The 57046-nt window shown below is 68.9% G+C and carries 55 protein-coding genes (2 of these 55 cut by a window edge); 36 read left to right on the top strand and 19 right to left on the bottom strand.

What is annotated here, in order from left to right; all coding sequences use genetic code 11:
* Both ACFXQA_RS11315 and ACFXQA_RS11310 read left to right on the top strand, forming a co-directional pair.
* Positions 1–450: the end of an HNH endonuclease signature motif containing protein gene (locus tag ACFXQA_RS11315; RefSeq protein WP_394519932.1), read on the top strand. Its footprint begins 1020 nt before the window's first position; only the last 450 of its 1470 coding nucleotides appear in the window; its start codon lies off the left edge, out of view; the stop codon is at positions 448–450.
* Between the two features lie 111 nt (positions 451–561).
* Positions 562–3471 carry a DEAD/DEAH box helicase family protein gene (locus ACFXQA_RS11310; protein ID WP_394519931.1) on the top strand — a complete coding sequence of 970 codons (2910 nt, stop codon included), beginning with the start codon at positions 562–564 and terminating at the stop codon, positions 3469–3471.
* Here ACFXQA_RS11310 and ACFXQA_RS11305 read toward each other — a convergent pair.
* Positions 3449–4033 (bottom strand): TetR/AcrR family transcriptional regulator, encoded by a 585-nt coding sequence (locus ACFXQA_RS11305; protein ID WP_394519930.1) that lies wholly within the window; start codon positions 4031–4033, stop codon positions 3449–3451. The genes ACFXQA_RS11310 and ACFXQA_RS11305 overlap by 23 nt on opposite strands.
* Before the next feature lie 22 nt (positions 4034–4055).
* Between ACFXQA_RS11305 and ACFXQA_RS11300 the strand changes: the two genes are divergently transcribed.
* On the top strand, positions 4056–5201 hold the full coding sequence (locus tag ACFXQA_RS11300; protein WP_394519929.1) for an MFS transporter: 1146 nt from the start codon (positions 4056–4058) through the stop codon (positions 5199–5201).
* Between the two features lie 81 nt (positions 5202–5282).
* Positions 5283–6644 (top strand): HNH endonuclease signature motif containing protein, encoded by a 1362-nt coding sequence (locus ACFXQA_RS11295; RefSeq protein ID WP_394519928.1) that lies wholly within the window; start codon positions 5283–5285, stop codon positions 6642–6644.
* 103 nt (positions 6645–6747) lie between these two features.
* On the opposite strand, the gene ACFXQA_RS11290 is transcribed toward ACFXQA_RS11295, so the two are convergent.
* Genes ACFXQA_RS11290 through ACFXQA_RS11280 form a run of 3 tightly spaced genes read right to left on the bottom strand, consistent with a single transcriptional unit; the run spans position 6748 to position 9236 of the window.
* A complete protein-coding gene (locus ACFXQA_RS11290; RefSeq protein ID WP_394519927.1) occupies positions 6748–7371 on the bottom strand; it encodes a response regulator in 624 nt (207 codons plus the stop codon).
* Positions 7368–8759, bottom strand: coding sequence for a sensor histidine kinase (locus tag ACFXQA_RS11285; RefSeq protein WP_394519926.1), 1392 nt, complete (start codon positions 8757–8759; stop codon positions 7368–7370). Before ACFXQA_RS11285 ends, ACFXQA_RS11290 begins: the two co-directional genes overlap by 4 nt.
* The gene (locus ACFXQA_RS11280; RefSeq protein WP_394519925.1) at positions 8760–9236 is read right to left on the bottom strand and encodes a hypothetical protein; all 477 of its coding nucleotides are present in this window, start codon (positions 9234–9236) and stop codon (positions 8760–8762) included. It abuts the gene before it with no gap.
* A gap of 189 nt (positions 9237–9425) precedes the next feature.
* Between ACFXQA_RS11280 and ACFXQA_RS11275 the strand changes: the two genes are divergently transcribed.
* Entirely contained in the window at positions 9426–10283 is an 858-nt protein-coding gene (locus ACFXQA_RS11275; RefSeq protein ID WP_394519924.1) for a hypothetical protein, read from the top strand.
* Between the two features lie 70 nt (positions 10284–10353).
* Here ACFXQA_RS11275 and ACFXQA_RS11270 read toward each other — a convergent pair whose 3' ends face one another.
* The gene (locus ACFXQA_RS11270; protein WP_394519923.1) at positions 10354–11241 is read right to left on the bottom strand and encodes an alpha/beta hydrolase family protein; all 888 of its coding nucleotides are present in this window, start codon (positions 11239–11241) and stop codon (positions 10354–10356) included.
* A 106-nt stretch (positions 11242–11347) separates the two neighbouring features.
* Between ACFXQA_RS11270 and ACFXQA_RS11265 the strand changes: the two genes are divergently transcribed.
* Together ACFXQA_RS11265 and ACFXQA_RS11260 are read left to right on the top strand one after the other, a co-directional pair.
* Entirely contained in the window at positions 11348–11956 is a 609-nt protein-coding gene (locus ACFXQA_RS11265) for a TetR/AcrR family transcriptional regulator (protein WP_394519922.1), read from the top strand.
* 39 nt (positions 11957–11995) lie between these two features.
* Positions 11996–12499 (top strand): GNAT family N-acetyltransferase, encoded by a 504-nt coding sequence (locus ACFXQA_RS11260; RefSeq protein WP_394519920.1) that lies wholly within the window; start codon positions 11996–11998, stop codon positions 12497–12499.
* A 23-nt stretch (positions 12500–12522) separates the two neighbouring features.
* Here the strand turns inward: ACFXQA_RS11260 and ACFXQA_RS11255 are convergent, their stop codons facing one another.
* Positions 12523–13659, bottom strand: coding sequence for a hypothetical protein (locus ACFXQA_RS11255; RefSeq protein ID WP_394519919.1), 1137 nt, complete (start codon positions 13657–13659; stop codon positions 12523–12525).
* A gap of 49 nt (positions 13660–13708) precedes the next feature.
* On the opposite strand from ACFXQA_RS11255, the gene ACFXQA_RS11250 reads away from it, so the two are divergent.
* From ACFXQA_RS11250 to ACFXQA_RS11235, 4 genes are all read left to right on the top strand, one after another.
* Positions 13709–14053, top strand: a complete 345-nt coding sequence (locus tag ACFXQA_RS11250; protein ID WP_394519918.1) for a DUF2200 domain-containing protein — start codon at positions 13709–13711, stop codon at positions 14051–14053.
* A gap of 31 nt (positions 14054–14084) precedes the next feature.
* Positions 14085–14246 carry a hypothetical protein gene (locus ACFXQA_RS11245; protein ID WP_394519917.1) on the top strand — a complete coding sequence of 54 codons (162 nt, stop codon included), beginning with the start codon at positions 14085–14087 and terminating at the stop codon, positions 14244–14246.
* Between the two features lie 123 nt (positions 14247–14369).
* Entirely contained in the window at positions 14370–14954 is a 585-nt protein-coding gene (locus ACFXQA_RS11240) for a PadR family transcriptional regulator (protein WP_394519916.1), read from the top strand.
* Between the two features lie 53 nt (positions 14955–15007).
* The gene (locus ACFXQA_RS11235) at positions 15008–16735 is read left to right on the top strand and encodes an ABC1 kinase family protein (protein ID WP_394519915.1); all 1728 of its coding nucleotides are present in this window, start codon (positions 15008–15010) and stop codon (positions 16733–16735) included.
* A gap of 66 nt (positions 16736–16801) precedes the next feature.
* Here the strand turns inward: ACFXQA_RS11235 and ACFXQA_RS11230 are convergent, their stop codons facing one another.
* Positions 16802–17824, bottom strand: coding sequence for an aggregation-promoting factor C-terminal-like domain-containing protein (locus ACFXQA_RS11230; protein ID WP_394519914.1), 1023 nt, complete (start codon positions 17822–17824; stop codon positions 16802–16804).
* 179 nt (positions 17825–18003) lie between these two features.
* Here ACFXQA_RS11230 and ACFXQA_RS11225 point away from each other — a divergent pair, with 179 nt between their 5' ends.
* The 8 genes from ACFXQA_RS11225 to ACFXQA_RS11190 all read left to right on the top strand — a co-directional run bounded on the left by ACFXQA_RS11225 (position 18004) and on the right by ACFXQA_RS11190 (position 25945).
* On the top strand, positions 18004–18714 hold the full coding sequence (locus tag ACFXQA_RS11225; protein WP_394519913.1) for an NUDIX hydrolase: 711 nt from the start codon (positions 18004–18006) through the stop codon (positions 18712–18714).
* A gap of 140 nt (positions 18715–18854) precedes the next feature.
* The gene (gene rpsA / locus ACFXQA_RS11220; protein ID WP_394519912.1) at positions 18855–20336 is read left to right on the top strand and encodes a 30S ribosomal protein S1; all 1482 of its coding nucleotides are present in this window, start codon (positions 18855–18857) and stop codon (positions 20334–20336) included.
* A 131-nt stretch (positions 20337–20467) separates the two neighbouring features.
* Entirely contained in the window at positions 20468–20647 is a 180-nt protein-coding gene (locus tag ACFXQA_RS11215; protein WP_394519911.1) for a hypothetical protein, read from the top strand.
* 3 nt (positions 20648–20650) lie between these two features.
* Positions 20651–21697, top strand: coding sequence for a hypothetical protein (locus ACFXQA_RS11210; RefSeq protein WP_394519910.1), 1047 nt, complete (start codon positions 20651–20653; stop codon positions 21695–21697).
* A 37-nt stretch (positions 21698–21734) separates the two neighbouring features.
* Positions 21735–22295: a GIY-YIG nuclease family protein gene (locus ACFXQA_RS11205; RefSeq protein ID WP_394519909.1), complete on the top strand. Its 561-nt coding sequence runs from the start codon at positions 21735–21737 to the stop codon at positions 22293–22295.
* Between the two features lie 66 nt (positions 22296–22361).
* On the top strand, positions 22362–23084 hold the full coding sequence (locus ACFXQA_RS11200) for a hypothetical protein (RefSeq protein WP_394519908.1): 723 nt from the start codon (positions 22362–22364) through the stop codon (positions 23082–23084).
* 63 nt (positions 23085–23147) lie between these two features.
* Entirely contained in the window at positions 23148–24785 is a 1638-nt protein-coding gene (locus tag ACFXQA_RS11195) for a sensor histidine kinase (protein WP_394519907.1), read from the top strand.
* Complete coding sequence (locus ACFXQA_RS11190; RefSeq protein ID WP_394519906.1) at positions 24782–25945, top strand: nucleotidyl cyclase domain-containing protein; 1164 nt, start codon at positions 24782–24784, stop codon at positions 25943–25945. The genes ACFXQA_RS11195 and ACFXQA_RS11190 overlap by 4 nt, the downstream gene beginning before the upstream one ends.
* A gap of 3 nt (positions 25946–25948) precedes the next feature.
* Here the strand turns inward: ACFXQA_RS11190 and ACFXQA_RS11185 are convergent, their stop codons facing one another.
* Complete coding sequence (locus ACFXQA_RS11185) at positions 25949–26326, bottom strand: response regulator transcription factor (RefSeq protein WP_394519905.1); 378 nt, start codon at positions 26324–26326, stop codon at positions 25949–25951.
* 150 nt (positions 26327–26476) lie between these two features.
* On the opposite strand from ACFXQA_RS11185, the gene coaE reads away from it, so the two are divergent.
* From coaE to ACFXQA_RS11170, 3 genes are all read left to right on the top strand, one after another.
* A complete protein-coding gene (gene coaE / locus ACFXQA_RS11180) occupies positions 26477–27079 on the top strand; it encodes a dephospho-CoA kinase (RefSeq protein ID WP_394519904.1) in 603 nt (200 codons plus the stop codon).
* 44 nt (positions 27080–27123) lie between these two features.
* Positions 27124–29205, top strand: a complete 2082-nt coding sequence (uvrB, locus tag ACFXQA_RS11175; protein WP_394519903.1) for an excinuclease ABC subunit UvrB — start codon at positions 27124–27126, stop codon at positions 29203–29205.
* A 122-nt stretch (positions 29206–29327) separates the two neighbouring features.
* On the top strand, positions 29328–29750 hold the full coding sequence (locus tag ACFXQA_RS11170) for a VOC family protein (protein WP_394519902.1): 423 nt from the start codon (positions 29328–29330) through the stop codon (positions 29748–29750).
* Between the two features lie 7 nt (positions 29751–29757).
* On the opposite strand, the gene ACFXQA_RS11165 is transcribed toward ACFXQA_RS11170, so the two are convergent.
* Complete coding sequence (locus ACFXQA_RS11165) at positions 29758–29991, bottom strand: hypothetical protein (RefSeq protein ID WP_394519901.1); 234 nt, start codon at positions 29989–29991, stop codon at positions 29758–29760.
* Between the two features lie 37 nt (positions 29992–30028).
* Here ACFXQA_RS11165 and ACFXQA_RS11160 point away from each other — a divergent pair, with 37 nt between their 5' ends.
* The 11 genes from ACFXQA_RS11160 (at position 30029) to ACFXQA_RS11110 (ending at position 41896) form a co-directional block, all read left to right on the top strand.
* Positions 30029–30457, top strand: coding sequence for a MarR family winged helix-turn-helix transcriptional regulator (locus ACFXQA_RS11160; protein ID WP_394519900.1), 429 nt, complete (start codon positions 30029–30031; stop codon positions 30455–30457).
* Between the two features lie 103 nt (positions 30458–30560).
* Positions 30561–33464: an excinuclease ABC subunit UvrA gene (gene uvrA, locus ACFXQA_RS11155; RefSeq protein WP_394519899.1), complete on the top strand. Its 2904-nt coding sequence runs from the start codon at positions 30561–30563 to the stop codon at positions 33462–33464.
* Positions 33464–35398, top strand: coding sequence for an excinuclease ABC subunit UvrC (gene uvrC, locus ACFXQA_RS11150; protein ID WP_394519898.1), 1935 nt, complete (start codon positions 33464–33466; stop codon positions 35396–35398). The genes uvrA and uvrC overlap by 1 nt, the downstream gene beginning before the upstream one ends.
* Positions 35399–35422: 24 nt before the next feature.
* Positions 35423–36304, top strand: a complete 882-nt coding sequence (gene rapZ, locus ACFXQA_RS11145) for an RNase adapter RapZ (RefSeq protein ID WP_394519897.1) — start codon at positions 35423–35425, stop codon at positions 36302–36304.
* A gap of 41 nt (positions 36305–36345) precedes the next feature.
* Positions 36346–37320 carry a DNA-binding protein WhiA gene (whiA, locus tag ACFXQA_RS11140; RefSeq protein WP_394519896.1) on the top strand — a complete coding sequence of 325 codons (975 nt, stop codon included), beginning with the start codon at positions 36346–36348 and terminating at the stop codon, positions 37318–37320.
* A gap of 132 nt (positions 37321–37452) precedes the next feature.
* A complete protein-coding gene (locus ACFXQA_RS11135; protein WP_394519895.1) occupies positions 37453–38079 on the top strand; it encodes a superoxide dismutase in 627 nt (208 codons plus the stop codon).
* A gap of 104 nt (positions 38080–38183) precedes the next feature.
* Positions 38184–39194 (top strand): type I glyceraldehyde-3-phosphate dehydrogenase, encoded by a 1011-nt coding sequence (gap, locus tag ACFXQA_RS11130; protein ID WP_394519894.1) that lies wholly within the window; start codon positions 38184–38186, stop codon positions 39192–39194.
* A 9-nt stretch (positions 39195–39203) separates the two neighbouring features.
* Positions 39204–40418: a phosphoglycerate kinase gene (locus ACFXQA_RS11125; protein WP_394519893.1), complete on the top strand. Its 1215-nt coding sequence runs from the start codon at positions 39204–39206 to the stop codon at positions 40416–40418.
* Positions 40409–41200 (top strand): triose-phosphate isomerase, encoded by a 792-nt coding sequence (tpiA, locus tag ACFXQA_RS11120; protein WP_394519892.1) that lies wholly within the window; start codon positions 40409–40411, stop codon positions 41198–41200. Before ACFXQA_RS11125 ends, tpiA begins: the two co-directional genes overlap by 10 nt.
* A 94-nt stretch (positions 41201–41294) precedes the next feature.
* The gene (gene secG / locus ACFXQA_RS11115; RefSeq protein WP_394519891.1) at positions 41295–41543 is read left to right on the top strand and encodes a preprotein translocase subunit SecG; all 249 of its coding nucleotides are present in this window, start codon (positions 41295–41297) and stop codon (positions 41541–41543) included.
* Positions 41543–41896: an RNA polymerase-binding protein RbpA gene (locus ACFXQA_RS11110; RefSeq protein WP_394519890.1), complete on the top strand. Its 354-nt coding sequence runs from the start codon at positions 41543–41545 to the stop codon at positions 41894–41896. The genes secG and ACFXQA_RS11110 overlap by 1 nt, the downstream gene beginning before the upstream one ends.
* 58 nt (positions 41897–41954) lie before the next feature.
* Here the strand turns inward: ACFXQA_RS11110 and pgl are convergent, their stop codons facing one another.
* Genes pgl through tkt form a run of 6 tightly spaced genes read right to left on the bottom strand, consistent with a single transcriptional unit; the run spans position 41955 to position 50080 of the window.
* Complete coding sequence (pgl, locus tag ACFXQA_RS11105) at positions 41955–42746, bottom strand: 6-phosphogluconolactonase (RefSeq protein ID WP_394519889.1); 792 nt, start codon at positions 42744–42746, stop codon at positions 41955–41957.
* Entirely contained in the window at positions 42739–43689 is a 951-nt protein-coding gene (locus ACFXQA_RS11100) for a glucose-6-phosphate dehydrogenase assembly protein OpcA (protein WP_394519888.1), read from the bottom strand. Before ACFXQA_RS11100 ends, pgl begins: the two co-directional genes overlap by 8 nt.
* Positions 43686–45236 (bottom strand): glucose-6-phosphate dehydrogenase, encoded by a 1551-nt coding sequence (gene zwf / locus ACFXQA_RS11095; RefSeq protein WP_394519887.1) that lies wholly within the window; start codon positions 45234–45236, stop codon positions 43686–43688. Before zwf ends, ACFXQA_RS11100 begins: the two co-directional genes overlap by 4 nt.
* 10 nt (positions 45237–45246) lie before the next feature.
* Entirely contained in the window at positions 45247–46866 is a 1620-nt protein-coding gene (locus ACFXQA_RS11090; protein ID WP_394519886.1) for a glucose-6-phosphate isomerase, read from the bottom strand.
* A complete protein-coding gene (tal, locus tag ACFXQA_RS11085) occupies positions 46863–47984 on the bottom strand; it encodes a transaldolase (RefSeq protein ID WP_394519885.1) in 1122 nt (373 codons plus the stop codon). Before tal ends, ACFXQA_RS11090 begins: the two co-directional genes overlap by 4 nt.
* Positions 47981–50080, bottom strand: coding sequence for a transketolase (gene tkt / locus ACFXQA_RS11080; RefSeq protein WP_394519884.1), 2100 nt, complete (start codon positions 50078–50080; stop codon positions 47981–47983). The genes tal and tkt overlap by 4 nt, the downstream gene beginning before the upstream one ends.
* A 218-nt stretch (positions 50081–50298) precedes the next feature.
* On the opposite strand from tkt, the gene ACFXQA_RS11075 reads away from it, so the two are divergent.
* Positions 50299–51225, top strand: a complete 927-nt coding sequence (locus ACFXQA_RS11075; protein WP_394519883.1) for a heme o synthase — start codon at positions 50299–50301, stop codon at positions 51223–51225.
* Positions 51226–51373: 148 nt separating this feature from the next.
* On the opposite strand, the gene ACFXQA_RS11070 is transcribed toward ACFXQA_RS11075, so the two are convergent.
* The 4 genes from ACFXQA_RS11070 to otnK all read right to left on the bottom strand — a co-directional run bounded on the left by ACFXQA_RS11070 (position 51374) and on the right by otnK (position 54723).
* Positions 51374–51889 (bottom strand): hypothetical protein, encoded by a 516-nt coding sequence (locus ACFXQA_RS11070; RefSeq protein WP_394519882.1) that lies wholly within the window; start codon positions 51887–51889, stop codon positions 51374–51376.
* 100 nt (positions 51890–51989) lie between these two features.
* Positions 51990–52823, bottom strand: a complete 834-nt coding sequence (locus ACFXQA_RS11065) for a DeoR/GlpR family DNA-binding transcription regulator (RefSeq protein ID WP_394519881.1) — start codon at positions 52821–52823, stop codon at positions 51990–51992.
* A 20-nt stretch (positions 52824–52843) separates the two neighbouring features.
* On the bottom strand, positions 52844–53494 hold the full coding sequence (locus ACFXQA_RS11060) for a class II aldolase/adducin family protein (RefSeq protein ID WP_394519880.1): 651 nt from the start codon (positions 53492–53494) through the stop codon (positions 52844–52846).
* Positions 53491–54723: a 3-oxo-tetronate kinase gene (gene otnK / locus ACFXQA_RS11055; RefSeq protein ID WP_394519879.1), complete on the bottom strand. Its 1233-nt coding sequence runs from the start codon at positions 54721–54723 to the stop codon at positions 53491–53493. Before otnK ends, ACFXQA_RS11060 begins: the two co-directional genes overlap by 4 nt.
* Positions 54724–54875: 152 nt before the next feature.
* On the opposite strand from otnK, the gene ACFXQA_RS11050 reads away from it, so the two are divergent.
* Positions 54876–56198, top strand: a complete 1323-nt coding sequence (locus tag ACFXQA_RS11050) for a homoserine dehydrogenase (RefSeq protein WP_394519878.1) — start codon at positions 54876–54878, stop codon at positions 56196–56198.
* Positions 56199–56250: 52 nt separating this feature from the next.
* Positions 56251–57046 carry the 5' portion of an SLC13 family permease gene (locus ACFXQA_RS11045; RefSeq protein ID WP_394519877.1) on the top strand. The gene runs 560 nt beyond the window's last position, so the window shows 796 of its 1356 coding nt (coding positions 1–796); the start codon lies at positions 56251–56253; its stop codon lies off the right edge, out of view.

The raw sequence follows: 57046 nt of genomic DNA, 5'->3' as shown, positions 1-57046 counted from the left end.
GCGCTTCCGGGTGGGGTGATCGAGAAGTATCTGTGCGACGCGGGATCGGTTGCTGTCTCGCTCGATGAACACGGTCGCCCGCTCAATGTCGGACGCGAGCAGCGGTTCTTCTCCGCGAAACAGCGAACGGCCATCGCGGTACGGGAGGGCGGATGCATCGGGCCTTCGTGCACGGCGCCACCATCGTGGTGCGAGTACCACCACATCGATCATTGGTGGGAGCATCACGGCAAGACCGATGTGGATGACGGGGTTCCTCTCTGCCGCAACTGTCACCTGCGCTGCCACAACCTCGGGTGGCGGATCGTGCGCGAGCGCGATGCCGTCACGGGCGACGATTCGTACTGGTTGCACCGACCGCCCGACCCCGTGACGGGGGAGGTGCGGGAGCCGGAACGCCTGCGTTCGAAGCCGCCGCGCCGGTTCGCGCTGCTACGGAGTGACGGGTAAGGGGGTGACGGTGAGCGGGCCGCCCGGTGCGGGAGGCGGGCGCACGGGATAGAGGCGCGGCGCAGTCGCCGGTGGAATTCGACACACGCCGTGGGCTTCTAGGCTGAACGAATGCCCTCTGCGCCGCTGAACCCCCTCGCGCCGTGGCATTTCACCGGCACCCTCCGCCGCTACCAGGCCGACGTACTCGAACGGGTCGACGTCGACGGCGACGATCCGCTCCACATCGTTGCACCGCCCGGCTCCGGCAAGACCCTCCTCGGGCTCCTCCTCGCGCAGCGGCGCGCGCACCGCACCGTCGTCCTGACCCCGACGACCACGATCCGGGCGCAGTGGGTGCGGCAAGCAGCATCCCTGGCCCCCGATCCGAGCGCGGTCTCGGAAGATCCCGAGCACCCCGGCGATCTCACCGCGCTGACCTACCAGGCGCTCAGCGTGCTCGACTCCGCCAACCCGTTCGCGGGCCTGGCGCGGCAGCGGTGGCTGACCGAACTCGAGCACGACGGACGAGCCCCCGAAGCCGCGCAGCAGTGGCTCGACGACCTCGAGGCGAGCAACCCGCAGCCCTACAAGCGCGGCATCGCGAGTCGTTCGCGCACCGTCCGCCGCCAGCTGACGAAGGAAGACCCCGAACGACTGGCCCAGGCGCTGCACCCGAACGCGCTCGCGCTCATCGACCGGCTCGTCGCGCACGGGGTCGAGACCATCCTGCTCGACGAGTGCCACCACCTGCTCGACCACTGGGCGCTCGTCGTCGCGACACTCGCCGCGCGCATCCGGGCCGCGGGGCGCGAGCCCCTGCTCGTCGGACTCACGGCCACCCTGCCGAGCCCCGACGACGCCGACGAATACGACAACTACACCTCCCTCCTCGGCGACGTCGACTACGAGGTCCCGGTGCCCGCGGTCGTGCGCGAAGGCAACCTCGCGCCCTACCGTGACCTCGTGCGGTTCGCCGAGCCGACCCGCGAAGAGCTCGCGTTCCTCGCCGCGCACGCCGAGGGGCTCGCGGTGCTGCTGCGCACCACGTTCGCGCACGAGACCGGGCTGGCGTTCCTCATCCATAAGCTTCAACCTGAGCTTGAGGCGCGTAGCGAACTCGAACCGCCGCCCGAAGGAACCGAGCACGACCAACAGCTCGCGAAGGCGTTCGCCGACGACTTCGCCGGATCCGAAGCGGCCGCCGCAATGCTGGCAACGGCGGCGCCGCAGCATCCGCTCGTCTCACTCCTTCCCGACGTCGCTCGTCGGCCCCCGACCACCGACGAGTCGCTGCGCCTGCTCGCGCGGTTCGCGCTCGACCGGCTGCTGCCGAATCCTGACGAAGAGGCGCGGTGGGAGCGCATCCGCCGCACGCTCGCCGACTTCGGCTATGCGCTCACCGACCGGGGCGTGCGCCGCACCCGCGACCCCGTCGACACGATGCTTGCCTCGTCGCTCGCGAAGGACTACGCCGCCTGCGACATCCTGCGCATCGAGCGTGAGGCACTCGGCGACGATCGTCTGCGCGCGCTCGTCGTGACCGACTTCGCCGAACACGGCAACAAGAGCGGCGGACTCGTCGGCACCGCCGGAGCACTCCGCACCTTCGGCGTCATCGCGGCCGACACCGCGATGAACGGCCTGCGACCGATCCTCGTCACGGGCAGCCACACGCGCATCGCCGCGCGCGACGCCGACGTGCTCGTACCGGCGCTCGAGGAGCTGCTGGGCGTGCCGGTCGCGGCCGCGCCGCTGCTCGAAGACGCGCAGGTCGCCGAGGTGCACGCGCCGGGGGTGGGGGCAGCGCACCTGGTGCGCGCCGCATCCGTTCTGCTGACCCGCGGCACCCTGCAGGTCGTCGTCGGCACGCGCGGACTTTTCGGCGAAGGCTGGGACTGCCCCGCCGTCAACACGCTCATCGACTTGACGGCGGTCGCGACGGCCTCGGCGACCCAGCAGCTGCGCGGACGCACCCTGCGCCTCGACCCGGCCTGGGCCGAGAAGGTCGCCCACAACTGGACGGTCACCGCGCTGCTGCCCCCGGCGTTCCCGCTCGAGGCGCAGCCCGACGCGTCACGCCTGCGGCGCAAGCACGCGCGGCTGTGGGGGCTCGACACCGACGAGCCGTCGCGGATCGTGCGAGGGCTGTCGATCGCGGTACCGACACCGGCGCAGGCGGCGCTGCGCGCGGTGGTGGGGAAGGATGCTGCCGCCTCCGTCGACGCGCTCAACGACATGCTCGTCCTGCCGACGCGGTCGCAGACTCGGGCCGACTGGCGTATCGGCGAGCCGTACGTCGACCGCGAGGGCGTGAGCGCGCTGGTGGCGCGGCGCGCGGAGAGTCCGGTGTTCCGCACGAGCCGTCGCGCGTCGGGTGTGCTCGCCGGTGCGCTCGGGGGAGCGGTGTCGCTGGCCGTCGCGGGCAGCGGACTCGCGTGGATGGCGGGACCGCAGGTCGGCTGGGGCGTCGATGTGCTGATCCTGGCGGCGCTGGTGTGGTTCGGCCTTCCCGTCTGGACGACCTGGCGGCAGGCGCGCGCGCAGTCCACACGCAGCGACGAGACCTACGGGCGCATCGCCACGGCGGTGTGGAACGGCCTGCGGCAGGCGGGCCGCGTCGCCGATCGTCCCGCACAGCCGGTCGTGAGGGAGGGCGCGCCCCGCGAGGGCGTCGCGCCGGTGAGCATCGAGATTCCGGATGCTGCGCCCGCCGACCAACGCACCTTCGCCGACGCACTGGCCGAGCTGTTCGGCCCCGTGCGCACCCCCCGCTTTCTGCTGCAGACGGGCCGCGGCGGGCGCTCGTGGATCGTGCGGTTCGTGCTGCGAGCCGGCAGCCGCGAGCAGTACCTTCCGGTGCCGTCTGCGATCGGCCGACGACGCGAAGACGCCGAAGCGTTCGCCGCAGCCTGGCAGCGCGAGGTAGGGCCGTGCGTGCTGCACGCGATGGATCGCCCCGGTCAGCTCGCGCTGATGGCGCAGGCGCGGCGCGGCGGCGAAGACCTGCCGGCGCCGGTCACGCGCGAGGAGTGGCGGTAGCCCCTCCGGCGTCGACCAGTGCCTCGGCGATCCCGCGCGCGGTCGCGGTCGTGTGCGCGGGGGAGCGCAGGCGCATGGCGAGGTCGCCCGTGATCACGAGCACGAGCTGATCGGCCAGCTCGGCGCTGCGCGTGGCGTCGACGGTTGTCGCGAGCTCAGCGAGGCGGTCGCGCATCGTGTCGGTGTCGCGGTGGATCGCTGACGCGACCTCGGGCGGAGCGTCGGCGTACTCGGCGGCGGACCCGAGAAAGGCGCACCACCGCGACCCGATCGCGCCGGCACGAAAGTCGTCGAGCGCGTCGAACACGGCGAGCAGCCGCGCCCGGGGGGAGTGGTGCGCGGCGAGGGCAGCATCCCACGTCTCCATCCACACGCGATGGCGGCGTTCGAGAGCCGCAGCCACGAGGGCGTCTTTGCTCGGATACCCGCGATACAGCGTCGCGGCCGAGACGCCGGCGCGTTCGATCACCGCGTCGATCGGCGTCGCGGCGATGCCCCGGCGGAAGAACAGCTCGTCGGCCGCGTCGAGCAGCTTCGTCTCGGTGCGCGCGCGAAGGGCCATGACAACACTCTAGACTCGCAAAGTGAAACGATCGTTTTTGTTACGGACCGCGTCGCCCGTGCCCCTCGTGGCGGCGGGTGCGGGACTCATCGCGGCCGCGTACGGACTCGTGCGCATGGCGTTCGGACTCTTCCTCCCCGACGTGCAGGCCGACCTCGGGCTCGACGTCGCGGCCGCTGGGGCCGTCTCCGCCGGCGCCTCGGTCGTGTACTGCGCGGGAGCCCTGCTCGGCTTTCTCACCGCGACCCGCCACGCGCGGCGCCTGATCGTCGTGGCGGGTCTGACAGCATCCATCGGCGCTCTCGGTATGGCCCTCGCGCCCACCTCGTTCGTCTTCGCCGTGTTCGCGATCGCGAGTTCGGCCGGGGCGGGCCTTGCTTCGCCGGCGCTCGTGGCGGTATTGCAGCGCAATCCGTCGACGGCGCGGAACCCGCGTCACCAGGCGATCGTCAACGCCGGCACCGGGCCCGGGGTGATCCTGGCCGGGGCGCTCGCGCTGCTGCTCGCTCCCGATTGGCGGCTCGCGTGGGCCCTCGCCGCCGTGGTCACGGTCGTCGCCGCGGTGGGCGTTCTCGTGTCGGATCGAAGCGAAGCGGATGCTGTCGCGCCACCGCCGGCGTTGCCCCCGCTGTCGTGGTTCGCCGCTCACCGGGCCGTGCTGGCGGCGGCGTTCCTGCTCGGGGTCGGGTCGGCGGCGGTGTGGACGTACGGCCGCACGTTCCTGATCGAGTCGGGAACGTCGGGGGGAGTCTCGATGGCCGCGTGGATCGCGCTCGGGGTCGGCGGAACGGCGGTGATCGTGACGGCGCGCTGGCACCTCCGCCCCCGAGCCGCGTGGGTGGTCACGGCCGCCGCCGTCGCCGCGAGCACGGCCGGGGTGCTCGCGGGCGGTGGGTGGGCGCTCGTCGCGTTCGCGGTCTTCGGGTGGGGGTACACGGCCGGCAGCGGAGTGCTCATCGCCTGGACCGCGCAGATCGACGCGGCTCGCGCTCCGGCGGGCACGGCGCTGCTGTTCGTGACGCTGATCCTCGGCCAGGCGGTCGGTGCGGCGGGGGTCGGGGCGGCGATCCCGGTGGTGGGCTACGCCGCCGCGTTCGCCGGGGCCGCGTTGGTTTCGGCGGTGGCCGTGACGCCGGCGCTGGGGCGGGTGGTGCGGGGCGGTCGCTGAGCTCGTGAAGCGTCCGAGGCCGGGCTTGCCGTGAGGGCGCCCCCGAGATCGAGTGTTGGAGGTTCGTTCTAGTCTTTGATCATGAGCGAACACGGCGAACACTCCGCGGGCAAGGCCCCGGAATCGGGTGTGCCGGGCGGGTTCGATTCCCTGTCCGATGACGACCGTGAGTGGTTCGATGCGGATGCGGAGCGTGCGACGGGCGAGCGCGACGCGTTGGACGATGTTCTGGACGTGTCGACGTTGATGTCGACCTTCGCCGCGCAGCGATTCCAGCGGGTCGAGGCTCTGCGTCGTGAGGCAATGGCCGAGGCGGATCGATTCCGCGGAGCGACGACCGAGCTCATCTGGCGGTCACTTCGGCTCGAGCTGGCGGCCGCGCTTCAGGTCACCGAGAACGCGGCGGAGCGGATGCTGGTCACCGCCGATGGTCTCGTGAACCGGTACCCCACGATGCTCGAGTCGTTGTCGCACGCCAGGACGACGGAACGTCACGGTGACGTGTTCGTAGAACTTGTCGACACGGTCGAGCCCGAACTGCGTGCTCAGGTGATTCCGCTCGCGGTTGGTCTCGCCGAGAGTCATCCGTTGGGCACTTTTCGCCGACAGCTCCGCGCGCTCGTCGAGACGGTGCGTGCGGCGACTCTGAGTGAGCGGCACCGCGAGGCGCTGCGGGAGCGGCGCATGGTGGTGCAACCCGCCGAGGACGGGATGGGGTGGCTCCTGGTCCACGCGTCGCTGGTGAAGATTCAGGCGATCGCCCATCGTGCCACGGCGATAGCGAAGGTTCTGGCCGAACAGGAGGGCGAAGAACGCTCTCTCGACGAGCTCCGCTCCGACACGGTGATCGATTTGCTCGTCGACGGCGAGGTCGATATGCACCCGGGTGCGGCTCGGGGCATCCGCGCGACGGTTGCCGCCACCGTGCCGGTCCTGTCGCTCCTCGACGATGCGCACGCCCCGACCGAGCCGGCGGTGGTGGAGGGAGTCGGTCCTATCCCGATTGAACAGGCCCGCGAGCTGTGCGGCGGGGCAGACGGATGGATGCGGGTGCTGACCCACCCAGAGACCGGGGTGGTCTTGTCGGTCGGTCGCGACCTGTACCGCACCCCCGAACCGTTGCGACGGCTGGTGAAGTGGCGGGCGGAGCGATGTTCCGGCCCTGGATGCGGCATACCCGCCGCCAGATGCCAGATCGATCATCAGGTTGCCTGGGAAGACGGTGGCAGAACGGAACTCACCAACCTCACCCCGCTCTGCGTCGGACACCACACCGTGAAACACCACGGCGGGTGGCGAGTGACGCAACTCGAAGGGAGTGGTGGCGCGATCGAATGGCTCTCACCCGGCGGGAGACGGTTCGTCGTGCAACCCGAACGGAAGGTGCCGATGTTCCGGCCTGTGCTCGACGATGCGGGGTCCCGCGGGGCCGCACCGTTCTGACGTCCCGAGCTTGCCGGACCCTTCGGCAGGCTCAGGGACCGGCTCCGCTCGACCCCGCCGGGCCCTTCGACAGGCTCAGGGATCGACTCCGCATGAGCCCGCGTCAACCGACCTCGGGCGCGAGGTTGTCCCGAGCCCACAGCGCGGCACTGGTGCGATCGACGACACCGATCTCTCGGAAAACACTACCCAGGTGGGCTTTCACGGTGCGTTCCGAGATGCCGAGCGACGCGGCGATCTGCTTGTTCGCGAGACCCTCCGCGACGAGCCGCAGCACCTCCTCCTCGCGCGCACTGAGCCCCGAGGAGTTCGCGGGTGTGACGGCGAGCAGCACCCCGGCCACCCGCGGATCGAGCGGCGCGTGTCCCGCCGCCACCGAGCGCACGGCCGCGCGAAGGTCTGCCGGCTCCGCGTCTTTGAGCTGGTACCCCGTCGCACCGGCTTCGATCGCCCGTCGCACACGATCGCGATCCGAGAACGACGTCAGCACCAACACGCGCACCCCGGGCGTGACCGCACGGACCGCGCGCGTCGCGGCGATCCCGTCCATCACGGGCATCGACAGATCCATGACGACCACATCGATCGCGTGCTCACCGACGGCCGTGACGGCATCCGCCCCGTTCGCCGCCGTCGCGACGACCTCGATGTCTCGCTCGGAGGTCAGCACCGAGGCGAGACCCTCGCGCACCATGGCGTGATCATCGACGACGAGCACTCGGATCATCGGGAGTCTTCCTTTTCGTCCTCGAAGAGCGGCACGCGCAGCCGCCAGAGCGTCCCGGCCCCGGGAGCCGTGGTGAGCGAGAGTTCAGCACCGGCGTGCGTGGCGAGATCCACGAGCACCCGGGTACCGAAATGTCCGTCCGCCGGCTCGCGCAGCACGAGCGCCGGATCGAAACCGGGGCCATCGTCGGCGATCAGCATCACCAGCCACGCGTCTTCGACATGCACGCCGATCCGCACGACGCACGGGGCGGCGTGCGTGACGGCGTTGCGGAGAGCTTCCTGGGCAATGCGATACAGCAGGTGCTGACGCTCGTCGCCGAGGGCATCCAGCGCCGTGCGCACGTCGAGCTCGACGGTCACGCCGCGCGTCTGCGCCGTCGCGGTCAGATCCGTCAGGGCGTGCGACAAGCCGGCACTGCTCAGGCTGGCCGGATAGATGTCGACGAGCAGCGACCGCAGTACTCGGATGTTGCCTCGCACCGCCCCGGCGACCTCCCGCAGCTGCGCGGCGGCATCATCGTCGCCACGACGCCCTGCCGCGTCGGCCGCGCTCTCGGCCGCGAAGCTCGTCGCCACGAGTTCTTGTACCGGGCCGTCGTGCAACGTTCCGGCGATGCGGCGGCGTTCAGTGTCCGACGCATCCACCGCTTGCTGCAACAACTCCGACCGTCGCACCTCCGCGCGGCGGAGGCGGGTCAAGAGCCCCCAGACGATGGGCGCGATCAGCACGACGAGCAGCAGCAGACTGCTCGTCGTCACGCCGGCGAAGCCTCGCCACAACTCAGCCGAACGCGCGGCGACAGGCTCGTAGGGCAGATACACCTCGAACAGCAGCTGCCGCCCGTCCGGCGCCCAGACCGGCCGGTACACCTCGAGCAGCCGCTCGCCGCTCTCGAATTCGTTCTCCGCCTCCGACAGATCCGACACCGCGGCCCGCGTACTCGGGGTCGCGAGCGCTTGGCGCTGAGCCTCGTCGAGCTCGAACGAACGGCCGATGAGCTCGGGTTCGTCGGCATACAGCACACGACCCTGCGGGTTCCAGATCTTCACCCGCACCACGCTGTCGCCGAGCACCTGGTCGCGGATGATCCGGTCGAACGCGCTGACGGACTCGGGGTCGCCGTCGGCGAGACCGATCGTCAGGGCAGGACGAATCACCGCGTCAGCGAGCACGTCGGTCACATTCGCTGCATCGTTGACGGCCTCCCGTTCGGCGAGCCATTGCGCGCCGAAAGACGCGAGCACCCCGATTGCAATCAGCACGGCCACGAGGCCGGCCACGAGGCGCAGCAGAACAGCGCGGGTGGAGAGCGCGCGCACGGGCGCTTCGGAACGACGAGCCTCGACGAGAACGATGGGGAAAGCGGATGCGGCGTCAGAGACCACTCAGTCATCCCCGCCGTGACCGCCGTCGTCGTCACTGCCGCCGCGCCCATGCCCAGAGCTTCCTTCGCCGCCGCCACGGTCGGAGTCGTCGTACCCCGACGAATCATGGTCGTCTCCCGCTTCGGTGCGCTGATCGCGTGGAACATCGCCGGCGTCGTCGGCAGGGGGAGCGGGTGGCACCGACGGAGCGGCGGGCGGGGGAGGAGCGACCGGCCGAGCGTCACGGTCATCGCCCGGTTCCGCGGGCTGATCGCCCGGAACTGGAGCGACGTCGGCGCCCGGTTCGACGGGCGACGAAGGCGTCGGCGGGAGCGTCGGCGTCGGTGGGACGCCCGGAGTCGGCGCGGCGACCTGACCCGCAGAGGGAACCCGAACGGGTACGGACCCCGAGAACGACGCGTTACCCCAGAGTCCGATGACCGCGGGCACCGCAGCGAGAGCGATCGCCGCGGCGCCGACGAGGATTCGATTCTTCATGGCATCCGTCCTTCGCTCATTCTCGCCCGGCACCGCGCGACCGCGAACCATCCGACGCGGTCGTCTTACTCTCGCGGGAAAGCGCACGCGCGTCGATCGGACGATGGTCGTACGACCAAGGTCTCATTGCTGCGTTCCGACCCGCCCGCCGAGAGTGAACTCACTTCACCTGACGAATTGAGGCACACCATGGGCATCCACACTCTGAAGCGTTCCACGGCAATACTCGCCACGGTCCTGATCGCGGGAGCGGGCGTTCTGCTCGCCGGCCCGGCGGCGCAGGCCAAGACTTCTTCCGCGGGCGGCGACTACGCAGTCAGCGTCAACGGCACCACCTACAACGCCGCCGTGGGCAAGGAGACCAAGCTCCGCGACCTCGCGGTGTCAACACCGATCGTGGTGACCGGACGCAACAACACCTTCACGATCGATCCAACGACCTTCGGCGTGTACAACTACACCCTCACCGGCGCGCCCGACAGGCAGCGCATGGTCACGACGCCGACGGTCGTGTTCGCGTCGAAGGTGCCCACCCTCACCGCCGCGCAGCGAGCCGGCGTGCGCCTGTCGAGACTCGAGGTGAAAGACGACTCGCTCGTCGTGATCCTCGAGACCTCGGCGGGCAAGCTCAAGGTGCAGGCGAAAGACGGCGCGCAGGGCGGCATCTTCCAGATGGAGCCCGAGTTCGCGGGCCCGGTCGAGCTCGTCCATACCCTCGGACCCGGCCTGTTCTACTTCGTGAACGAGTTCACCGGCAAGGTGAACTTCGGCAACGGGATCGACGCGGTCACCGCGGGCACCGGCGCGCACCAGATGCTCCTCGGTAAAGACAGCCCCCAGGTCGCGACCAAGACCCTTCAGACCGGCACGGTCACCAAGTGGATCGTCCAGCCCGGCGGCCGCCTCGGGGGAGTCCTCGGCGAAGACGCGATCGAACTCTCAGCCGGCGCGACGAACTGCACCAGCAAATGCCAGGCGCAGAACCGCATCAACGGGTCGCTCCCGGTACCGCCGAACCCCACGAACCCCACACCGATCGGCGGCTGACCTCCCCGACGCGATCTCCCCGCCGGACGCCCGGCGGGGAGATCGACGTCTGTGCGCGTCTGACGCGCGGTTACTTCACGTCGATGCGCGCGCCGTCGAGGGCAGTGGCGACGATCGCGTCCCAGGCTCCGATATCGACTCCGAGCTCTGACATGAGGAACGCCGTCGACGCCCGACGTACGACATCGACCCGCGCAGGGTCCTCGTCGGTGGTGTCGGTCTGGTTGTAGCCGTGGATACCACCCAGCGAGTGCTCGCCGCCGAACAGCGTCACGAGCGCCCGGGCTCCCGGGCTCAGGCGGTACACGTCGGTGAACCAGTCCGGCCCCCGCGTCGAGAGCTGGGACTGATCGTGATCGCCGGCGACGACCAGAGTGGGCGTCGTCAGCTCGTCGAAATCCGGGCTCATGAACGCGAAGTGCTCCTGAGCGAACGGCGTCAGATCTGGGCCGCCGATGCCAGTCGCGGCCAGGAGTACCCCGGCGCGGACGCGCGGATCGAGAACGCTCGGGCCGGGGCGCCCGTCGGCCTGGACGACACGTGCACCGAGGTGCATGCCGACGCTCTGGCCGCCCCACGAATGTCCGGCGACGGCGAGCCGATCGAGATCGACGCGACCCTCGAGTCCGGGCACCTCGGAAACGATTCGAGCGAGGTCGTCGATCACGCGAGTGACGTCTTCGACGCGGAACCGCCAGATGTTGGAGAAGCGCGGGTCGGCGGGGGTGAGGCCGAGAGCTGCGGCGTCGAGGAACGCCGGCTGGACGACGACGAAACCGTGGGCGGCCCAGTGATCGACGAGCGGGTCGTAGGACGACATCGACTGGTGGTACCCGTGAGCGAAGACGATCACGGGGAGGTCGGTACCGACGGTGGGCGCGGTCACGCGCAGTTGGATGTCGTCACCACGGCCGGGAGCGGCCACGATGACGGGCTTGAGGGAGAGTGTCTGAGACACGGCGATCCTTTCGAAGTGGAGCAATGCTCCGCACACGATACGGAGCAACGCTCCGCTCCGCAAGCGTCTTCGGAGCGTCGCTCCGTTTCGTGTTAGCGTGAGCCGTATGGCGGACGACACGCAGACGACTCCGAACCGGCGCGCCGACGTCGAGCGGAACGAACGCGCCATCCTCGACGCCGCCGCCCGTGTGTTCGCGTCCTCGGGGGTCGACGCCACCGTCCGCGAGGTCGCCGCGGCCGCCGGCGTCGGAATGGGAACGCTCTACCGCCACTTCCCGAGCCGCGCCGATCTCACCGTGGCCGTCTACCGCCACCAGATCGACGCGTGCGCCGAAGCCGGCCCGACGTTGCTTGCTTCCGCCCCGACCCCGTTCGCGGCGATGGTCGAATGGATCCACCTGTTCGTCGACTTCCTGGGGACCAAGCACGGCCTCGGGCGCGTGTGGCAGGGCGACGCCGCGGGCATCTCAGCACTCCACCAGCTCTTCGTCGATCGACTCGTGCCGGTCCTCACCGACCTTCTCACTGCCGCCCGCGCGTCGGGCGAGGTCGTCGCCGACATCCGCGCGTACGAACTGCTGCGCGCCACCGGCGACCTCGTCGCCTGGGCTGTTCCCGACCCGGACTACGACGTGCGCCGCATAGTGGACCTGCTCTTCGCCGGGCTCCGACAAGAGCAGCCCGAGAACTCGGGCGCTGCCTCAGCATCCTGACCCGACGCGCTACGAATGCTGCCCGTCTACGCTCGAACCGTGAATCCGCGCTCGCTCGACACCTACGCCACCCTCCGATCCGCTCGCCCCGGGGATGAACCCGGCATCCTCGCCTGCATCCAGGCTCTCGCCGATTACGAGCGTGAACCGGATGCTGTCGACAACACCGTCGAGGCGCTCACCGCGACGTTGTTCGGTGAGAACCCCCAGGCATTCGCCCACGTCGTCGAGCGCGACGGGCGGATCGTCGGGATCGCCCTCTGGTTCTTGACGTATTCGACCTGGACGGGTCGCCACGGCATCTGGCTCGAAGACCTCTATGTCGACGACGCCCAGCGGGGCCGGGGCTACGGCAAGGCGCTCATCGCCTCACTCGCCGAGGTCTGCGTCGAACGCGGGTACTCGCGGCTCGAGTGGACGGTGCTCGACTGGAACGCCCCGGCGATCGCGTTCTACCGAGCGATCTCGGCGACGCCGATGGACGAATGGACGACCCAGCGCCTCACCGGCGATGCGCTCACGGCTCTCGCCGCAGCATCCTGACCCCTTCTTCTCGCAGGAGTCGTTCACCGACCGTCGACGATCGACATGAAGCCCGCGAACGCGAACAGCCCGGGGACGACGTAGAGCGACGTGCGGAAGACGAACCATGCGACGGCGCCGATGATCGGTCCCATGCCGGTGCTGCGATTGCGCACGGCGAGGCGCCGGCCGTCATCGCCGACCACCGGTCTCTGCGGTACCCACGGCTCGCCGGGACGATCGAGCGTGGCGCGCACCGCGGCGAGGGCACGAGGAACGTCCTGCCCGGGAACGCGCTCGTCGAGGTACTGCCTCGCCTTCGCGGCAACCCGGGGAACGACGCGCTCGAGAACCGCTCCCACCGTCTGCCATTGCTCGGGCGTGAAGAAGTCGGCCCCGGGTGAGGTGAAGAAGACCAGGGTGTCGTCGACGATCTCGACGTTGTAGCCGCTGGCGTCGTCGACGAGGGCCGCCATCAGATCGGGCGTGAGCACGTAGAGCGCGTCCTGGCCGTACTCGACCGGCGAGTAAAGGGTGAACCACCGGTCGAAGTCGCCCTCGAGGGAGAGCCGCTGGCCTCGAACGACACCGGCGGGCAGATCGGTGCGCAAACCATTGTTCGACGTCGCGTCGAGGATGAGGTGGGGGAGCGGAGCCGGAAGCGTCACGGCGATGTACTGCCACGCGGTCGCCCGCGGACCGCGCGCCTTGAGGGTGCCGAACTCGACCCCACGGGCGGCGAACCGCGGATACGCGCGCACTCCGACGCTCGAGCTGGTGATGAGCGCCGAGAACCCCGGCCTCTCGCTCGCGCCGGACTCGAAGCCATTGGCGCGTGCGGTGAGCGTCCGCCGCCATTCCTTGAGGCGCGCTCGCGCCGACGGCGGCCTCTTGGTCGACCGATAGAGCAAAAGCGTGCCGACCAGCCACACCGCGAGGATCGGCATGGTGACGGTGAGGATGGCGATGTCGCCGGAAGAGAGCTGACCCTCTTGGACGGCATCGACCTGCACGCCGATCGACATGAAGACCACGAACATGTACCAGAGCAGCAGGCAGTTGTTGACGTGCAAGAGCACCTGGCGCTTCGTCGGCGCCCAACTGGGCCGCATCTCACGTCGAACGGACTCCATGGCCTCGGCGACATCGTCGGCCGGCGCGGTCATCCAGCGCAGGTCCATGATCGTCCAGGTTACTGCGCTCCCACCCGCCGCTCGTTACGCTTCCCTCGTGCACCGGATCTTCACGACGAGCTTCTCGGCCGTCTATCCGCTCTACGTGGCGAAGGCGGAACGCAAGGGGCGCACCAGAGAAGAGGTCGACCAGCTCGTGCTCTGGCTGACCGGATTCGACGAGCCGACCCTGCGGCGCCACCTCGCCGACGGGACGACCTTCGAGCGGTTCTTCGCCGAGGCGCCGCTGAACCCGAACGCCTCGCTCATCACCGGAGTGGTCTGCGGCGTCAAGGTGCAGGAGGTCGAAGACCCGCTGATGCAGAAGATCCGCTACCTCGACAAGATCATCGACGAGCTCGCCAAGGGCAAAGCGATGGAGAAGATCCAGCGCACCCCCTGACGGGCTGCGCCTCCGGCGGTAGGTTCGGGGCATGACCCACCGCGAGCAGTCCGAAGAGCCGGGCGGGGCCGACGAGATCGGCGCGGCCCGCGACGCGCGCGACGACGGCGAGTCGCCCACGCACCTCGACGAAGACGAACTGCAGCGCATCGCGGCGCACCGACGCGACCCGGGCGCCGGCGGCCACGACTGATCAGCACAGGGCGTCGGCCCTCGCTGAGCAACGCCTGAAGATCGGCCCCCGAGTTCGCTGAGCGATATATCGTTGAGTATCGCTGAGTCCTCCCCGGGCCTGGCCAAATATAGGAGGTCCATCATGAGCAATCCCTTCGCAAGCGACGGATTCGCTGGAGCAGGCCGCGGTCGCGGCGCCGGCCAGGGCTGGCCGATGAGCGGTCTGTGGGAGGCCATGGAGCAGTTCGGCAAGCAGTTCGAGCAGAAGGTCAGCGGCACCCCCACCCGTATGGGCAAGGGCGACGTCCGGGCCGCAGTTCTCGCGCTCCTCGCCGAGAAGCCGATGCACGGCTACCAGATCATCCGCGAGATCGAAGACCGCAGCGGCGGCTCGTGGAAGCCGAGCCCCGGCTCGGTCTACCCGACCCTGCAGCTGCTGGCCGACGAAGGCCTCATCCGCGCCACGGAGTCCGAGGGTCGCAAGACCTACTCGCTCACCGACGAGGGCCGCGAGGTCGCCGGCGCCGAGACCGATCGCACCGCCCCGTGGGAGGCTTCCGGAACGCGTGAGAACCTGCGCACCGGTGCGCTCCCGAAGGCCGGCGTCGATCTCGCTCAGGCAGTCGCTCAGGTCGGACGCTCGGGCAACCCCGAGCAGGTGAAGCAGGCGGTCGACGTGCTCGACGAAGCGCGCCGTAAGATCTTCTCCATCCTCGCCCAGGACTGACGCTGCATCTGAACGACCGGGTGCCTGAGGCACGCCGGCGTCAAGGAGATTAAATGGCCGACGCCGGCGACATGCGTGCCCGCTATCGAAGGATCACGCGGTTCGCTGCGCGATACCTCGTGCAGGCATGGTGGTTCGAACTGTTCCTGCCCCGACTCGGGCTCTCCCGCCTCTCGGCGCGCAACCGCACGAAGCGACTGCAGAACATCGCACGACGCTTCCACGGTCTCGCCGTCGATCTCGGCGGCCTCATGATCAAGGTCGGGCAGTTCATGTCGTCGCGCCTCGACGTGCTGCCGCCCGAGATCACGAAAGAGCTCGAGGGGCTGCAAGACGAGGTGCCGGCGGTGCCGTTCGCGGCAATCCGCGCGCTGGCAGAAGCTGAGCTGGGGGTGTCGCTCGACCGTGCGTTCGCGTACGTCGACCCGACACCCCTCGCCGCAGCATCCCTCGGGCAAGCGCACCGCGCCACCCTTGCGCCCCGCGATGCGGAGGAGACGGGTCTCACCGACGTCGTCATCAAGATCCAGCGCCCGGGCATCGACCAGATCGTCGACGTCGACCTGCGGGCATTGCGCCGCGTCGCCCAGTGGCTGAGCCGCGTGCGGCTGGTGTCCGACCGCGTCGACATGCACGCCCTCGTCGAAGAGTTCGCGCACACGAGCCTCCAAGAGATCGACTACCTGCAAGAGGCCACGAACTCCGAGAGATTCGCCGCCGATTTCGAGGGTGACCCGCGGGTCTCCGTTCCCGAGATCGTGTGGGAGCGCACAACCCGACGCGTGTTGACCCTGCAAGACGTCACGGCGATCAAGATCACCGACGTCGATGCGCTCCGTGCCGCGGGTATCGACCCGGCCGAGGTCGCGATCGAGTTCGCCTCGATCATGTTCGACCAGCTCTTCGCCGACGGGTTCTTCCACGCCGACCCCCACCCCGGCAACATCTTCGTGACGCCGAACCAGCCGGTCCCTGAGCTCGTCGAAGGGTCCGGCGGGGGAACGGATGCTGCCGGCCGCGCCTGGCATCTCACGTTCATCGACTTCGGCATGATGGGCGAGGTTCCCGAGGGGCTGCGTCGGGGGCTCCGCCGACTTCTCATCGCGGCCGCGTCCCGCGACGGCAAGGGTCTCGTCGACGGCATCCGCGACGTCGGGGTGCTCCTGCCCTCGGCCGACACCGCCGAGCTGGAACGCGCGATGACGCAGCTCTTCGCCCGCTTCGGCGGCATGGGCTTCGCCGAACTGCAGGAGGTCGATCCCCGGGAGTTCCGCGCGTTCGCGGTCGAATTCGGCGACGTCGTGCGGTCCTTGCCGTTTCAGTTGCCGGAGAATTTCCTGCTCATCATCCGCGCGATGTCGCTCGTGTCGGGCAACGCCAGCGCGCTCGACCCCGCGTTCAACATCTGGGACGCCGTCGAGCCCTACGCGAACCGGCTCATCCGTGAAGAGGGCGGCAACGTCGTGCAGGGGTTCGCGAAGGAGGCGGTCTCGCTCGCCGGCCTCGCCGCGCGTCTGCCGCGGCGGTTCGACGACCTCGCGACGCGGATCGAAGACGGACGCATCGCGGTGCAGACACCGAAGCTCGATCGGCGCATCGGTTCGCTCGAGCGCATGGGCCGGCGCGTCGTGTCGGCCGTGCTCTTCGCGGCGCTCCTCATCGCGGGCGCCGTGCTGCGCGTCGACGACGCCGTCTTCGGCACGGTGCTGATGTGGGTGTCGGCCCTCCCGCTGCTGCACGCCCTGTTCGCCGGCTTCACCGCGAGGCGCGGCCCGGGTTGACACGGGTACGAGAAAGGGCGCCGACGGTTTCGTCGGCGCCCTTTCTCGTTACTGGGTCGGTGCGGGTCAGTACCAACCCGAAGACTGCGACTTGCCCCATGCCCCGCACGGGTCGCCGTAGCGGCTCGAGATGTAGCCGAGGCCCCACGCGATCTGGGTGGCCGCGTTGGTCTGCCAGTCAGCGCCGGCGCTCGACATCTTGCTGCCCGGGAGCGCCTGCGGAATGCCGTAGGCACCGCTCGAGCGGTTCATGGCCTGGTAGTTCCAGCCCGACTCCTTGTTCCAGAGCGAGACGAGGCACGAGTACTGGTCGTCGCCCCACCCGCGCGCGGCGAGCATGGCGTGAGCCGTGGCCTTCGCTCCCGCGGGACTGTTGTCGCCGGTGCCGTCGCCCGTGGGGATCGGCGCTACGGGCGGCGGTGTCGACCCGGTCGAACGCGGCTCGGTCGTCGTCTTGTCGGCGGCGGATGCTGCGGCATCGGCCTTCGCCTTCGCTGCGGCCGCTGCGGCTGCCTCGGCCTCGAGACGCGCCTTCTCGGCGGCCTCCTCTTCGGCCTTCTTCGCCAGGGCGCCATCGAGGCTGCCGCGCAGCTGGTTCACGCGTGAGTCGACGGACGCGACGAGTTCGGTCACATCGTCGGTGAGATCGGGAACGAGCGGAGCCGGAAGGACTTCGGCAGCGTCGAGACGCGCGGCGGCGGCTTCGAGAGCGGCGGTGTCGACCGTCGTGTCGGGTTCGCCGATGTCGAGACCCGAAGCCGCGATGTCGGCCTGCACGGTTTCCGCGGCCGAGGTGACCGACTCGGCGGCGGCGACGGCGTCGTCAGCCTCGGCGACGGCGACCTTCTCCACCGCGGGGGTTGTGATCGTGGGCTTCAGCGGTGTCGAGTACGACACCAGCGAGAAGCTCGGCGTCGTCGCGCCCGCCTCTGCCTGGGCCTGTGCCGGGGGAGCCGTCGCCGTGAATGCGACGGCGGTGACGATCCCGAAAGCCAGACCCGTGGCGACGATCGCGCGGCGGTTATGGCTGCGGCGATCGGCCTGACGGCGGGTCCGACGGGCAGAAGAAGAGGGCGTGTTCGGATGCATAAAACCAGTTCCGTATGGGGGATCCGCGCTCTCGGCGCGGTACGTCGAATCCGCTCGCGCGGACATAAATCCGAGAGTCTGGCACGGCCTACCTGGGCGGTTCCTGGACGCACCGCCAAAGAAAGGCCAGATCAGGGGCCCGCGGAGCGAGCCCCGCGGCACCGGCGTAGCCTGAGAACGTGCCTCTCGAACCCGCGCCGCAGACCGCGCGGGCACAGCTCGCCGCCCTCGCTCACGATGCTGCGAGGAACGGCACCGGTGCCCTCGTCGAAGGCCTCCCCGCGGTGCGGGATCCTCGCCCCGCCGCCGTCCTCATGCTCTTCGGCGTCCTCGACGCGCTGCCCAGCGGTCATGACGCACAGGCTCGCGCGGTGTCGCGAGACCTCGACGTGCTGCTCCTCGCGCGCGCTGCGACACTGCGCGCGCATCCGGGTCAGGTCGCCTTCCCCGGCGGTCGCGTCGACCCGGGCGACGCCGATGCCGTCGCGGCCGCGCTCCGGGAGGCCGAGGAGGAGACGGGGCTCGATCCGGCCGGCGTCGAGGTGCTCGGCACGCTCGCACAGGTTCCGCTCGAGTTCTCGCGCCACCTCGTGACTCCCGTTCTCGGGTGGTGGAAGCATCCGTCCCCCGTCCGTGTGGTCGACGTCGCCGAGTCGGCGGCGGTGTTCCGCGCACCGGTCGCCGATCTGCTCGACCCCGCGCATCGAGGGTCGACGGTGATTCGTCGCGACGGGCACGAATGGCGCGGGCCGGGATTCCTCGTTCCCCACGAGACGGGGTCGCACCTCGTGTGGGGGTTCACGGCGATGCTGCTCGACGGCCTCTTCGATCGACTCGGGTGGACGGAGCCCTGGGACGAGCGCCGGGAGCTGCCGCTCGATCTGCCCTGATTCTGCTACCCTGGAATGTCACCTTTGTGGCTCGTTCGGCATGTCTGCGCGCGAGTCGGTGACAGAACGACAATCCGCTTTGCTTCGACTCGACCACGCGGTCGAAGCCCGATACCCAACCCTCTAGGACAACCCACTACATGACTACCGCAACGACCGCCCCGGCCACCAAGCAGGTCGCGATCAACGACATCGGATCTGCTGAAGACTTCCTGGCCGCGGTCGAACTGACCCTGAAGTTCTTCAACGACGGCGACCTCATCGAAGGAACCGTCGTGAAGATCGACCGCGACGAGGTTCTCCTCGACGTCGGTTACAAGACCGAGGGTGTCATCCCCTCGCGCGAACTTTCCATCAAGCACGACGTCGACCCCAACGAGGTCGTCAAGGTCGGCGACCACGTCGAGGCGCTCGTTCTCCAGAAAGAGGACAAAGAAGGCCGCCTCATCCTCTCCAAGAAGCGCGCTCAGTACGAGCGTGCGTGGGGCGACGTGGAGAAGATCAAGGAGACCGACGGTGTCGTCACCGGTTCGGTCATCGAGGTCGTCAAGGGTGGACTCATCGTCGACATCGGCCTCCGCGGCTTCCTGCCGGCATCGCTCATCGAGCTTCGCCGCGTCCGCGATCTGACGCCGTACCTCGGCCAGGAGATCGAGGCCAAGATCCTCGAGCTCGACAAGAACCGCAACAACGTCGTGCTCTCGCGCCGCGCCCTGCTCGAGCAGACGCAGTCCGAGTCGCGCACCACGTTCCTCAACAACCTCCACAAGGGCCAGGTCCGCAAGGGCACGGTCTCGTCGATCGTCAACTTCGGTGCGTTCGTCGACCTGGGCGGCGTCGACGGTCTGGTTCACGTCTCCGAGCTCTCGTGGAAGCACATCGAGCACGCGTCCGAGGTCGTCGAGGTTGGCCAGGAGGTCACCGTCGAGATCCTCGAGGTCGACCTCGACCGTGAGCGCGTGTCGCTCTCGCTCAAGGCGACGCAGGAAGACCCGTGGCAGGTATTCGCCCGCACCCACGCGATCGGCCAGATCGCACCGGGTAAGGTCACCAAGCTCGTTCCGTTCGGTGCGTTCGTTCGCGTCGCCGACGGCATCGAGGGCCTCGTGCACATCTCGGAGCTCTCGGGCAAGCACGTCGAGCTCGCCGAGCAGGTCGTTTCGGTCGGCGAAGAGGTCTTCGTCAAGGTCATCGACATCGACCTCGAGCGTCGCCGCATCTCGCTGTCGCTGAAGCAGGCCAACGAGTCCGTCGACCCCAACGGCACCGAGTTCGACCCGGCCCTCTACGGCATGGTCACCGAGTACGACGACCTGGGGGAGTACAAGTACCCCGAGGGCTTCGACGTCGAGACCCAGGCCTGGGTCGAAGGTTCCGACGAGGCCCGCGAGAAGTGGGAGCAGGAATACGCTGCTGCCCAGGCTCGCTGGGAGTCGCACAAGGCCGCTGTCGCCAAGGCCGCCGAGGCCGAGGCGAACGCCCCGACCTCCACGTCGACCCCGTCGAGCACCGACTTCGGCGCCGGCACCGGTTCGTCGTTCACCTCGGAGTCGTCTTCGGCCGGCACCCTGGCCGACGACGAGGCACTCGCGGCACTGCGCGAGCGTCTCTCGAGCCGCTGATCTGACGCTCTAGCTCATGCGGGCCGGGACCCTCGGGTTCCGGCCCGCTTTGCGTTTCGCGGGCGTCCTACGGCCGCGCGTGCGGCGCGCAAGAGTTTGACGCGGCCCGGGCCAGGCGAAAGGGTGGACCTATGAACGCCCGTCTGCCTCTCGCCATCACGACCGTCGCCTGCCTGATCCTCTTCGCCGCGATCGCCCTCGTCTTCACCCTCGTCGTCACGAGCCTGATCATCGGTGGCCCGATCGACTTCCCGGGGGAGCCCGAGATCGCGGATGCTGCGGGCCTCGCCTCGCTCGTCCTCGCCGCCTGACGCGTGCGCATCGTCGCCTTCGTCGGGGCGGTCCTCGTCTCGACGGCTCTCTTCGTGGGCGCGGCCGTCGTCCTCGTCTTGGCGCATCCTGAGTTCGACGGCTGGCTGATCGTCGGATCGGTCGCCGTCACCTTCTTAGGTCTCGGCCCCCTGCTCCTCGGTTCGCTCCATGCTTATTGGGGCGATCAGCGCACGCCTGACGCCCGCAAGGTGCTGCGCCGCTGGCTCATCGCTGTAGTGGTCGCCCAGGCCGCGGGCTCTGTCGCCCTCTTCGTCTGGGCGTTCGGCACAGCGGCCCCACTGTGGATTCCCGTGACCTTCGTCGGAGTCGCCGTCGCGCTCACCGTGGTCGGGTTCTTCGTGGGACGTGCGCTCGGCCGGGCCGACGAGAGACGCTCCGCCCCGGCGGCCCCGACGCAGAGCTTTCACGCAGGAGTCATCCCGCGCGCCGAGGTGAAGCGCAAGGTCATCGCGGTGGTCATCACCTTCATCGTGGCAGCGCTGGTCGTGGGGATCGGTGCGGCAGTGCTGTTCTCCTCGCTCGGAGGGCACCTGTATCAGGCGGCGATCTTCGCTCTGCAGTTCGGTTTCCTTGCGGCAGCCATGGCGGCGATCCTCGCGACGCTCCCGTGGAACCGCGCGCTGCGCGATTCCACCGGGCGAGACCTGGGCCGCGCGCGCACCGTGGGCCGTGTGGTGCTGCGGGGGAAGAACATCGCCCTCTCGCCCGATGACGAGCGTGCTGCCGCGCGGTACGCGGCGATCGCGTCGGTCTCGCTTCCGTTTCAGCTGACATACCTGGTCCTCCTTTACGCCGGGCTTGCGCTGGGTCAGGTGAGAAACCTGGTCGACGGTCAGGCCTCATGGTTCCCCGTGGCGATGGTCGTGTTCCTCGCGATCGCGCTCTTCGTTTTCCTCCCGTGGCTCATCGTGCAGATTCGTCGCGCGCGGCGCTACGCGCGGACGCATCCGGTTGCCCCCGGAGACCCCGCGCCCCTCGGTGTGGGGGAGTTGGGCCCAGCGCCTACGCCCGGTGTGAATCCGCTGTAACTCTGAGGCTGTCCGGGCCCCCGCGTACGCTCGCGAGGTGCCCGAACGCCGCGTTCTCGAGTGTCTCGTCGACGGATGCTGCGTACCCGCCGCCCCGGGCGCACCCGTGGCCGTTTGCGAACGGCACCTGGCGGCAGCATCCGATTGGTCCTCACGGGAGCACGGTGTGACCGACGTGCTTCCTTCGCCGTGCCGCGTCTGCGGGTCGCGGCTCGGTGTGCGCTGGGCCAGCGGATGGACCTGCGCCGTCTGCGAGTGGCGTCACGGCGAGATCGTCGACGACGAGCTGCCGCCGCCGCGGGTCGACGTCGTCTACTACCTGCGATTCGACGACCGCATCAAGATCGGCACGACGGCGAACCCGCGACAGCGCCTCGCCGCGATCTGGCACGACGAAGTGCTGGCGTTCGAACGGGGCGACCGCACCCTCGAGCAACGCCGTCATGCCCAGTTCGCCGAAGAGCGGTTCGAACGGACGGAGTGGTTCCGACTCACTCCAAGGCTCCGTGCGCACGTCGACACGGTCGCAGCGGGCGGCTCCGATCCGTGGGCGCTGCACGCCCGCTGGACGAGTGAAGCCCTCGCCCCGCGGGGCTGAGCAACCTCAGCCCACTCAAAGGCTCGGGATCTAGCGTGACGAGTCCCCACGAAAACGGAGGACACCATGGGCTTCCTTGATCGACTCTTCGGCGCCGGCGATGACGCCTCCCGAAACGCCCCGCAGAACGTCGCGCCGAACACCGCCGCCGACCAGCGGCCGCAGGCTTCGGCCTATCGCGACGCGGACGGCGGGTACGCACCGCCTCCCGGCCCCGGGGTCGGGTACACACCCCAGAACGGTCAGCAGCTCACCGACGACCAGGCGGCGATCGAGAAGTACCGTTACCTCCTGCGCACGGCACCCCCCGAGACCATCGAACAGGTGCACGCCGAAGCGTTCTCGCGCCTCACCGATCCGCAGCGGCAGCAGGTGCTGGCCGACCTGTCATCGACCCTTCCGGCGTCGGAGCGACCGGCGAGCGACGACCCCGACGCCATGGCCCGCGCGGCGACGAGGGCCGAATACACGCAGCCCGGGTTCATGGAGCGCACCTTCGCCAACCGTTCCTTCTCGGGGCAGGGCCCCGGCGTCGGCTCGATGTTCGGAGCCTCGGTCCTCGGCACGATCGGCGGCTACGTCATCGGTTCCGCCCTGGTGAGCTCGTTCATGCTCCCGTCGTTCGCGTACGGCGGCGAGGGCTCCGGGGATGGTTCCGGCGACGGCTCGGGTGACGCAGGTGGGGCGGACGCTTCCGCCGACGCGGGTGGCGATTTCGGCGGCGAGGCAGCGGGGGCCGACTTCGGCGGCTTCGGCGATTTCGGCGGCGGAGACTTCGGCGGCTTCTGACGCGCAGAATTCCGGCGCGTCGATTGCGCGTCGGGAGGCGCCGCGCGCGATAATCTCGGGCCCATGGCCTGGTTGTCCGAAGAGGAGCGTCGTACTCGCACGCTCGACGTGACGCGCGACCGGGCGGTGCTCCTCAATCAGAGTCTGCTGAGCGGGGTCGCGCTGGTCGCGATCGCGGTGGCGATCGCCATCGGGCAGGTGGTCGACCCGACGACATTCCTCTACGGCGCCGCCCTTCTGTTCGCCACGACCGCGGCGGCCATGCTGGTGCCCTGGCAGCGTCTGCCCTACTGGGCCGTCGCGGTGCTGCCGATCGTCGATATCGTCGCGCTCGGACTCCTTCGCGACAGTGCGCCGAACGCCGGGCTCGGATTGCTCTGGGCCTTCCCGGCGATGTGGATCGGCGCCTCGTTCGGCCTGGTCGGCGTCGTGGGGGGCACGGTCTTCGTCGCCGCTTCCTACTGGTTCGTGATCGCGGTCGACTCGTCGCAGTCGTTCTCGACGTCGACGGTTCTGCTTCCTCTCGTGATCGCCGCCCTCTCGACCATCTCGTACCTCGCCGCACGCCGGGCGCACGCGCAGCGGCAACTGCTCGAGAAGCAATCGCGGCACCTTCGCCGTTCGGTCGACCGGGCTCGGCGCCAAGAAGACCTCGTCACCGAAGTTCTCGACGCGGTCGACTTCGGCGTCATCCGCATCACCTCGGAGGGCGATCTCGTCGTCACGAACGAGGCGCACGCTCAGCTGCAGGGCAATGCCTTCGCCGGCTTGGCCGACATGGCTGCCTACTCCGCAGACGGACTCACCCTGCTCGAACCCTCGGAAGCCCCGATCGCGCGCGCGCGGAGCGGCGAGACGTTCGAGAATCAGCTGGTCTGGTACGGCGCGGCAGGCTCTGGTCGACGTGCGCTCTCGGTGACGGCCCGCAGGCTCAAAGAGATCGACGGTTCGGATGCGGGCGCGATCGTCGTCTCCCGCGACGTGACCGCCGAGGAACAGGCGCTGCAGGCACGTGACGACCTCGTCGCCTCGGTCTCGCACGAGCTGCGGACCCCGTTGACGTCGATCATCGGCTACCTCGACCTGGTGCTGGATCGAGACGACCTGTCGGCCGATTCGCGGAAGAACCTCGAGGTCGCCGAACGGAACGCCGGGCGTCTGCTGCAGTTGGTGTCCGACATTCTCGCGGTGTCGGCGATGACGCGCCCCGGTGGCGGATTCACCATCGATCCCGCTCCGGCCGACATCGCCGTGATCGTCCGGGCCGCTGTCGAGGCAGAGCTTCCGAAGGCGGCCGACCGCCACATCTCCATCGACACCACCGCGGTCTCATCCGTGCGTGCGTCGGTCGACTCGCACCGCATCCGTCAGGTGGTAGACAACCTGCTCGACAACGCGGTGAAGTACAACAGCGACGGCGGACACGTGACCGTCGAGGTCGCTCACGTGCGCGACCGCGTTCGCATCGCGGTGCACGATGACGGGCCCGGGATCTCGGAGGGCGAGCGCCTGCACCTGTTCGAGCGCTTCTTCCGTTCCGACGCCGTGCGCAACTCGACCACGCACGGCAGCGGCCTCGGGTTGGCGATCAGTGATGACATCGTGCGCGGGCACGGCGGCGAGATCGTGGTCGTCACCCGGCTCGGAGAGGGCGCGACGTTCACCGTGTGGCTGCCGGCGACGAAGGAGCCCGCCCCATGACGCTCGACCATTTCACGCTCTCCCTTGCCGCAGCGGTGGTGATCATCGTCTCGGGCGTCGTCTACCTCTTCGAGACCCTCATGCGCAGAGACGGACTCTCCGGGCGTCTCTGGGCGGTCGCCTTCCTCGCGGGAATCCTCACCGTCCTCAGCTACCTCGTCTGGGCGGCCGACGCGAGCGCCTACCTCGCGGTCGCGATCGGCAACGCCGGGTTCGTGGCGACCGCGGGTTTCATCTGGCTCGGGTGCCGAGCCTTCAACGGGCGCCCGGTGCGCTACGCGGCGGCGTTCACGGTGCTCCTCGTGCTCGTCGCGGGACTCGCGGCCCTCTTCGCCGGCCCCGAAGGCGGAGACTGGGCGGGCGCCGTGCCGCTGTTCGTGAACACGGGGGTGGCAGCGCTCCTCGGGGCGGTCGAGTCGCGCCGCGGAGCGATCGGGCGCCGGTGGAGCTCAGCCGGGCTGACGATCGTTCTGGGCGTGGAAGGGTCGTGGTTCCTCGCGCGCGCGGCGGTCTTCATCTTCCTCGGCCCGGAAAGCGAACTGTTCCGCACCTGGTTCGACACCGTCGTTTCGTCGTTCCTGACGATCACCCTCACCATCATCACCGTCGTCGTGACGTCGGTGCTCCGCGCGAGCGAGTCGAACGTCCGGGGTCAACGCGACGTCTACACCCTGAGCATCGGGGTCGACGGCGTGCTTCTGCCCGCGTCGTTCACGTCGGCGGTGTCGACGATGCTCCAGCGAGCCGCCCGGGTGAAAGAGACGATGTGCGTGGTGTCGATTCGCATCGACGACGTATCACGCATCGCGACCGCTTTCGGCCCCGCTGAGGCCGAGCAGGTCGCCGCGTCGTGGCGCGCGGGGGTGCGCCGTTACGCGCCCACGGCGTCGATGGTCGGCGAGGGTGAGCCGGGGAGCCTGCTGATCGCTTTCGTCACGGCTTCGTTCTCCGATGTGCGGCGCATGGCCAGCATCATGCAGCGGCGTCTGCTCGACGACTTCTCGGCGCTGGGCATCTCCGTCGTCCCGGTCGTCGGCGTCGGGATCGCCCTCTCCGATCGGCTGGGGTACGACTTCCCTGCGCTGAAGAATGCGGCCGACATGGCGGCGACGCGCTCGATGACGAGCTCCGACGCATCGGTCATCGTCGCCGAGGGGTGAGCGTCAGTCCGCGGCCTTCGCCGCGATGACCGCCTCGACCCTGGCTCGCAGATCGCGCGGGCGGAACGGCTTGGTCAAGTAATCGTCGGCGCCGGCCTCGCGGCCGCGACGCGCGTGCTCGTCGTCGGCGCGGGCGGTCACCATCATGATGTGGGTGTCGCTGAAGGCGCGGATGCGGCGGGCCGTCTCGAAGCCGTCGATGCCCGGCATGCTGACGTCGAGGGTGATGAGAAGCGGATGCTGCTCACGCACCTTCTCTATCCCCTCGAGGCCGCCGGTCGCGGTGTGGACGTCGAAACCCGACTGCTGCAGGACGGCCGAGATCAGCGCGCGGATGTCGGCATCGTCCTCGATGATGACCGCGACGCGGGGGTGAGCCATCCGGTACCTCGGGTCTCCGCCGTGTCCGGGTGACACACGGTTCTGTCGGAATCGTAACGCACGGCCCGTATGTGCGAACGAGAGATCGTGCTCGGGGCGACAGCATCCGTGTCGCGGGTCTATCGGGCCGGGTCGTGGCATCCTCGGAACATGCCATTGATCGCACTCACCGGAGGCATCGCGTCGGGCAAATCGACGATCGCCGCCCGCCTGGCAGAACGCGGGGCGGTGGTGATCGACGCCGATGCCATCGTGCGCGATGTGCAGACCGTCGGTTCGCCGGTGCTGGCACGGATCGCAGAGACCTTCGGCGAGCGGATGCTGCGCCCCGACGGGTCGCTCGACCGCGCGGCGCTGGGGGCCGTCGTGTTCGGCGACGGTGATCGGCTCGCGGAGTTGAACGCGATCGTGCATCCGGCCGTCCGTGCCGAGTCGCAGCGCCGGTTCCGGGAGGCGGCCGACGCCGATCCGCGGGGCGTGGTGGTCTACGACGTGCCCCTGCTGGCCGAGGCTCGGGCCTCCGATCCGTGGGACCTCGTCGTCGTCGCCCACGCTCCGGCCGACGTCCGCGTCGAGCGACTGATCAGCCGCCGCGGCATGAGCGAAGCCGATGCGCGCGCGCGGATCGCCGCGCAGGCGTCCGACGACGAGCGGCTGCGGATCGCAGACGTCGTCATCGACACCGACGGCCCGCTCAACCAGACCGAGACGCAGACCGATGAGCTCTGGGAGCGTCTGACCGCGCGATCTTGACCCCGGCCCGCCCGCGTGTCGGTGGCCCGGCCTACGCTGGAAACATGCAGGCCACACGATCCGTACGCCCCTTCGAGGTCATCAGCGAATACGTGCCTTCCGGCGACCAGCCGAAGGCCATCGCAGAACTCGCTGCGCGCGTGAACGCCGGCGAGACCGACACCGTGCTCCTGGGTGCCACCGGTACCGGTAAGTCGGCGACGACGGCATGGCTCGTCGAGGCCGTGCAGCGCCCCACCCTCGTGCTCGCACACAACAAGACCCTCGCCGCGCAGCTCGCGAACGAGTTCCGCGAGCTGATGCCCAACAACGCGGTCGAGTACTTCGTGTCGTACTACGACTACTACCAGCCAGAGGCCTACGTGCCGCAGACCGATACGTTCATCGAGAAAGACTCCTCGGTCAACGCCGAGGTCGAGCGTCTGCGTCACTCGACGACCAACTCGTTGCTCTCGCGGCGCGACGTGATCGTGGTGTCGACCGTGTCGTGCATCTACGGTCTCGGCGCCCCCGAAGAGTACCTGCGGGCGATGGTGGCACTTCAGGTGGGGGAGCGGTACGACCGTGACGCACTCATCCGCAAGTTCATCTCGATGCAGTACAACCGCAACGATGTCGATTTCTCGCGGGGCAACTTCCGGGTGCGGGGCGACACGATCGAGATCATCCCCGTGTACGAGGAGTACGCGATCCGCATCGAGATGTTCGGTGACGAGATCGAGGGCTTGTACATGCTGCACCCGCTCACCGGCGACATCGCTCAGAAGATGGAATCCGTGCCGATCTTCCCCGCGTCGCACTACGTGGCCGGCACCGACAAGGTGCAGCGCGCGATCGGGACGATCGAAGACGAGCTCGCCGAGCGGCTGAAGGAGTTCGAGCAGCAGGGCAAGCTGCTCGAGGCGCAGCGGTTGCGCATGCGCACCTCGTTCGACCTCGAGATGCTGCAGCAGCTCGGCTTCTGCTCCGGCATCGAGAACTACTCGCGCCACCTCGACGCCCGCCCGCCGGGTGCACCGCCGCACACGCTGATCGACTTCTTCCCCGACGACTTCCTGCTCGTGATCGACGAGTCGCACGTCACCGTGCCGCAGATCGGCGCGATGTACGAGGGCGACGCGTCGCGCAAGCGCACGCTCGTCGAGCACGGCTTCCGTTTGCCGAGCGCGATGGACAACCGCCCGCTGCGCTGGGACGAGTTCAAAGAGCGCATCGGTCAGGCGGTCTACCTGTCGGCGACCCCGGGGCGGTACGAGATGGGCATCGCCGACGGCGTGGTCGAGCAGATCATCCGCCCGACCGGACTGGTCGACCCGCAGATCGTCGTGAAGCCGTCGAAGGGGCAGATCGACGATCTCCTCGAACAGATCCGGTTGCGCGTCGCGCGCGACGAGCGTGTGCTCGTGACCACCCTGACGAAGAAGATGTCCGAAGAGCTCACCGACTTCCTCGGCGAGCACGGGGTACGCGTGCGCTACCTGCACTCCGACGTCGACACCCTGCGACGGGTCGAGCTGCTCACCGAGCTGCGCGCCGGCGTCTACGACGTGCTGGTGGGCATCAACCTGCTTCGCGAGGGTCTCGACCTTCCCGAGGTGTCGCTCGTCGCGATCCTCGACGCCGACAAAGAGGGCTTCCTCCGCAGCGGAACCTCGCTCATCCAGACCATCGGCCGCGCGGCACGAAACGTCTCGGGCGAGGTGCACATGTACGCCGACCGCATGACCGACTCGATGCGCAAGGCGATCGACGAGACCGAGCGTCGTCGCGACAAGCAGATCGCCTACAACCTCGAGCACGGCATCGATCCCCAGCCGCTGCGCAAGAAACTGGCCGACATCACCGACGTCCTGGCGCGCGAGGCGTCCGACACCAAAGAGCTGTTGTCGAGCCGCGCCTCGGCGCGGAACAAGTCGGGCAAGGGCAAGTCGCCCACGCCGCAGTTGCGTCGCACCGGAATCGCCGCCGAGGGGGCGAACCAGCTGGCCGCGACGATCGAAGACCTGTCGAATCAGATGCTGGCCGCCGCCTCCGAGCTCAAGTTCGAGCTCGCCGGGCGCCTCCGCGACGAGGTGCAAGACATGAAGAAAGAGCTACGAGCCATGGAGCGTGCCGGCCACGCCTGACCCGCTCCGATTGTCAGCCCGTCTCTGAACCAGCCGGTCCTGAGCCAGCCGGTCCCTGAGCTCGTCGAAGGGTCCGGCGGGCAGCGGGAGGCGGGCGGCGCGGGCATGAAAGGGAGAAGCAGATGGATCAACGAGTAAGCCTGGTGACCGTCGGGGTCGACGATCTGGAACGCGCCTCTGCGTTCTATCGCGCGATCGGTTGGCGACAGCATCCGTCGTCCGTCGAGGGCGAAGTCGTCTTCTTCCAGACCGGAGGGTCGGCGTTCGCGCTCTGGGGTCGATCCGCACTCGCCGCCGACTCCGTCGTCGATGACCGCGGGGGCTGGGGAGGCATCACGCTCGCGCACAACGTGCGATCGCCCGCCGAGGTCGACGCGGTCCTGAACGAGGCCGCGAAGGCCGGCGCGCGCATCGGCAGACCCGCTGCCGCGACCGAGTGGGGCGGGTACTCCGGCGTGTTCATCGACCCCGACGGACACGCGTGGGAGGTGGCGCACAACCCGGGGTGGCCGCTCGACGCCGCGGGCAACGTCAGCCTGGGCTGAGCGCCCGCTACGGGCAGTGCATGAGCGGCTTCGGGCCCGTTCGGTCGAAGGTGTGCTCCGACATCGGGTGTCCGCACAGCGGGCAGGGCCGCCCGGTGCGCACCGGCTCGGGCGTGGTCTCGTACGGACCCACCGATGCCGGACCCGCCACGCGGATGAGCTTCGCGTTGAGGTAGTTGTACCAGCCGCCGGCGGCGCGGACGCGCTCGCGCCGCGACCCCTCCGCATCCTTTCGTGCCATGATTATTAGTGTACTAACTAATGGGAGGACCGGGGCGATGGATGCTGACGAGTTGCTCAAGCTCGACAACCAGCTGTGCTTCGCGATCGTGACCGCCGCGCGCAACGTGGTGTCGATCTACCGCCCGGTGCTCGAACCCCTCGGGCTGACGCATCCGCAGTACCTCGTGATGCTCGCCCTCTGGGACGAGTCGCCGCGGTCGCTCAGCGACCTCGCCGCCGAGCTCGCGATGGAACCCGCCACCTTGTCACCGCTCGTGAAGCGCCTCGAAGCGCAGGGCCGCGTGACCCGCGTCCGCCGGGCTGACGACGAGCGCGTGCTCGACATCGCTCTCACCGAAGAAGGCCACGCCCTCCGCGCGCGGGCGCTCGAGGTCCCGGGCCAGATCATGCAGCGCGTGGGAATGACGGCCCTCGAACTGGCCGCGGTGCGCGACGGCCTCGCCCCCTTCGCGGGACGCCGCTGAGGTCGGGCCGCAGCGCTCGAGACCGCGTGACCGTCGGGTACCAGATGGTGCGCCGGAGGCGAACCACGGGGCCCGTGTCGGAGGGCACACCTAAACTTGTCGGGTGCCCATCGTTCCCGTCGCCCTGCCCGGAAACACCAGCGGAAAACTCAGCGTCCGCGGTGCCCGTGTCCACAATCTGAAGAACGTCGACCTCGACATCCCCCGTGATGCGCTGGTCGTGTTCACCGGTCTCTCGGGGTCCGGAAAATCGAGTCTGGCTTTCGACACGATCTTCGCCGAGGGTCAGCGACGCTACGTCGAATCGCTCAGCTCCTACGCCCGCCAGTTCTTGGGCCAGGTCGACCGTCCCGACGTCGATTTCATCGAGGGCTTGAGCCCCGCCGTCTCGATCGACCAGAAGTCGACCAACCGCAACCCGCGCTCCACGGTCGGCACGATCACCGAGATCCACGACTACATGCGTCTCCTCTGGGCGCGCATCGGAGTGCCGCACTGTCCCGAGTGCGGCGCCCAGATCCAGCGTCAGACGGTTCAGCAGATCGCCGACCAGTTGATGGAACTGTCCGACGGCACGCGCTACCAGATCGTCGCGCCGGTCGTCTCGCAGAAGAAGGGCGAGTTCGTCGACCTCTTCCAAGAGCTCAGCGCCAAGGGGTACGCGCGCGCCGTGGTCGACGGAGACCTCATCCAGCTTGCTGAACCGCCGAAGCTGAAGAAGAGCTACAAGCACGACATCGCCGTGGTCGTCGACCGCCTCGTCGCCAGCCCCGACATCCTCAGCCGCGTCACCGACTCCGTCGAGACCGCGCTGGGCCTCGCCGGGGGAGTGATCCAGGTCAACTTCGTCGACGCCGAGGGCGACGACGCCTGGCTTTCGTTCTCCGAAAAGCTCGCGTGCCCGAACGGCCACCCGGTGCAGCTCACCGAGATCGAGCCGCGGACGTTCTCGTTCAACGCCCCCTTCGGCGCGTGCCCCGTCTGCTCGGGCCTCGGAACGCGCATGTCGGTCGACGTCGACCTCATGCTCGCCGACGAAGACCTCTCGATCCGCGAGGGCGTCATCATTCCGTGGACCACCCAGGGCAAGGGCCTCTTCCAGTACTACGAGCGACTCCTCGAAGGGCTCGCCCGCGATCTCGCCTTCTCGCTCGACACTCCCTGGCGCAAGCTTCCCGTCGATATCCGCGAGGCCGTGCTCCGCGGCGAGGACTACAAGGTCACGGTGAAGTGGAAGAACCGCTACGGCCGCGAGGTGCGGTACGCCTCGGGCTTCGAGGGCGTGGTGCCCTACATCGAGCGCCAATACCTTCAGGCCGAGAGCGACTCGCAGCGCCAGCGCTGGTCGGAGTACCTCCGCGAGGTGCCGTGCCTGGCCTGCGACGGTGCGCGACTCAAGCCCGAAGTGTTGGCCGTGTCGGTGCACGGAAAGTCGATCGCGGATGCGTCGTGGCTCAGCCTCGCCGACGCACAGCGTTTCTTCGCCGAACTCGAATTGACTCCCCGCGAAGCGCAGATCGCCGCGCAGGTGCTGCGTGAGATCCGCGCGCGGCTCGACTTCCTCATGCAGGTCGGTCTGACCTACCTGAGCCTCAGCCGTTCGGCGGGGTCCCTCTCGGGCGGCGAAGCGCAGCGCATCCGTCTCGCGACGCAGATCGGCTCGGGCCTGACGGGCGTGCTCTACGTGCTCGACGAGCCGTCGATCGGTCTGCACCAGCGAGACAACCGGCGCCTCATCGAGACGCTGCTCACGCTCCGCGACCTCGGCAACACCCTCATCGTCGTCGAGCACGACGAAGAGACCGTCCACGCGGCCGACTGGGTCGTCGACATCGGGCCGCGCGCCGGCGTCGACGGCGGCAACGTCGTGCATTCCGGACCACTCGCCCTCCTGCTCGAAGAGAAGAATTCGCTCACGGGCGACTACCTCTCGGGCCGCCGCGCGATCGCGGTTCCGAAGAAGCGCCGCAAGATCGACAAGCAGCGCCAGGTCACCGTCGTGGGCGCCCGGGCGAACAACCTGCAGAACGTCACGGCCAGCTTCCCGCTCGGGGTGCTGACCGCGGTCACCGGGGTGAGCGGCTCGGGCAAGTCGAGCCTCGTGAACGGCATCCTCTACGAGGTGCTCGCGACGAAGCTCAACGGCGCCCGCCGGGTACCCGGAAAGCACACGCGTGTGACGGGCCTCGACAACCTCGACAAGGTCGTCCACGTCGACCAGGCGCCGATCGGGCGCACCCCGCGCTCGAACCCGGCCACCTACACGGGCGTGTTCGACCGCATCCGCGGGCTGTTCGCCGAGACACCCGACGCCAAGGCGCGGGGGTACCTCACCGGCCGCTTCTCGTTCAACGTCAAGGGCGGGCGCTGCGAGGCGTGCTCGGGCGACGGAACCATCAAGATCGAGATGAACTTCCTCCCCGACGTCTACGTCGACTGCGAGGTGTGCCACGGCAAGCGGTACAACCGCGACACCCTGTCGGTGCACTACAAGGGCAAGAACATCGCCGAGGTGCTCGAGATGCCGATCGCCGAGGCGGCCGACTTCTTCGAGCCCATCCAGGCCATCCACCGTTACCTCAAGACACTCGTCGACGTCGGACTCGGATACGTGCGCCTGGGCCAGTCGGCGACGACGCTCTCGGGCGGCGAGGCGCAGCGGGTGAAGCTGGCGACCGAGCTGCAGCGTCGCACCAACGGACGCTCGATCTACGTGCTCGACGAGCCGACGACGGGTCTGCACTTCGAAGACGTCAGCAAGCTCCTCGAGGTGCTCAACAGCCTCGTCGACAAGGGCAACACGGTGATCGTCATCGAGCACAACCTCGACGTGATCAAGTCGTCCGACTGGGTCATCGACCTCGGCCCCGAGGGCGGTTCGGGCGGCGGCACGATCGTGGCGACCGGAACACCCGAGCAGGTCGCCAAGGTCGAGGCCAGCCACACCGGCCAGTTCCTCGCCGAGGTGCTGGGCATGCGCGCCGTCGAGGCGCGCAAGGCGGGCTGATGGCGGCGACGCGCGAGCGGATGTCGCACCTGCCCTACCGGCCGAACCCCGGCGAGATCCCCACCAACCCCGGCGTCTACCGGTTCCGCGACGCCGCAGGCAGGGTGCTCTACGTGGGGAAGGCCAAGAACCTCCGTGCCCGCCTCTCGAACTACTTCGCCCCGCTGCGGTCGCTTCATGAGCGCACCCGCCGCATGGTGACGACCGCAGCATCCGTCGAATGGACCGTCGTCGCCAGCGACGTCGACTCCCTGCAGCTCGAGTACATGTGGATCAAAGAATTCGATCCCCCCTTCAACGTGCGCTACCGCGACGACAAGTCGTACCCGTTCATGGCGATCACGCTCGGAGACGAAGCGCCGCGCGTGATCGTGACGCGCAATCGGCGCATCAAGGGAGCGAAGTACTTCGGGCCGTATCCGAAGGTCTGGGCGGTGCACGAGACGATCGACCTCTTGATCAAGGTCTTCCCGATCCGCACCTGCAGCGACTCGTCGTACAAGAAGGCCATGCAGAGCGGTCGACCGTGCTTCCCCGGGCAGATCGGCCGCTGCGGCGGACCCTGTTCGCACAAGGTCACGATCGAAGAGCACCGGGCGATCGTCGACGACTTCGTCGCGTTCATGGCGGGCGGCGACGAGCGGTTCGCGCGCGATCTGAACGCGCGCATGCGGGAGTCGGCGGCGGCGATGGACTACGAGTCGGCCGCGGTCTACCGCGACCGGCTGCAAGCCATCGAGGCGGTGCTGAAGAAGAGCGAGCTGGTGCTCACCGAAGACACCGAAGCCGACCTTTTCGGTATCGCCGAAGACGAGCTCGCCGCCACCGTGCAGCACTTCGTCATCCGCGGCGGTCGCATCCGCGGGGTCCGCGCCACGACGATCGAGAAAGAGATCGACATCTCGGGCGCCGATCTCGTCGATCAGGTGCTGCAGCGCACGTACGGCGACGCGAGCGCGGCCGACATTCCTCGCCACGTGCTCGTGCCGTCGATGCCCGAAGACGCCGGCGACATCGAGGCATGGCTGCGAGATCGACGGGGCAAGCAGGTGAGCATCCAGGTGGTCCAGCGCGGTCAGAAGGCCGACCTGATGCGCACGGCGACCCTCAACGCCCAGCAGGCCCTCATGCTTCACAAGACCCGGCGCACGACCGACTACGTCGCACGCACCCAGGCCCTCACCGACCTGCAGGAGGCGCTCGATCTCACCGATGCTCCGCTGCGCATCGAGTGCTACGACGTGTCGCACCTCTCGGGGACGAACGTCGTCGCCTCGATGGTCGTCTTCGAAGACGGACTGCCCCGCAAAGACCAGTACCGCACCTTCGGCGTACCCGAGACGACCGACGACACCGACTCGCTGTACCAGGTGCTCACCCGACGGCTGGCCTACCTCGACCGGCCCGAAGAGGAAGAGCCCCCTGCCCCCGAGCCCACCGCCGACGGCGAGGTGGTCACCGAGCCGCCGAAGCGCAAACGGTTCGCCTACCCGCCCCAGCTGCTGGTGGTCGACGGCGGACAACCGCAGGTGGCCGCCGCGGCGCGCGCACTGAAAGACGCGGGGCACGAAGAGATCGCCCTGTGCGGCATCGCGAAGCGTCTCGAGGAGGTGTGGCTGCCGGGGGAGGAGTACCCGGTGATCCTGCCCCGCACGAGCGAGGCGCTCTACCTGCTGCAGCGGCTCCGCGACGAGGCGCACCGGTTCGCCATCACCCATCAGCGCAAGCGGCGCAAGCGCGACATCTCCAGCGTGCTCTCCGAGATACCCGGCCTGGGCGACGCGCGCATCAAAGCACTGCTGCGCCACTTCGGTTCGGTCACCGCGCTCCGCGGAGCGACACCCGACGAGATCGCCGCCCTCCCGGGCATCGGTCCGAAGCTCGCCGAATCGATCCACGGGCATTTGGCTCGCCAGGCCGACCCGCCTCGGTAGGCTGATCGACGACGAGGAGTTGACATGACCGATCAGGCACGCCGAGACACGGGCGAGGTGCTGATCGTGACGGGAATGTCGGGGGCAGGCCGCTCGACCGTCGCCAATGCACTCGAAGACGTCGACTGGTACGTCGTCGACAACCTCCCGCCGAAGATGCTCCGCCCGCTCCTCGAGTTGACCGAGCTCGCCGCCGGTGCGGTCCCGCGCGTGGCCGTCGTCGTCGACGTGCGCGGGCGAGGCCTGTTCGGTGACCTCCCCGAGGTGATGCGCACGCTTCGGGCGGGCCGCCAGGTGCGTGTGGTGTTCCTGGATGCTGCCGACGACGTGCTCGTGCGGAGGTTCGAGTCGGTGCGTCGCCCGCACCCGCTGCAGCGGGACGGCACTCTGCTCGACGGCATCCGGCGCGAACGCGAGCGCCTCGCGCCCGTGCGGGAATCCGCCGACGTCATCATCGACACCTCCTCGAACAACATCCACCAGCTCACCACCCGAGTGGTGGAGTTGTTCGGCGAGCAGGCCGCCGCCCGGCACACCGTGAACCTCATGAGCTTCGGGTTCAAGTACGGCCTTCCGACCGATGTCGACATGGTCGCCGACATGCGCTTCCTGCCGAACCCGTACTGGAACGACGAACTGCGCGGACTCACAGGTGAAGACGAGACGGTGCGCGATTACGTCCTGAGTCAGGCGGGGGCGTCGGAGTTCCTCGACGCGTACGCGGCTGCCCTGGCGCCCGTCCTGGAGGGCTATCAGCGCGAGAACAAGCGCCAGTCCGTGGTCGCGGTCGGGTGCACCGGCGGCAAGCATCGATCCGTGGCCATGGCGCGCGAACTCGCCGAAAGGCTCCGCTCGGTACCGGGGGTGGCGGTCCGCGTCACGCACAGGGACCTCGGCCGCGAGTAGGCTGTTCCCTCGTTCCCCCGCCCCGACACCCGAGGAGTACCGTGCCGCTGACCGCCGACGTGAAGGCCGAATTGATCGCGGTCCGCGACCCCCGGCCGACGGCGCGTGTCGCCGAACTGACGGCGCTGCTGCGCTTCTCGGGCGGCCTGCACTCGATCGCGAACCGCGTGGCCGTCGAGGCGCAGCTCGACTCCGACGTCCTCGCTCGACGCGTGGCCCGCGATCTGCTGGAGATCTACGGGGTGCGGCCCGAGCTCGTGCACGTGCAGGGTTCCGGCGGACGCACCGGCGGGCACTACGCCGTTCGCGTCATCGAGTCGGGGGAGACCTTGGCGCGCCAGACGGGTCTGCTCGACCAGCGTCGTCGCCCCGTCCGCGGGCTCCCGAACAAGCTCACCACCGGTTCCCGCGGCGACCTCGCCGCCATCTGGCGAGGCGCATTCCTCGCCGCGGGCGCGCTGAGCGATCCCGGACGGTCCGCCTCGCTCGAGATCGCCTGCCCCTCGCCGGAAGCCGCCATGGCGCTGGTCGGTGCCGGTCACCGGATCGGCATTCCCGCCAAGGCCCGCGAGGTGCGCGGCGTCCCCCGCGTCGTCGTCCGCGACGGCGACGCGATCCGCACCGCTCTGGCCGAGATGGGCGCCGAGAAGACGGCCGCGGAGTGGGACCAACTGCGCCAGCGCCGCGAGGTGCGCGCGGGGGTGAACCGCCTCGTCAACTTCGACGACGCCAACCTGCGCCGCTCGGCTCAGGCGGCCGTCGCCGCGTGCGCGCGGGTGGAGCGGGCCCTCGAGATCCTCGGCGACACCGTGCCCGACCACCTCCGCGAGGCCGGCGATCTGCGCCTGGCCCACCGCGACGCGAGCCTCGACGAACTCGGCCACCACGCCGACCCGCCGCTGACGAAAGACGCGGTGGCGGGCCGCATCCGTCGCCTCCTCGCCATGGCCGACAAGAAGGCCGAGACCGACGGCATCCCCGGCACCGAGTCCGCCGTTCCCGTCGGCGCGGAGTGATTCCGGCCTGAACCGTCGACGTCAAGCGGGAAGCAAACTCCCGTCGGTTCGCGTTGCCCCTGGATAGGATGAAGACATCGTCCTTCGCTGCGTCGAGGAGTCTCGGCGCGGCGCCGATAGGAAGAAGAGAACATGGCGAAGTACACGTTGCCCGAACTCCCCTACGACTACGCAGCGCTCGAGCCGCACATCAGTGCGACCATCATGCAGCTGCACCACGACAAGCACCACCAGACCTACGTGACCGGTGCGAACACGGCGCTGGAGCAGCTCGCGGAGGCCCGCGACAGCGGCAACCTCGCGAACATCAACAAGCTCCAGAAAGACCTGGCGTTCAACCTGGGCGGTCACACGAACCACTCGATCTTCTGGGAGAACCTCTCGCCCGACGGTGGCGACAAGCCCACCGGTGAGCTCGAGGCAGCCATCGACGAGTTCTTCGGCTCGTTCGACAAGTTCCAGGCCCACTTCACCGCCGCCGCTCTCGGCGTGCAGGGCTCCGGCTGGGCCGGTCTGTTCTGGGACTCGATCGGTCAGAACCTGATCATCGACCAGTTCTTCGACCAGCAGGGTCAGATCGTCGCGGGCACGGTTCCGCTGCTTCTCCTCGATGTCTGGGAGCACGCGTACTACCTCGACTACAAGAACGTGCGCGCCGACTACATCAAGGCGTTCTGGAACATCGCGAACTGGGCCGACGTCCAGGCGCGCTTCACCGCCGCCCGTGAGAAGACCTCGGGCCTCCTGCTACTGTCATAAACGGTGCGGGCGTCCCGGTGGACACCCGCCGGGACGCCGCTGTCCGTTCTCCCATTTCGCACTAATTCGCGCATCGCGCACAACCCAAAACCAGGAGTCAATTCGTGGCTGTCAAGATCGGGATCAACGGCTTCGGCCGGATCGGACGCAACTACCTTCGCGCGGCTCTCGCGCAGGGTGCAGACCTCGACATCGTCGCGGTCAACGACCTCACCGACAACAAGACCCTCGCTCACCTGCTCAAGTACGACTCGGTGAACGGCCCGCTCGACCAGGACGTGTCGTACGACGACGAGTCGATCACGGTCGGTGGCAACACCATCAAGGTGTTCGCCGAGCGCGACCCCGCGAACCTCCCCTGGGGCGAGCTGGGCGTCGACATCGTCATCGAGTCGACCGGACGCTTCACCAAGGCCGAAGACGCCAAGAAGCACATCGCCGGCGGCGCGAAGAAGGTCCTCATCTCGGCACCCGCGACCGGTGACGACGTCACCATCGTCATGGGCGTCAACGAGGGCGAGTACGACCCCGCGAACCACGTCATCATCTCGAACGCCTCGTGCACGACGAACTGCCTCGCGCCGCTCGCGAAGGTCTTCAACGACGCCTTCGGCATCGAGCGCGGCTTCATGATGACGGCGCACGCCTACACGGCCGACCAGAACCTGCAGGACGGCCCGCACAGCGACCTCCGTCGTGCCCGTGCCGCCGCGATCAACATCGTTCCCGCCTCGACCGGTGCAGCCAAGGCCATCGGCCACGTGCTTCCCGAACTGCAGGGCAAGCTGAGCGGTTCGTCGTACCGCGTGCCGGTTCCCACCGGCTCGATCGTCGACCTGACCATCGTCACCCCGACCGAGAACCTCACGGTCGACCAGGTAAACGCGGCGTACAAGGCCGCGGCCGCCGATGGTCGCCTGGCCGGGTACCTCGAGTACACCGCCGACCCGATCGTCTCCAGCGACATCCAGGGCAACCCGCACTCGTCGATCTTCGACTCGGAGCTGACCAACGTCAGCGGCAACCTGGTCAAGGTCTCGGCGTGGTACGACAACGAGTGGGGTTACTCCAACCGTCTGGTCGACCTCACCGAGTACGTCGCAGAGCGCATCTGAGGCTCCGCCATGGCACTGCGCACCCTCGCATCTTTGGGGTCGCTCGCCGGCAAGCGTGTCATCGTCCGTTGTGATCTGAACGTCCCCCTGAAGGACGGCATCATCACGGACGATGGCCGCGTGCGCGCGTCGATCCCCACCCTGAACGCCCTGATCCACGCCGGTGCGCGACTCGTCGTCGCGTCCCACCTCGGCCGCCCCGACGGCGCGCCCGACTCGAAGTACAGCCTCGAGCCGGTCGCCCAGCGTCTCTCCGAACTTCTCGGTGCTCCCGTGGCTTTCGCCCGCGACACCGTGGGGGAGTCGGCGCAGGAGGCCGTTGCGGCGCTCGAAGACGGTCAGGTGGCCGTGCTCGAGAACCTGCGGTTCAACCCGGGCGAGACGGCGAAAGATGCGGGGGAGCGCCGTGCGTTCGCCGAGCAGCTCGCGCAGCTGGGCGACGCGCTGGTGTCCGACGGCTTCGGCGTCGTGCACCGCAAGCAGGCGAGCGTCTACGACCTCGCCGAGCTGCTGCCCTCGGCCGCCGGTCTACTGGTGGAGAAGGAGCTCGAGGTTCTCGATCGGTTGACCGAGAACCCGCAACGTCCCTACACCGTGGTCCTCGGCGGCTCGAAGGTCAGCGACAAGCTGGGCGTCATCGAGCACCTTCTCCCGCGCGTCGACCGCCTGCTCGTCGGTGGCGGCATGATGTTCACCTTCCTCGTGGCCCAGGGTCACAAGGTCGGGGCGAGCCTCCTCGAGCAAGACCAGATCGATCGGGTCAAGGGGTACCTCGCGACGGCCAAAGAGAGCGGCGTCGAGATCATCCTCCCCGTCGACGCGGTGGTCGCGGCATCGTTCTCGGCTGACGCCGACCACGTGATCGCCGACGCCGATGCCCTCGAAGACACCCCGTTCGGTGCCTCGGGGCTCGGTCTCGACATCGGCCCGCGCACCTCCGAAGCCTTCGACGCCGCCATCCGCGGCAGCCGCACGGTGTTCTGGAACGGCCCGATGGGCGTGTTCGAGATGCCGGCGTTCGAGGCGGGCACCCGGGCGATCGCCCAGGCGCTCACCGAGGTCGACGGACTCAGCGTCGTCGGCGGCGGCGACTCGGCCGCGGCCGTTCGTCAGCTCGGCTTCGCCGACGACGATTTCGGCCACATCTCGACGGGCGGGGGCGCCAGCCTCGAGTTCCTCGAAGGCAAGAAGCTGCCCGGACTGGAGGTCCTCGGATGGTCTTGAACACCCGCACCCCGTTCATCGCCGGCAACTGGAAGATGAACCTCGACCACCTTCAGGCGGTCGCGTTCGTCCAGAAGCTGCACTGGACGCTGAAAGAGGCCGGACACGAGCCCGACAGCGTCGAGGTGGGGGTCTTCCCGCCCTACACCGACATCCGCACCGTGCAGACGCTCATCGACGCCGACAAGATCCCCTTCGCGCTCGGCGGACAAGACCTCTCGACGAACGACTCCGGTGCCTACACCGGTGAGATCTCGGGGCAGTTCCTGGCCAAGCTCGCGTGCAGCTACGTGATCATCGGGCACTCGGAGCGTCGTCAGTATCACGCCGAGAACGACGAGGTCGTGGCGGCCAAGGTGCAGGCCGCACTGCGCCACGGTCTCTCACCCGTCATCTGCGTCGGCGAGACGGCCGAAGATCTCGAGAAGTTCGGCGCCAGCGCCGTACCCGTCGGTCAGCTGGAGGTCGCCCTCGAGGGCGTCGCCGCCGACGCCGATATCGTGGTCGCCTACGAGCCCGTGTGGGCCATCGGCTCCGGCCAGGCCGCGACACCCGACCAGGCGCAGGAAGTCTGTGCCAAGCTCCGCGCGGTCGTCGCGTCGAAGCTCGGCGAAGACGCGGCCGCTCGCACCCGAGTGCTGTACGGCGGCTCGGTGAAGTCGGGCAACATCGCCAGCTTCATGCGCGAGCCCGACGTCGACGGCGCGCTCGTCGGCGGCGCCAGCCTCGTGGTCGACGAGTTCGCCGCCATCATCCGCTACCAGAAGCACGTCGGCGTCTGACGCGACCGCTCGCCCTGGCCGGGAAACCGCGCCATGCACCCGTATACTTGACGCGGTGCGGTCGGGTTCGCACCGCTGCGAAAGGCTATCTACAGTGCAGATCCTCGAGTTCGTCCTGCAGGTTGTGCTGGGCATCACCAGCCTCCTGCTGACCCTCCTCATCCTGCTCCACAAGGGGCGCGGCGGTGGCCTCTCCGACATGTTCGGCGGCGGCATGACGTCGGCCCTCGGGTCGTCGGGTCTCGCTGAGCGAAACCTCAACCGCTTCACGGTCGTCCTCGCCCTCACGTGGTTCGTGGCGATCGTCGGTCTGGGCCTCATCACGAAACTCGCTCCCGTCTGATGGCCAGCGGGGGCAGCGCCATCCGGGGAACGCGCGTCGGCGCCGGCCCCATGGGCGAGCAAGACCACGGCTACCACGCCGATCGGGTGTCGATCTCGTACTGGGACGCCCTGGGCAACGAGACCGTGCGGCACTTCGCCGCGGGTATCCCCGAAGAAGAGATCCCCGACACGATCGATTCGCCGCGGTCGGGTCTTCCCGCCGGGCGCGACCAGGCCAATCCGCCGGCGATCGCCAAGAACGAGCCGTACAAGACCCACCTCGCCTACGTGAAAGAGCGTCGCAGCGAAGAAGAGGCTGAGACCCTTCTCGACGACGCACTCCAGCAGCTGCGCGACCGGCGCGGTCAGTAGTCGTACCAACGAAAGAAGAGCGGATGCTGATAAGCATCCGCTCTTCTTTCGTTACGGCTCAGTACTCCTGGTCGATGAGCTGAGGCGGCACCTGATCCGCGGCGGCCTCGTCGACGAAGAGCACGGTGCGGCGGCGACCCTTCGCGCCGGCCGCGGGGACGCTGACGTAGCTGGCCCCGGCCAGAGCGAGGCCGAGCGCGGAGGCCTTGTCGGCTCCGGCGAGCACCATCCACACGCGTGTAGAGGAGTTGATCACCGGACGCGTCAGCGAAACGCGCTCCGGCGGCGGCTTGGGGGAGTCGCGCACGGGGACGGCAGCGCGGTCGGTCACCTGGATCTCGGGCCGGTCGGGGAAGAGGGATGCGATGTGTCCGTCGGGGCCGACGCCCAAGAAGCAGATGTCGAAGGCCGGCCATGCGCCGCCCTCGGAACGGTCGGCGGGTGCGAACTGCGCGAGCTCGTCGGCGTAGGCGGTCGCCGCTCCGTCGAGGTCGAGCGTGTCATCGCTGCTCGCGACCGCGTGGATGTTCGCCGCCGGGATCTGGAGCCGGTCGAGCAGTGCTTCGCGGGCCTGCTTCTCGTTGCGATCATCGGAGTCCCGCGGGAGGAAACGCTCATCGCCCCACCAGAAGTGCACGCCCGACCAGTCGATGGTCGGAGTGCGATCGTCGGCGGCGGCGGCTTCGAGGACGGCGCCGCCCATCGAACCGCCGGTGAGGCAGATGTGCACGGGCAGACCCTGGGCGACCTGCTTCTGCACGCGCGAGACGAAGCGCGCGGCCACCGATTCGGCGAGGTGCGCCTTGTCGGGACTGATGACGACGCGCTTCTCGGTGATCGACTCAGCCATTGCTCTCCCGCTCTTCGGCCGAACCCAGAAGACTGAGGCCCTCGGTGATGACCCGCCCGTAGAGCACGTCGGGGTCGAGGCGGCGCAGCTCTTCGGCGAGGCACTCGCGAAGAGTGCGTCGCGGGAACGCGAGGTCGTGGGAGGGCTGGTCGGGCTGCGTGAGGATCGCGATCCCGGGCTCGGGTCGTTCGAGCAGCGTGTCGCCGCCCGGGCGCGTGAGCCGCACCGACTTGATCCCGCTGGCCCACTCGTCGGCGGGGAGGTAGGCGTAGTCGACGGGCACCTCGAGCTTCAGCCGCAGCCAAGCCGCGAGCAGCACCGTCGAGGGGGAGTCGGCGCCGCCGCGCACCGTCACCGCGGTGACCGGCTCGTACGGAGGCTGGTCGAGGACGGCCGCGAGCTGCTCTCGCCAGCGCGTCAGGCGCGTCCACGCGAAGTCGGTGTCGCCGGGGGCGTAGTGCTCGCCGAGTCCGTCGACCCAGGCGGTCGGATCGGGCTGACTCGACGCGTCGGTGATGCGACGCTGCGCGATACGGCCGATCTCGGAGCGCGAGGTGCTCTTCGGGGTCTCGGAGGGCCACCACGCCACCACGGGGGCGTCGGGCAGCAGCAGACCGGTCACGAGGCTCTCGGCGTTCGAACCGGCGGCCCCGTGAGCGCGGAGGACCACGACCTCGCTGGCCCCGGCGTCGCCGCCCACTCGGATCTCGGCGTCGAGACGGGCCTCGGCGTCACCCCCGCCGATCATGACGACGAGAACCCGCATGGGGTGCTCGCGAGAGGCGTCGTTCGCCGCCTCGATGACCTCTTCTTCGGCGCCGTGACGAGTCACGATGATGAGGGTGAGCACGCGCCCGAGGGCGACCGCACCCCCCTCTTCGCGCACGTTGACGAGCGCCTTCGAGATCTTGCTGACGGTCGTGTCGGGCAGTTCGACGATCACGGGCGTCTCCAGGTGCGGCCGTCGCGAGACAGCAGGTCGTCGGCGGATGCAGGACCCCAAGAACCGGGGGAGTACTGCTCGAGGGGGCCTTCTTGCTTCGCCCAGAACTCCTCGATCGGATCGAGGATCTTCCAGCTGAGCTCGACCTCTTCATGGCGGGGGAAGAGCGGGGGGTCGCCCAGCAGGACGTCGAGGATCAGGCGTTCGTACGCCTCCGGGCTCGCTTCGGTGAAGGCGTGGCCGTAGCCGAAGTCCATCGTCACGTCGCGCACCTGGGTGCCGTCGCCGGGAACCTTCGAGCCGAACCGGATCGTCACGCCCTCGTCGGGCTGAACCCGGATCACGAGAGCGTTCTGACCGAGCTCCTGGGTCTGGCTGCGAGAGAAGAGCTGCTGCGGCGCACGCTTGAACACGACCGCGACCTCCGTCACCCGGCGGCCGAGGCGCTTGCCGGTGCGCAGATAGAACGGCACGCCCGACCAGCGGCGGGTGTTGATCTCGAGCTTGACCGCCGCGAACGTCTCGGTGGTCGACTCGGGGTTCATCCCGTCTTCGCCGAGGAAGCCGAGAACCTCTTCGCCGCCCTGCCAGCCATCCGCGTACTGCCCGCGCGCGGTGGCGTGCGACAGATCTTCCGGAAGGCGGACGGCGGCGAGGACCTTCTCCTTCTCGGCGCGAAGATCCTTGGCGTTGAAGCTGATGGGTTCTTCCATCGCGGTGAGTGCCATCAGCTGCAGGAGGTGGTTCTGGATGACGTCGCGCGCCGCGCCGATGCCGTCGTAGTAGCCGGCTCGACCCCCGACGCCGATGTCTTCGGCCATCGTGATCTGCACGTGGTCGACGTAGTTGCGGTTCCAGATCGGCTCGTACAGCTCGTTCGCGAAGCGCAGCGCGAGGATGTTCTGCACCGTCTCCTTACCGAGGTAGTGGTCGATCCGGAAGATCGAGTCGGTGGGGAAGGCACTCTCGAGCGCGTCGTTCAGCGCACGGGCAGAGTCGAGATCGTGACCGAACGGCTTCTCGATGACGACGCGGCGCCATCCGTTGCCGTCTTCGGCCGCGTCGCCGACGAGCCCCGACTCCTTGAGCTGCTGCGCGACCACCGGGAACGCCTTGGGAGGGATCGAGAGGTAGTACGCGTGGTTGCCCATGGTGCCGCGTTCGACGTCGAGAGTGTCGACGGTCTCACGCAGGCGAGCGAACGCTTCGGGGTCATCGAATTCGCCGGAGACGAAACGGATGCCTTGCAGCAGCTGCTGCCACGTCTCCTCACGGAACTCGGTGCGCGAGTGCTGCTTGACCGCTTCGTAGACGACCTGGGCGAAGTCCTGGTCTTCCCAATCGCGGCGTGCGAAGCCGACGAGCGCGAAGCCCGGCGGCAGCAGACCGCGGTTGGCGAGGTCGTACACCGCCGGCATCAGCTTCTTGCGTGACAGGTCTCCGGTCACGCCGAAGATCACGAGCGCACTCGGGCCGGCGATGCGGCTCAGGCGGCGATCATCGGGGTCGCGGAGCGGGTTGTGTCCCTTGGAGATTTCTACACTCATGCGCAATCGCTTACTGGGCTGCATTGAACAGCTCGACGACGTCGAGCTGCGGATCGGTCAAGGTCAGGGTCACCACGGGACGCCCGTGCTCGGCGAGCACGGACGCGTCGCCCGCGGCTTGCGCCTCGATGAGCTGACCGAAGGTGAACGGGCGGCCGGGGATTTCGAGGTCGACGTCGGTGCGCTCCGTGATCTGCAGGAACACCCCGGTGGCCGGGCCGCCCTTGTGGAACTGGCCGGTCGAATGCAAGAACCGGGGTCCCCATCCGAAGGTGGTCGGGCGACGCGAGTCGGCCGCGACGAGTTCGCGGAGGCCCTCCAGCTGACCGACGGTCAGCCGGTTCGCGTACGCCTGGATGGCGACGTATCCGTCGGGCGGTACCTGCGCCCAGAGTGCGTCGAGCACGCCCTCGAGCGTTCCCGACGCCGCAAGGGCAGGATCGGACACCCGCACCTCGACACCCTCGAGCACGAACGCGGGCGCCGTGGCTTCGGGTCGCGCGTCGAGAAGACCCCGGGTGGCGATCTTCGCCGACTCGACGTCGGGCTGATCGAACGGGTCGATCCCCAGCATCCGTCCGGCGATGGCCGTCGCGTACTCCCAGACGACGAACTGCGCGCCCAGTGAGCCGCTGACGAGGATTTCGTCTTCGTGCCGCTCGAACAGGTGGAACTGTGTGGCGTTGTCGACCAGGCGCACGATCTGCAGGTCTTCGGGGCGCGCCTCGAGCTCGGGCGAGACCGGCAGGAGGACGACGGGAAGGATGCCCGTGCCGTTCTTGCCCGTGGACTCGGCGATGAGCTGCTCGATCCAATCGGGCAGGCCCACGATGTGAGTGCCGTCGGTGACGAGACCCAGCTTGTCGCGACGGGGCTCCCCACCGGCGATCGCGGCGGCCAGCACCAGGGCGGGGTTGTCGGGGCTGTCGATGGCGACCTCGAGAAGCGTCGCTTCTGCCTCATCGAGCAACTCGCCGATGTCGACACCCGCGAGGCCCGAAGGCACCAACCCGAACGCGGTCAGCGCCGAGTAGCGGCCGCCGACCGTCGGGTCGGCGTTGAACACCCGGTAACCGTCGGCGCGTGCCGCCTCGTCGAGCGGGGAGCCGGGGTCGGTGACCACGACGATCCGCTCGGTCGGGTCGATGCCGAGGTCGCGGAAAGCGGCCTCGAACGTGCGCTTGGCCGAGTCTGTCTCGACGGTCGAGCCCGACTTGGACGAGACGACGAGCACGGTCTGCTCGAGACCGCCCGACTCGGTGTCGCCGTCGATGGCGGCGAGCACCTGGCCGGGCGAAGTGGAATCGAGGATCACGAGCGGAACACCCGACGTCTGCGCGATGACTTCGGGGGCCAGCGAGGACCCGCCCATACCGGCGAGGACGATCCGGGAGAGACCCTTCGCGATCAGCTCGGCCCGAAGTGCCTCGATCTCGGCGACGAGCGGACGCGAGACCGAGACGGCCTGCACCCATCCGAGACGGTGGGATGCTTCGGCTTCCGCCGCCGCGCCCCACAGGCTGCCGTCGCCCGCGGTGATGCCCGAGGCGACGAGCGACGCCACGAGTCTCGGGAGCGTCGTTTCGACGAGTTCTCGCGGGTGACCCGAGACGTGGATCTCGAAACTCACTGAGCGGCCTCCGCGGTGCCTGCCTCGAGCGCCTTCGCGACGGTTCCCTGCAGTTCCTTCCACGAGGCGACGAACTTCTCGACGCCCTCGTCTTCGAGCACCTGGGTGACGTCGGCGAAGTCGACGCCGACAGCCGCGAGGCGGTCGAAGACGTCGTGCGCATCGGCGTAGTTGCCCGTGATGGTGTCGCCCGCGATCTCACCGTGGTCGAAGGTCGCCTCGAGCGTCTTCTCGGGCATCGTGTTGACGGTGCCCGCCGCGACCAGCTCGGTCACGTACAGGGTGTCGGGGAGTGCCGGGTCCTTGACGCCGGTCGATGCCCACAGCGGACGCTGAACGGTCGCGCCGGCCTCGAGCAGCGCCTTGGCGCGGTCGGTGGCGAACTCGCGCTCGAACAGCTCGTAGGCGAGACGCGCGTTGGCGATGCCGGCCTTGCTCTTCAGGCTGAGGGCCTCGTCGGTGCCGATCGCGGTGAGCCGCTTGTCGGCCTCGGTGTCGACGCGCGAGACGAAGAACGAAGCGACCGAGTGGAGCGTCTCGATCTTGTGTCCGGCGGCCTTGGCCTGCTCGACACCGGCGAGGTAGGCGTCGATGACCTCGGCGTAGCGCTCGAGGCTGAAGATGAGGGTGACGTTGACCGAGATGCCCGAGCCGATGACCTCGGTGATGGCGGGGAGGCCGGCCTTGGTCGCGGGGATCTTGATGAGCACGTTCGGACGGTCGACGCGCGCGGCGAGGTCTTTCGCCTGCGCGATAGTGGCCTCGGTGTCGTGAGCGAGGTCGGGGGAGACCTCGATCGACACGCGACCGTCGATGCCGCCGGTGGCTTCGAACACCGGCAGGAACACGTCGGATGCGGCGCGGACGTCGTCGGTGGTGATCTCGAAGATCGCCTCGTCGGTGGTCGCGCCCTTCGCGGACAGGCCCGAGATCTGCGCCTCGTAGGCCTCGCCCTTCGACAGGGCGCCGGCGAAGATCGTCGGGTTGGTGGTCACGCCGACGACGTTGCGCGTGGCGATCAGATCGGCGAGGTTGCCCGTCATGATGCGCTGACGCGACAGGTCATCGAGCCAGATGCTCACGCCGGCGGCGGACAGCTCTGCGGTGGGAGTGCTCATGCGTTGTTCTCCTTGATGGACTCGCGTGCCGCGGCGACGACGGCCTCGGCGGTCATTCCGAACTTCTGGTAGAGGGTCTTGTAGTCGGCGGACGCTCCGAAGTGCTCGATCGAAACCGAGCGCCCCTTGTCGCCGACGATGCCGCGCCACGTGAGGGCGATACCGGCCTCGACCGAGACGCGGGCGGTGACGGAGGCCGGGAGCACCGACTCGCGGTAGTCCTCGTCCTGCTCGGCGAACCATTCCAGCGACGGCGCCGACACCACGCGGGCGTGGATGCCGTCGGCGGCGAGGGCTTCACGAGCGGCAACCGCGATCTGCACCTCGGATCCGGTCGAGATGAGGATGACGTCGGGAGTGCCGTTCGCCGCCTCCGCGAGTACGTAGGCACCCTTGGCCGCGTTCTTGGCCGCGGCGAAGACGTCGCCCGACGCATCGCCGTCGCCCCGCTCGAAGACCGGCAGGTTCTGCCGCGAGAGCGCGATGCCGGCGGGCCCGGCGTGACGGCGAAGCAGTTCGAGCCAGACCACTGCGGTCTCGTTCGCGTCCGCGGGGCGGACGAGAGCGAAGTTCGGGATCGCGCGGAGGGTCGCGAGCTGCTCGATCGGCTGGTGGGTCGGTCCGTCCTCGCCGAGGGCGACGGAGTCGTGCGTCCAGACGAAGAGCGACGGGATGTTCATCAGCGCGGCGAGACGCAGCGGAGGCCGCATGTAGTCGCTGAAGATGAGGAACGTGCCACCGAAGGCGCGCGTCGGTCCGTGCAGCACGATGCCGTTGAGGATCGACCCCATCGCGTGCTCGCGGATGCCGAAGTGCAGCACGCGGCCGTAGGGCGTGCCGTCCCACTCGTGGGTGGACCACTCGGTCGGGATGAACGACTTGGCGTTCTTGATGGTGGTGAGGTTCGACTCGGCGAGGTCGGCGGAACCGCCCCACAGCTCGGGGAGCTCAGCGGCGAGGGCGTTGATGACGGTGCCCGATGCGGCGCGCGTCGAGACCTCTTTGCCGGCTTCGAACACGGGGAGCGCATCGGCGAGGTCGGCCGGCAGCTCGCGGGCGTTCACGCGGTCCCACAGGGCCTTCGCCTCGGGGTTGGCGGTGGCCCAGGCATCGAACTTCTTCTGCCACTCGGCCTTCTCGGCCTCGCCGCGGGCGCCGAGCTCGCGGGTGTGCGCGAGCACCGCAGCATCGACCTCGAAGGTCTGCTCGGGGTCGAAGCCCATGACCTCTTTGGTCGCGCGCAGTTCGTCGGCGCCGAGAGCCGAGCCGTGGATCTTGCCCGAGTTCTGCTTGCCGGGCGACGGCCAGCCGATGATCGTCTTGAGGATGATGATCGAGGGCTTCGAGGTCTCGCCCTTCGCCGCCTCGATGGCGTCGTAGAGTTCGGCCGCGTCCTCGACGTACTGACCGGTCTTCTTCCAGTCGACCGTCTGCACGTCCCAGCCGTACGCCTCGTACCGCTTCGCGACGTCTTCGGTGAAGGCGACATCGGTGTCGTCTTCGATCGAGATCTGGTTGGCGTCGTAGATGACGACGAGGTTGCCGAGCTCCTGGTGACCGGCGAGCGAAGAGGCTTCGCTGGTCACACCCTCTTCGAGGTCGCCGTCTGAGGCGATGACGAAGATGTGGTGGTCGAACGGGCTCTCGCCCGCCGGCGTCTCGGGGTCGAAGAGACCGCGCTCGTAACGCTGGGCGTAGGCGAAGCCGACGGCCGATGCGAGGCCCTGGCCGAGGGGGCCCGTGGTGATCTCGACGCCGTCGGTGTGCCGGTACTCGGGGTGACCCGGGGTGAGCGAACCCCAGGTGCGCAGCGCCTTGAGGTCGTCGAGCTCGAGGCCGAAGCCGCCGAGGTAGAGCTGGATGTACTGGGTGAGGGAGGAGTGCCCCGCCGAGAGGATGAAGCGATCGCGACCGGGCCAGTGGGTGTCGGCCGGATCGTGCCGCATCACCTTCTGGTAGAGCAGATAGGCGGCCGGCGCCAGGCTCATCGCCGTGCCGGGGTGGCCGTTCCCCACCTTCTCCACGGCATCTGCCGCAAGCACGCGCACGGTGTCTACCGCGCGCCGATCGATTTCATCCCAGTTCAAGTCCGACACTCGGTCGCCTTTCTCGATCTCGGCGCCCTTTGGTCGCACCTCACCCCCATTGTCCGTTCAGGAGGAGGGGGAGCCGGCGCCGGGCGCGCGTTCCTTTTCAGCATAGCGAAGGGCGGCACCGGGCCGGGGGGACTTGACGGTGCCCCCCACGCGCCGGGGGCGAACAACCGATGACATAGACTCGGATACAACGAAATTCACGCTGCAAACGGGGGACGATGGACATCTCGACGAGGTCGGATACGCCTGTCTCGGCCCCCGCGAAGTCTTTCGGACGCACCTTTCGCGCCTATGTCGCGCTGACCAAGCCGCGCGTTCTCGAGCTGCTGCTCGTCACGACCGTACCGGTGATGATCCTGGCTCATAACGGGCTTCCCGACCTGTGGCTCGTCCTCGCCACCGTCATCGGCGGTTCGTTCAGCGCCGGATCCGCCGCGGCGTTCAACATGTACCTCGACCGCGACATCGACGCGCACATGCAGCGCACCGAGAAGCGTCCGCTGGTCACCGGCGAGGTCACCCCGCGGAACGCGCTGATCTTCGCGTGGACCTTGGCGGCGACATCCACGGTGTGGCTGCTCGTGACCACCAACTGGCTCGCCGCGACGCTCTCGGCCGCAGCCATCTTCTTCTACGTCGTGATCTACACGATGATCCTCAAGCGCCGCACCGAGCAGAACATCGTCTGGGGTGGCATCGCCGGCTGCTTCCCCGTGCTCATCGGGTGGTCGGCGGTCACCGGGTCGCTGACCTGGACCCCGTTCATCTTGTTCGCGCTCGTCTTCCTCTGGACGCCGCCGCACTACTGGCCGCTTTCGATGAAGTACAAGGCGCAGTACGAAGAGGTCGACGTGCCCATGCTCGGCGCGACCCGCAGCGGTTCGCAGGTCGGCCTGCAGGTCATCCTCTACGGCTGGGCCACCGTCGCGTGCTCGCTGCTCCTGATCCCCATCGCGTCGATGGGCCTCGTCTACACGGTCTCTGCGCTCGTGTTCGGCGGCTGGTTCCTCTACGAGTCGCACCGGCTCTACTCCCGCGCCGTGCGAGGCACCGAGCCGCGTCCGATGCGCGTGTTCCACGCCTCGATCACCTACCTCACGCTGCTGTTCGTGGCGATCGCGGTCGACCCGCTGCTGCCCTTCTGACGCTTCCCCCGCACCGTGTTGCGGGTGTGCGGTCGGTGACCCGCGTTTCGTTGCGGGCGAAGGCAGAGCGGGGCGGGGCGAACCGCCGCGGGGGCAGCAAGAAGGCCGGACCCCGCGAGGGGCCCGGCCTTTCTTCGTGCGGTGTCGCTCAGACGCGCTTGTCGTCCTCGGGAGCGGATGCCGCGGGGCCGGTCTCGAGGACCGGGTCGCCGTGGGTCGCGGCCGCCGGCGCGGGTGAGGTGCTGGGCACCTCGACGTCGGGGTCTTCGGCGATCACGGGCGCTGCCGAGACGCGGTCGGCGGAGGCCGGCGTCTCGGTGAAGATCGCCGGAGCGGGCTGCTCGAGGTCTTCGTCGTCTTCGGCCGTCCAGTCGATCGCCTCGACGCCCGCGACATCGTTGCGGGGGAGGATCGTCTTCACCGCGGCGATGGCCAGCGCGAGGAACAGGCCGACGACGCCGGTGCCGAGCAGGACCGCTCCGACGACCGACCACGACTGGCCGCCGTACACCTGCGCGGTGGTGGCGGTGCCGTCGAGCAGTCCGCGCTCGAGGGTCCCGAGGCGGTCGGTGACGATCCACAGGCCCACGGCTCCGGCCACGACGGATCCGACGACGAGGATCCAGAACGGGATGCTGGTGATCAAGCGGGCACGAGAGGTCATTCGGGTTCAACTCCTAGATTCTCCGGGCACGATTCGGCCGCGGCAACGTCCAGTCTGCCCTGTCACCCGTCGCGCGACTTCCGTGGCGTCGATGAGTTCGCTATGAAGGAGCTACGGCTTGCGAGGGCTCGCGACCGCTCGATGCGTCGCTGATCGGAGCGCACACGACCTCGACGTCGAGGGCGCGGATGTCGGCCAGATCTTCGTGCGTCATACCGTCATCGGTCACCACGGTCTCGATCTCATCGAGGCGCATCACGCGGTATTTCGCGAAGCTGCCGTATTTGCCCGAATCCGCCAGCAGCACGCGGGAGGTGGCGGAATGGATCGCCGCCCGCTTGGGGTCGACCTTGGCCTCGGTCGGGGTGGTGACGCCGTGCCGTGCGTCCCACGAGCTGCACGACAGAAAGGCGACGTCGACCGAGAGTTCGGCGAGTGTGAGCGAAGCAAGCCGCCCGATGGTCGATTGGTTGTCTCTGTCGACGCGACCGCCGATGCAGATCAGGTCGACGCTCGGATGATCGAGGAACGCCTGCACGGTGGTCAGATCGTTCGTCACCACGGTGAGATCGGTGAGGTCCTCGAGGTAGGGGCGCATCGCCTGAACGGTGGTGCCGGCGTCCAGGTAGATCGTCATGGAGTCGGCCACGCGCGCGGCGGCGGTGCGGGCGATGGCGGTCTTCTGCGGAAGATCGGTCTGCGCCTTCTGCGCGCGGAGCGGTTCTCGCAGTCGCCGCACGACGAGTGCTGCGCCGCCGGCGGTGGCTGTCACGCGCCCCTGCTCGGCGAGCAGTGCCACATCGCGGCGCGCGGTCATCTGGCTCACACCGAGGAGATCGGTGATCTGCCGATAGCTCAGAACCTCGTCGCGGCGGAGGTGCCGGAGGATCTCTTGCCGACGCTGCTCGGGAATGAGGGACGTACTGCTCGCCATCGGTGGGGGCCTCCTGCGCGTCAGTGTATCGGGAGGCCCGGTTGCCACGGGCTGCCCCACCGTGCGGCGAGTTCCACCACCTGCGCGGGGTCGATCTCGCGGCGTGGCGCCTGTGCGGTGAGCAGGGCGATGCGGCAGGCCTCTTCGAGCTCGATGCCGCGATCGACGGCGTCGTCCATGTCGGACCCCGCGACGATCGACCCGTGGTTGGCCAGCAGCGCGGCGCGCAGCATCCAAGGCGCCTCTGCCAGGTCGCGACCCAGTTCGGGATCGCCCGGATGGCGGTACGGCAGCAGGGGCGTCTGCCCGACGCGCATCACGAAGTAGGGCGTCAGCGGCGGCACCGCGCTGTGCGCGGCCCACGGCTCGAGACACGAGGCCGCGACCGCGAACGGGGAGTGCAGGTGCACGACCGCACGATGCGACTCGTCGCGTCGGTAGAACCCCACGTGCAGCGGAGCCTCTTTCGACGACCGTGCGCCGGAGACGTGCGTGCCGTCGAGGTCGAGCACCGCGATGTCGGCCTCGTCGAGACGGCCGAGCGAGGTGCCGGTGCCGGTGATGAAGATGCGGTTTCCCTCACGGATGCTGAGGTTTCCGCTGCTGCCGGGGCTGAGGCCGGCGTCGACCAGCCGTCGACCGGCGGTGATCAGTTCGGATGCGGCGCTCACGCGAGCTTCTCCCACGCGCGGAGGAACAGATCGTCTGCGCCGAAGTTGCCGCTCTTCAGAGCCAGGGCGACGGCGCTGTCGCCGACGGTGGTCGTCGCCCAGCAGACGCCGGGCGCGAGTTCCGGGCCGATGCGGAGCGCTGCCACCCCGAGGGCACGGACCACCGCGCCGCTGGTCTCGCCGCCGGCGACGATCAGTGCGCTCACATCGCCGGATGCGACCGACCGAGCGGCGACAGCGGAGAGGACGGATTCGACGAGCGGCGCCGTCGGCACGCCCCCGACCGTCTCCCGGACGTCGTCGAGCGTGCGTGCGGCGCAGACGATCGGCGCGCTCCCCCCACGCTGCTCGCGCACCCAGGCGACGATGGATCGCACTTCTGCGTCGGTATCGGCGGCGGCGCGGTCGAGGTCGACGACGCGGACGGGTGCCGAGGCCGCAGCGGCGACCTCGATCTGCCGACGTGTGGCGGCCGAGACGCTGCCGCAGAGGACGAGCCGGCCACCGTCCGAGGGCGCCTGCCATGCGGAATCGGGGTGGCCGGGTCCGCGGATGCCGAGTGCCAGCCCCGAACCGCCCGAGACGAGCACGTCGTCGCGGACGGCCTCGGCCACGACTGCGAGGTCGTCGTCGTCGATCGCGTCGACGACGACGTAGGGCTCCTCCGCCTCGGCGAGGGCGGCGGTGAGGCCGTCGACGCCCGCACGGACGGCGGGGTGGAACACTTCGGCGACCCCACGATCGGTCTGCGGGCGCAGGATGTCGGCGACTCGGGAGCGGGTCATCGGGGTGAGGGGATGGTGGCGCATGGGGGAGTTCTCGAGCAGATCCGACCCGACGAACAGGTGGCCTTCGTACACGGTGCGCCCGTTCGCGGGAAGCGACGGCACGACGATGGTGCGCCGTGCGGCGAGCGCGCCCGATAGAGCGTCGAGCACCGGGCCGATGTTGCCGGTGTCGGTCGAATCGAAGGTGGAGCAGTACTTGAAGTAGAAACGGTCGGCGCCCCACGAGCGCAGTCGCTCGAGCGCGCCGAGCGACGAACTCACGGCGTCGGCGACCGGCGCGGTGCGCGTCTTCAGTGCGATCACGATCGCGTCGATGTCATCGAAGGCCGGGGCGGCGAGCGCGGCGTCTTCGATGACGACGGCGACGCGGTGCCCGGAGCGACGGAGCATCGTCGCGAGATCGGTCGCGCCGGTGAAGTCGTCGGCGATGGCTCCCAGCACGGTAGCTCCTCTGCTCTACGGGGATTCGGCACGGTTCGGCCGCACCCATGTCATCCTATGTGAGTATTTGGTGCGAATTTGTACGATACTGGATTCTGTGAAACAGTGACCCCCGGCCGCTCGAAGTCCGAGCGGGCACGACGATCGGAACGATGGTGCTCCTTCCTCACCCCGCTCGCGAGAGAACGCCCATCCGCATCGCGCTCACCGGCGCGAACGGCGGATACGGGCGCACCCTGCTCGCCCAGTTGCGCCGCACACCCGAGATCCTTCCCGCCGTTCTGGTCGACCCCGATATCGCCGGGGTGCGCCGCATGCTCGACGACCTCGCCATCGAACCCGACAGCGTCACGGTGATCCCGGATGCGTCGGGGCTCGACTGGAGCGGACTCGACGTGCTCGTCGAGGCCAGCGGTCGCGTGTCGGCCGGGTTCGACTACGCCGCCACGGCGTTGGCGAACGGGACGCACGTGGTCATGGTGAGCAAAGAGGTCGACTCGGTCGTCGGCCCCGACCTCGCCCGCCGCGCCCGTCTGGCCGGCCTCAGCTACCTCGCCGGCGACGGCGACCAGCCTGCCAATTTGCTGCGGCTCGTGGACTGGGTGAGCGCCGTCGGACTCGACATCGTGGCGATCGGAAAGTCGGGGGAGTACGACCTCGAGTTCGATCCGACCACAGGACGCGTCGTGCAGTCGGGTGTCACCGTCGACGCACCCGGTCTCGCCGACCTCCTCGACCTCGGCGACGACGTCACCGCGACGCTCGCCGCACGGGCCTCCCTCGTCGCTCCGCTGAAGCGCGCGGCTGCTGCGGACTCCTGCGAGATGACCGTCGTCGCGAGCCGCACGGGGATGACGGCCGACGTCGAGGCGATGCACTACCCCGTCGCGCGGATCGACGAGCTCGCCGACATCTACGCCTCGATCGACGACGGAGGCATCGTCGCGCGCGACGGTGTCGTCGACGTCTTCTCGGGCTTGCGGCTTCCCGGAGAGGCGAGCTTCGCCGGCGGCATCTTCGCGATCGTCCGCACCGGCGACCCGGTCACGTGGGAGATCCTGCGCGGAAAGGGCCACGTGCTCAGCCGTGACGGCAGATACGCGTGCATCTACTGGCCCTACCACTTCATGGGGGTGGAGACCCCGCTCACGATCCACGCGGCCGTCGACGGCGCCCCCGCGCTGACGCCGGCGTGGACCACGATCCTCGCCGCCCGCACTCAGGACGACCTCCCCGCCGGCACCGCCTTCGCGGTGGCCGGGCACCATCACGAGATCGCCGGTGTCGCTCCGGTGATGATCGACCCCGCAGCATCCGTCGCTCCTTACTACCTGCTCGACGGCGCGCGGCTCCGCCACGCGATCCCCGCGGGCGAACTGGTGCGACTCGAAGATCTGGAGGGGGTCGCCGACGCCCCTCTCGCCGCCTACCTGGCCGGCACGACCCTGAACGAATCGAACGGAGCTCACCGATGACGCTGACGACCGACGGCGGCCACCGCCGCCCCCACGCGGGGGAGTCCCGCGCATGAGCGGCGAGATCATCGCGCTGATCGTGCTCGCGCTCGTCTTCGCGATCGCGTCTCTGCGCAACATCCACATGGGCGCGCTGGCGCTCGTCGCAGCTTTCATCGTCGGCATCGGCGTCGTCGGCGAGAGCCTCGACGACGTGCTGGGCGGGTTCCCGGTCGATGCGCTCGTGATCCTGCTCGGCATCACGTACCTCTTCGGCATCGCCCGCGAGACGGGCACGATCGACTGGCTCGTCGACCGATCGATCGGACTCATCGGTCACCGGGTCGCCCTGCTGCCCTGGGGGCTGTGGTTGATCGCCACGGGTGTGGCCTGTCTCGGCACCTCGCACGCGGCCTTCGCGGTCGTGCCGATCGCGATGAGCCTCGCCCACACGCACCGCATCAACTCGACGCTCATGGGCATCGCGATGAGCTCGGCGATCGTCGGCGGTGCGCTCGCGCCGACCAGCATCAACGGCATCACGGTGATGACCGTCGCGCAGACGGCCGGCATCCCCTACAACCCGGCGCTCATGTTCGGCCTCTCGGTCGGCATCAACGCCCTCGTGGTGCTCGTGGCCTTCTTCCTCTTCGGCGGGCGCGAGCTCATCCGGCGCTCGCGCGGTGTCAAGGGCGGAGTGGATGCCACTCCCCTCGGCGGTGTCGGCGGCTCGACCGCCCGCGGCACCGCGGGCGGGACGGCCACGATGCTCCGCACCGACGTGAAGACGACGGCCGTGGCGGCGCGCCCCAACGGCATGCAGATCCTCGTGATGGCGGCCATCGTGCTCCTCGTCGGCGGGTTCTTCA

Origin of the sequence: Microbacterium shimangi (assembly GCF_043556445.1) — a bacterium.
Classification (GTDB): domain Bacteria; phylum Actinomycetota; class Actinomycetes; order Actinomycetales; family Microbacteriaceae; genus Microbacterium.
The sequence above is the reverse complement of the archived record's forward strand: the minus strand, read 5'-3'. Positions and strand labels throughout refer to the sequence as shown.

Coding starts and splice junctions, on each gene's coding strand:
- ACFXQA_RS11310 (WP_394519931.1), top strand. CDS start 562: ATGCCCTCTGCGCCGCTGAACCCCCTCGCGCCGTGGCATTTCACCGGC.
- ACFXQA_RS11305 (WP_394519930.1), bottom strand. CDS start 4,033: ATGGCCCTTCGCGCGCGCACCGAGACGAAGCTGCTCGACGCGGCCGAC.
- ACFXQA_RS11295 (WP_394519928.1), top strand. CDS start 5,283: ATGAGCGAACACGGCGAACACTCCGCGGGCAAGGCCCCGGAATCGGGT.
- ACFXQA_RS11290 (WP_394519927.1), bottom strand. CDS start 7,371: ATGATCCGAGTGCTCGTCGTCGATGATCACGCCATGGTGCGCGAGGGT.
- ACFXQA_RS11280 (WP_394519925.1), bottom strand. CDS start 9,236: ATGAAGAATCGAATCCTCGTCGGCGCCGCGGCGATCGCTCTCGCTGCG.
- ACFXQA_RS11275 (WP_394519924.1), top strand. CDS start 9,426: ATGGGCATCCACACTCTGAAGCGTTCCACGGCAATACTCGCCACGGTC.
- ACFXQA_RS11265 (WP_394519922.1), top strand. CDS start 11,348: ATGGCGGACGACACGCAGACGACTCCGAACCGGCGCGCCGACGTCGAG.
- ACFXQA_RS11255 (WP_394519919.1), bottom strand. CDS start 13,659: ATGGACCTGCGCTGGATGACCGCGCCGGCCGACGATGTCGCCGAGGCC.
- ACFXQA_RS11245 (WP_394519917.1), top strand. CDS start 14,085: ATGACCCACCGCGAGCAGTCCGAAGAGCCGGGCGGGGCCGACGAGATC.
- ACFXQA_RS11240 (WP_394519916.1), top strand. CDS start 14,370: ATGAGCAATCCCTTCGCAAGCGACGGATTCGCTGGAGCAGGCCGCGGT.
- ACFXQA_RS11235 (WP_394519915.1), top strand. CDS start 15,008: ATGGCCGACGCCGGCGACATGCGTGCCCGCTATCGAAGGATCACGCGG.
- ACFXQA_RS11230 (WP_394519914.1), bottom strand. CDS start 17,824: ATGCATCCGAACACGCCCTCTTCTTCTGCCCGTCGGACCCGCCGTCAG.
- rpsA (WP_394519912.1), top strand. CDS start 18,855: ATGACTACCGCAACGACCGCCCCGGCCACCAAGCAGGTCGCGATCAAC.
- ACFXQA_RS11215 (WP_394519911.1), top strand. CDS start 20,468: ATGAACGCCCGTCTGCCTCTCGCCATCACGACCGTCGCCTGCCTGATC.
- ACFXQA_RS11200 (WP_394519908.1), top strand. CDS start 22,362: ATGGGCTTCCTTGATCGACTCTTCGGCGCCGGCGATGACGCCTCCCGA.
- ACFXQA_RS11195 (WP_394519907.1), top strand. CDS start 23,148: ATGGCCTGGTTGTCCGAAGAGGAGCGTCGTACTCGCACGCTCGACGTG.
- ACFXQA_RS11190 (WP_394519906.1), top strand. CDS start 24,782: ATGACGCTCGACCATTTCACGCTCTCCCTTGCCGCAGCGGTGGTGATC.
- ACFXQA_RS11185 (WP_394519905.1), bottom strand. CDS start 26,326: ATGGCTCACCCCCGCGTCGCGGTCATCATCGAGGACGATGCCGACATC.
- coaE (WP_394519904.1), top strand. CDS start 26,477: ATGCCATTGATCGCACTCACCGGAGGCATCGCGTCGGGCAAATCGACG.
- uvrB (WP_394519903.1), top strand. CDS start 27,124: ATGCAGGCCACACGATCCGTACGCCCCTTCGAGGTCATCAGCGAATAC.
- ACFXQA_RS11170 (WP_394519902.1), top strand. CDS start 29,328: ATGGATCAACGAGTAAGCCTGGTGACCGTCGGGGTCGACGATCTGGAA.
- ACFXQA_RS11165 (WP_394519901.1), bottom strand. CDS start 29,991: ATGGCACGAAAGGATGCGGAGGGGTCGCGGCGCGAGCGCGTCCGCGCC.
- ACFXQA_RS11160 (WP_394519900.1), top strand. CDS start 30,029: ATGGATGCTGACGAGTTGCTCAAGCTCGACAACCAGCTGTGCTTCGCG.
- uvrC (WP_394519898.1), top strand. CDS start 33,464: ATGGCGGCGACGCGCGAGCGGATGTCGCACCTGCCCTACCGGCCGAAC.
- rapZ (WP_394519897.1), top strand. CDS start 35,423: ATGACCGATCAGGCACGCCGAGACACGGGCGAGGTGCTGATCGTGACG.
- ACFXQA_RS11135 (WP_394519895.1), top strand. CDS start 37,453: ATGGCGAAGTACACGTTGCCCGAACTCCCCTACGACTACGCAGCGCTC.
- ACFXQA_RS11125 (WP_394519893.1), top strand. CDS start 39,204: ATGGCACTGCGCACCCTCGCATCTTTGGGGTCGCTCGCCGGCAAGCGT.
- tpiA (WP_394519892.1), top strand. CDS start 40,409: ATGGTCTTGAACACCCGCACCCCGTTCATCGCCGGCAACTGGAAGATG.
- ACFXQA_RS11110 (WP_394519890.1), top strand. CDS start 41,543: ATGGCCAGCGGGGGCAGCGCCATCCGGGGAACGCGCGTCGGCGCCGGC.
- pgl (WP_394519889.1), bottom strand. CDS start 42,746: ATGGCTGAGTCGATCACCGAGAAGCGCGTCGTCATCAGTCCCGACAAG.
- zwf (WP_394519887.1), bottom strand. CDS start 45,236: ATGAGTGTAGAAATCTCCAAGGGACACAACCCGCTCCGCGACCCCGAT.
- tal (WP_394519885.1), bottom strand. CDS start 47,984: ATGAGCACTCCCACCGCAGAGCTGTCCGCCGCCGGCGTGAGCATCTGG.
- ACFXQA_RS11075 (WP_394519883.1), top strand. CDS start 50,299: ATGGACATCTCGACGAGGTCGGATACGCCTGTCTCGGCCCCCGCGAAG.
- ACFXQA_RS11070 (WP_394519882.1), bottom strand. CDS start 51,889: ATGACCTCTCGTGCCCGCTTGATCACCAGCATCCCGTTCTGGATCCTC.
- ACFXQA_RS11065 (WP_394519881.1), bottom strand. CDS start 52,823: ATGGCGAGCAGTACGTCCCTCATTCCCGAGCAGCGTCGGCAAGAGATC.
- ACFXQA_RS11050 (WP_394519878.1), top strand. CDS start 54,876: ATGGTGCTCCTTCCTCACCCCGCTCGCGAGAGAACGCCCATCCGCATC.